General features: G+C 74.3%; 49 protein-coding genes and 1 pseudogene (2 of these 50 running past the window's edge). 34 read left to right on the forward strand and 16 right to left on the reverse strand.

What is annotated here, in order from left to right:
• Both DWV08_RS00505 and DWV08_RS00510 read left to right on the forward strand, forming a co-directional pair.
• On the forward strand, positions 1-115 hold the 3' portion of the coding sequence (locus tag DWV08_RS00505) for a VOC family protein (protein ID WP_115412010.1). Its footprint begins 617 nt before the window's first position; the window shows 115 of its 732 coding nt (coding positions 618-732); its start codon lies off the left edge, out of view; it ends in the stop codon at positions 113-115.
• A pseudogene (locus DWV08_RS00510) lies at positions 112-480 on the forward strand (DoxX family protein); the annotation flags it as partial. The gene DWV08_RS00505 and the pseudogene DWV08_RS00510, both read left to right, overlap by 4 nt.
• A gap of 206 nt (positions 481-686) precedes the next feature.
• On the opposite strand, the gene DWV08_RS00515 reads toward DWV08_RS00510, so the two are convergent.
• Positions 687-2,207, reverse strand: coding sequence for an amidohydrolase (locus DWV08_RS00515; RefSeq protein WP_115412011.1), 1,521 nt, complete (start codon positions 2,205-2,207; stop codon positions 687-689).
• 91 nt (positions 2,208-2,298) lie between these two features.
• Here DWV08_RS00515 and DWV08_RS00520 point away from each other — a divergent pair, with 91 nt between their 5' ends.
• The 10 genes from DWV08_RS00520 to DWV08_RS00565 all read left to right on the forward strand — a co-directional run bounded on the left by DWV08_RS00520 (position 2,299) and on the right by DWV08_RS00565 (position 13,350).
• A complete protein-coding gene (locus DWV08_RS00520) occupies positions 2,299-3,273 on the forward strand; it encodes an ABC transporter ATP-binding protein (protein WP_115412012.1) in 975 nt (324 codons plus the stop codon).
• Complete coding sequence (locus DWV08_RS00525) at positions 3,270-4,046, forward strand: ABC transporter permease (RefSeq protein ID WP_115412013.1); 777 nt, start codon at positions 3,270-3,272, stop codon at positions 4,044-4,046. Before DWV08_RS00520 ends, DWV08_RS00525 begins: the two co-directional genes overlap by 4 nt.
• A gap of 13 nt (positions 4,047-4,059) precedes the next feature.
• Complete coding sequence (locus DWV08_RS00530; protein ID WP_241237419.1) at positions 4,060-5,211, forward strand: sensor histidine kinase; 1,152 nt, start codon at positions 4,060-4,062, stop codon at positions 5,209-5,211.
• On the forward strand, positions 5,208-5,843 hold the full coding sequence (locus DWV08_RS00535; protein ID WP_115412015.1) for a response regulator transcription factor: 636 nt from the start codon (positions 5,208-5,210) through the stop codon (positions 5,841-5,843). The genes DWV08_RS00530 and DWV08_RS00535 overlap by 4 nt, the downstream gene beginning before the upstream one ends.
• Before the next feature lie 33 nt (positions 5,844-5,876).
• A complete protein-coding gene (locus tag DWV08_RS00540) occupies positions 5,877-6,812 on the forward strand; it encodes a Na+-dependent transporter (protein WP_115414840.1) in 936 nt (311 codons plus the stop codon).
• Positions 6,813-6,868: 56 nt separating this feature from the next.
• Complete coding sequence (locus DWV08_RS00545; RefSeq protein WP_115412016.1) at positions 6,869-8,695, forward strand: ABC transporter ATP-binding protein; 1,827 nt, start codon at positions 6,869-6,871, stop codon at positions 8,693-8,695.
• Positions 8,696-8,786: 91 nt separating this feature from the next.
• The gene (locus DWV08_RS00550) at positions 8,787-9,986 is read left to right on the forward strand and encodes an SPFH domain-containing protein (protein WP_115412017.1); all 1,200 of its coding nucleotides are present in this window, start codon (positions 8,787-8,789) and stop codon (positions 9,984-9,986) included.
• Between the two features lie 19 nt (positions 9,987-10,005).
• The gene (locus DWV08_RS00555; protein ID WP_241237420.1) at positions 10,006-11,307 is read left to right on the forward strand and encodes a TFIIB-type zinc ribbon-containing protein; all 1,302 of its coding nucleotides are present in this window, start codon (positions 10,006-10,008) and stop codon (positions 11,305-11,307) included.
• A gap of 35 nt (positions 11,308-11,342) precedes the next feature.
• Positions 11,343-11,684, forward strand: coding sequence for a hypothetical protein (locus DWV08_RS00560; RefSeq protein WP_241237421.1), 342 nt, complete (start codon positions 11,343-11,345; stop codon positions 11,682-11,684).
• Between the two features lies 1 nt (position 11,685).
• Positions 11,686-13,350 carry an FAD-binding dehydrogenase gene (locus DWV08_RS00565; RefSeq protein ID WP_115412018.1) on the forward strand — a complete coding sequence of 555 codons (1,665 nt, stop codon included), beginning with the start codon at positions 11,686-11,688 and terminating at the stop codon, positions 13,348-13,350.
• A gap of 31 nt (positions 13,351-13,381) precedes the next feature.
• Here DWV08_RS00565 and DWV08_RS00570 read toward each other — a convergent pair whose 3' ends face one another.
• On the reverse strand, positions 13,382-14,266 hold the full coding sequence (locus DWV08_RS00570) for an NAD(P)-dependent oxidoreductase (RefSeq protein WP_115412019.1): 885 nt from the start codon (positions 14,264-14,266) through the stop codon (positions 13,382-13,384).
• A gap of 100 nt (positions 14,267-14,366) precedes the next feature.
• Between DWV08_RS00570 and DWV08_RS00575 the strand changes: the two genes are divergently transcribed.
• Together DWV08_RS00575 and DWV08_RS00580 are read left to right on the forward strand one after the other, a co-directional pair.
• Positions 14,367-15,587: an endonuclease/exonuclease/phosphatase family protein gene (locus DWV08_RS00575; protein ID WP_162801460.1), complete on the forward strand. Its 1,221-nt coding sequence runs from the start codon at positions 14,367-14,369 to the stop codon at positions 15,585-15,587.
• A gap of 22 nt (positions 15,588-15,609) precedes the next feature.
• Positions 15,610-16,479: a sulfurtransferase gene (locus DWV08_RS00580; RefSeq protein ID WP_115412021.1), complete on the forward strand. Its 870-nt coding sequence runs from the start codon at positions 15,610-15,612 to the stop codon at positions 16,477-16,479.
• A 6-nt stretch (positions 16,480-16,485) separates the two neighbouring features.
• On the opposite strand, the gene DWV08_RS00585 is transcribed toward DWV08_RS00580, so the two are convergent.
• Entirely contained in the window at positions 16,486-18,279 is a 1,794-nt protein-coding gene (locus DWV08_RS00585) for an alpha/beta hydrolase (RefSeq protein ID WP_115412022.1), read from the reverse strand.
• 104 nt (positions 18,280-18,383) lie between these two features.
• Here DWV08_RS00585 and DWV08_RS00590 point away from each other — a divergent pair, with 104 nt between their 5' ends.
• The gene (locus DWV08_RS00590; RefSeq protein ID WP_115412023.1) at positions 18,384-19,325 is read left to right on the forward strand and encodes a phosphoglycerate dehydrogenase; all 942 of its coding nucleotides are present in this window, start codon (positions 18,384-18,386) and stop codon (positions 19,323-19,325) included.
• A 24-nt stretch (positions 19,326-19,349) separates the two neighbouring features.
• Here DWV08_RS00590 and DWV08_RS00595 read toward each other — a convergent pair whose 3' ends face one another.
• Together DWV08_RS00595 and mtnN are read right to left on the reverse strand one after the other, a co-directional pair.
• Positions 19,350-21,257, reverse strand: a complete 1,908-nt coding sequence (locus tag DWV08_RS00595; RefSeq protein ID WP_164740409.1) for a BCCT family transporter — start codon at positions 21,255-21,257, stop codon at positions 19,350-19,352.
• Positions 21,258-21,419: 162 nt separating this feature from the next.
• Positions 21,420-22,148, reverse strand: a complete 729-nt coding sequence (mtnN, locus tag DWV08_RS00600; RefSeq protein WP_115412024.1) for a 5'-methylthioadenosine/S-adenosylhomocysteine nucleosidase — start codon at positions 22,146-22,148, stop codon at positions 21,420-21,422.
• Positions 22,149-22,262: 114 nt separating this feature from the next.
• Here mtnN and DWV08_RS00605 point away from each other — a divergent pair, with 114 nt between their 5' ends.
• Positions 22,263-23,162, forward strand: a complete 900-nt coding sequence (locus tag DWV08_RS00605; RefSeq protein ID WP_115412025.1) for an alpha/beta hydrolase fold domain-containing protein — start codon at positions 22,263-22,265, stop codon at positions 23,160-23,162.
• 19 nt (positions 23,163-23,181) lie between these two features.
• Here DWV08_RS00605 and DWV08_RS00610 read toward each other — a convergent pair whose 3' ends face one another.
• Together DWV08_RS00610 and argS are read right to left on the reverse strand one after the other, a co-directional pair.
• On the reverse strand, positions 23,182-23,889 hold the full coding sequence (locus tag DWV08_RS00610; RefSeq protein WP_115412026.1) for a lysoplasmalogenase family protein: 708 nt from the start codon (positions 23,887-23,889) through the stop codon (positions 23,182-23,184).
• A 157-nt stretch (positions 23,890-24,046) separates the two neighbouring features.
• A complete protein-coding gene (argS, locus tag DWV08_RS00615) occupies positions 24,047-25,807 on the reverse strand; it encodes an arginine--tRNA ligase (protein WP_115412027.1) in 1,761 nt (586 codons plus the stop codon).
• Positions 25,808-25,988: 181 nt separating this feature from the next.
• On the opposite strand from argS, the gene DWV08_RS00620 reads away from it, so the two are divergent.
• The 11 genes from DWV08_RS00620 to DWV08_RS00670 all read left to right on the forward strand — a co-directional run bounded on the left by DWV08_RS00620 (position 25,989) and on the right by DWV08_RS00670 (position 39,787).
• Entirely contained in the window at positions 25,989-26,408 is a 420-nt protein-coding gene (locus DWV08_RS00620) for a YccF domain-containing protein (protein WP_115412028.1), read from the forward strand.
• Between the two features lie 13 nt (positions 26,409-26,421).
• On the forward strand, positions 26,422-26,928 hold the full coding sequence (locus DWV08_RS00625) for a flavin reductase family protein (RefSeq protein ID WP_115412029.1): 507 nt from the start codon (positions 26,422-26,424) through the stop codon (positions 26,926-26,928).
• 74 nt (positions 26,929-27,002) lie between these two features.
• Positions 27,003-27,953 carry an alpha/beta hydrolase gene (locus tag DWV08_RS00630; RefSeq protein ID WP_115412030.1) on the forward strand — a complete coding sequence of 317 codons (951 nt, stop codon included), beginning with the start codon at positions 27,003-27,005 and terminating at the stop codon, positions 27,951-27,953.
• Positions 27,950-29,428, forward strand: coding sequence for an alcohol acetyltransferase (locus DWV08_RS00635; protein WP_115412031.1), 1,479 nt, complete (start codon positions 27,950-27,952; stop codon positions 29,426-29,428). Before DWV08_RS00630 ends, DWV08_RS00635 begins: the two co-directional genes overlap by 4 nt.
• On the forward strand, positions 29,425-30,090 hold the full coding sequence (locus tag DWV08_RS00640) for a DUF6320 domain-containing protein (RefSeq protein WP_115412032.1): 666 nt from the start codon (positions 29,425-29,427) through the stop codon (positions 30,088-30,090). The genes DWV08_RS00635 and DWV08_RS00640 overlap by 4 nt, the downstream gene beginning before the upstream one ends.
• 169 nt (positions 30,091-30,259) lie before the next feature.
• On the forward strand, positions 30,260-32,065 hold the full coding sequence (locus DWV08_RS00645) for a DUF7937 domain-containing protein (protein ID WP_115412033.1): 1,806 nt from the start codon (positions 30,260-30,262) through the stop codon (positions 32,063-32,065).
• Positions 32,066-32,201: 136 nt separating this feature from the next.
• A complete protein-coding gene (locus tag DWV08_RS00650; protein WP_115412034.1) occupies positions 32,202-33,512 on the forward strand; it encodes a uracil-xanthine permease family protein in 1,311 nt (436 codons plus the stop codon).
• Between the two features lie 239 nt (positions 33,513-33,751).
• Positions 33,752-35,638: a BCCT family transporter gene (locus DWV08_RS00655; protein ID WP_115412035.1), complete on the forward strand. Its 1,887-nt coding sequence runs from the start codon at positions 33,752-33,754 to the stop codon at positions 35,636-35,638.
• A 148-nt stretch (positions 35,639-35,786) separates the two neighbouring features.
• Positions 35,787-36,629, forward strand: coding sequence for an ABC transporter ATP-binding protein (locus DWV08_RS00660; RefSeq protein WP_115412036.1), 843 nt, complete (start codon positions 35,787-35,789; stop codon positions 36,627-36,629).
• 63 nt (positions 36,630-36,692) lie between these two features.
• Positions 36,693-37,733 (forward strand): iron-siderophore ABC transporter substrate-binding protein, encoded by a 1,041-nt coding sequence (locus tag DWV08_RS00665; RefSeq protein WP_115412037.1) that lies wholly within the window; start codon positions 36,693-36,695, stop codon positions 37,731-37,733.
• A complete protein-coding gene (locus tag DWV08_RS00670) occupies positions 37,730-39,787 on the forward strand; it encodes an iron ABC transporter permease (protein WP_115412038.1) in 2,058 nt (685 codons plus the stop codon). Before DWV08_RS00665 ends, DWV08_RS00670 begins: the two co-directional genes overlap by 4 nt.
• A 119-nt stretch (positions 39,788-39,906) precedes the next feature.
• Here DWV08_RS00670 and adh read toward each other — a convergent pair whose 3' ends face one another.
• From adh to DWV08_RS00690, 4 genes are all read right to left on the reverse strand, one after another.
• Positions 39,907-41,430, reverse strand: coding sequence for an aldehyde dehydrogenase (gene adh, locus DWV08_RS00675; protein WP_115412039.1), 1,524 nt, complete (start codon positions 41,428-41,430; stop codon positions 39,907-39,909).
• A gap of 124 nt (positions 41,431-41,554) precedes the next feature.
• Positions 41,555-42,883, reverse strand: a complete 1,329-nt coding sequence (locus DWV08_RS00680) for a sigma-54-dependent transcriptional regulator family protein (protein WP_115412040.1) — start codon at positions 42,881-42,883, stop codon at positions 41,555-41,557.
• A gap of 58 nt (positions 42,884-42,941) precedes the next feature.
• The gene (ctlX, locus tag DWV08_RS00685; RefSeq protein WP_206516742.1) at positions 42,942-43,928 is read right to left on the reverse strand and encodes a citrulline utilization hydrolase CtlX; all 987 of its coding nucleotides are present in this window, start codon (positions 43,926-43,928) and stop codon (positions 42,942-42,944) included.
• Between the two features lie 2 nt (positions 43,929-43,930).
• A complete protein-coding gene (locus tag DWV08_RS00690; RefSeq protein ID WP_115412041.1) occupies positions 43,931-44,959 on the reverse strand; it encodes an ornithine cyclodeaminase in 1,029 nt (342 codons plus the stop codon).
• Positions 44,960-45,110: 151 nt separating this feature from the next.
• On the opposite strand from DWV08_RS00690, the gene DWV08_RS00695 reads away from it, so the two are divergent.
• A complete protein-coding gene (locus DWV08_RS00695; protein ID WP_115414845.1) occupies positions 45,111-45,542 on the forward strand; it encodes an Lrp/AsnC family transcriptional regulator in 432 nt (143 codons plus the stop codon).
• A gap of 50 nt (positions 45,543-45,592) precedes the next feature.
• Here the strand turns inward: DWV08_RS00695 and DWV08_RS00700 are convergent, their stop codons facing one another.
• Genes DWV08_RS00700 through DWV08_RS00710 form a run of 3 tightly spaced genes read right to left on the reverse strand, consistent with a single transcriptional unit; the run spans position 45,593 to position 49,206 of the window.
• Positions 45,593-46,015: a type II toxin-antitoxin system VapC family toxin gene (locus DWV08_RS00700; RefSeq protein ID WP_241237269.1), complete on the reverse strand. Its 423-nt coding sequence runs from the start codon at positions 46,013-46,015 to the stop codon at positions 45,593-45,595.
• Positions 46,012-46,293: a type II toxin-antitoxin system Phd/YefM family antitoxin gene (locus tag DWV08_RS00705; RefSeq protein ID WP_115412042.1), complete on the reverse strand. Its 282-nt coding sequence runs from the start codon at positions 46,291-46,293 to the stop codon at positions 46,012-46,014. Before DWV08_RS00705 ends, DWV08_RS00700 begins: the two co-directional genes overlap by 4 nt.
• Positions 46,294-46,347: 54 nt before the next feature.
• Positions 46,348-49,206, reverse strand: a complete 2,859-nt coding sequence (locus tag DWV08_RS00710) for an FAD-binding and (Fe-S)-binding domain-containing protein (RefSeq protein WP_115412043.1) — start codon at positions 49,204-49,206, stop codon at positions 46,348-46,350.
• Positions 49,207-49,283: 77 nt separating this feature from the next.
• Here DWV08_RS00710 and glsA point away from each other — a divergent pair, with 77 nt between their 5' ends.
• Positions 49,284-50,327, forward strand: coding sequence for a glutaminase A (gene glsA / locus DWV08_RS00715; protein WP_115412044.1), 1,044 nt, complete (start codon positions 49,284-49,286; stop codon positions 50,325-50,327).
• A gap of 55 nt (positions 50,328-50,382) precedes the next feature.
• Here the strand turns inward: glsA and DWV08_RS00720 are convergent, their stop codons facing one another.
• Entirely contained in the window at positions 50,383-50,745 is a 363-nt protein-coding gene (locus DWV08_RS00720) for a cupin domain-containing protein (RefSeq protein ID WP_115412045.1), read from the reverse strand.
• Between the two features lie 116 nt (positions 50,746-50,861).
• Between DWV08_RS00720 and DWV08_RS00725 the strand changes: the two genes are divergently transcribed.
• Positions 50,862-51,692 (forward strand): DUF5926 family protein, encoded by an 831-nt coding sequence (locus tag DWV08_RS00725; RefSeq protein ID WP_115412046.1) that lies wholly within the window; start codon positions 50,862-50,864, stop codon positions 51,690-51,692.
• Positions 51,689-53,038 carry a glycosyltransferase family 2 protein gene (locus tag DWV08_RS00730; protein WP_115412047.1) on the forward strand — a complete coding sequence of 450 codons (1,350 nt, stop codon included), beginning with the start codon at positions 51,689-51,691 and terminating at the stop codon, positions 53,036-53,038. The genes DWV08_RS00725 and DWV08_RS00730 overlap by 4 nt, the downstream gene beginning before the upstream one ends.
• A 10-nt stretch (positions 53,039-53,048) precedes the next feature.
• Here DWV08_RS00730 and DWV08_RS00735 read toward each other — a convergent pair whose 3' ends face one another.
• Positions 53,049-55,058, reverse strand: coding sequence for a hypothetical protein (locus tag DWV08_RS00735; protein WP_241237270.1), 2,010 nt, complete (start codon positions 55,056-55,058; stop codon positions 53,049-53,051).
• An 86-nt stretch (positions 55,059-55,144) separates the two neighbouring features.
• On the opposite strand from DWV08_RS00735, the gene DWV08_RS00740 reads away from it, so the two are divergent.
• The 3 genes from DWV08_RS00740 to pheA all read left to right on the forward strand — a co-directional run.
• Positions 55,145-55,552: a GntR family transcriptional regulator gene (locus DWV08_RS00740; protein ID WP_115412048.1), complete on the forward strand. Its 408-nt coding sequence runs from the start codon at positions 55,145-55,147 to the stop codon at positions 55,550-55,552.
• Between the two features lie 67 nt (positions 55,553-55,619).
• The gene (locus DWV08_RS00745) at positions 55,620-56,138 is read left to right on the forward strand and encodes a GNAT family N-acetyltransferase (RefSeq protein WP_241237271.1); all 519 of its coding nucleotides are present in this window, start codon (positions 55,620-55,622) and stop codon (positions 56,136-56,138) included.
• 37 nt (positions 56,139-56,175) lie between these two features.
• Positions 56,176-56,636, forward strand: the beginning of a protein-coding gene (gene pheA, locus DWV08_RS00750) for a prephenate dehydratase (protein ID WP_115412049.1). It continues 553 nt past the right edge of the window; 461 of the gene's 1,014 nt are visible here — the first part of the coding sequence; its start codon is at positions 56,176-56,178; the stop codon falls past the right edge of the window.

The raw sequence follows: 56,636 nt of genomic DNA on the forward strand, positions 1-56,636 counted from the left end.
CGCGCGCGGCGGCGAGGAGCTCCACCCCGACTGGGGCGAGCTGCCCTGGCGGGTGTTCCGCGACCCCTCCGGCAACGAGTTCTGCGTGCTGCCGGCCCCCGGGGCCGCCGCATGACCCCGGGTGGCGGCCCGGGCCGCGGCACCGCGTCGTTCCTCGCCGTGCTGCTCGGGGCGGCCGGCGCCCTGCACCTCGCCCGGCCGCGGACCTTCGATGCGATCGTGCCGCGGGCGCTGCCGGGGCCTGCGCGCGCCTACACCCTCACCTCCGGCGTCGCGGAGCTCGGCGTCGCCGGGCTGCTGGCCGCGCCCCGCACCCGGGCGCTCGGCGGTCTCGCGGCGGCGGGCCTGTTCGTGGCCGTGTTCCCGGCGAACGTGCAGATGGCGTACGACTGGCGCAACGCCCCGCCGCGACGCCGCGCGATCGCGCTGGGCCGCCTGCCCCTGCAGGGAGTGCTCATCGCGCAGGCGCTGCACGTCGCGCACGGCGCACGGGACAGGACCTCGTCGACGCCGTCGCGCGAGGAGACCCTCGCGCGGATCGCCGCCCGTGCGGCGCCGCAGCTCCCCGACCCGGTCGCCGAGCTCGACCGCGCTCGTGCGGAGAGACCGGGCCGCTGATCGTGCGCGAGGCGTCCGCGGTCGCCGCGTCGCTGCCCACCTGACAGCTCCGCCGCGCCCGACCCCGCTCAGCGCTGCGACTCGAGCCGTCCCGCCACCACCGTGGCCAGCACCTCCGCGGCCTGCAGGCGCTGCCCGGCCTCCCGGGCGGCGCCCTCGTCCATCAGCCCGTCCGTGCCGCGGGGCACGTCGGCGAACAGGTGCTCCGCGTCCTCGAGCAGCACCACGTCCGCCGGGCCGCCCACCTGCAGCGCGTCGATCCCGTCGGTCGAGGCGGCGAGGGCCTCGCGCGGCTGAAGCTGCTGGCGCGGATGCCAGGCGGGGCGCTCGTCGGCGCTGCGGTGCACGGCGGCGGCCATCGCCAGCCACGGGTCCAGCGGCGCCACGGGGGCGTCGGAGCCCAGCGCCAGCTGCACCCCGGCCTCCCGCAGATCCCGCAGCCGGAACGCCTGCGTGCCGTGGCCGGGCCAGATCGTCTCGGTGGCGTCGCGGTCGTCCAGCAGGTGCGCGGGCTGCACCGAGGCGGTGACGCCGAGCGCGGCCATCGTGTCGATGTCGTCGTCGGTGAGCATCTGCGCGTGCTCGATCCGGGCCGCGATCCCCACCTCGGCGATCGCCGCGAGCGCCACCTGCGCGGCGGCGTCGCCGATGGCGTGCACCGCGGCGTCCAGGCCCCGCGAGCGCGCCTCGGCCAGAGCCTCCCGCAGCGCCTCGGGACCCACGCTGAGCACCCCGTGGCCGCTGTAGCCGTGCCCGTCCGTGTAGGCGTCGCGGGTGTAGGCGGAGTGGGAGCCGAGCGCGCCGTCCACGATCACCTTCAGCGGGCCCATCGTCACCAGGCCGCGCTCCTCGAGCACCGTGCCCGTGGGGCCCGGCGCCGCGGCGAGCTGCTCGGGATACACCGCGGTGCGGATCCGCATCCGCGGCGCCCGGCCCGGCCACACCTCCCACGGACGGCCCCACTCCATGTCCGTCAGCCCCACCACACCGCGCTGCAGCGCCTGTCGCTGCAGCATCGCCGCTCCGGTCGCGACGGCCTCGGCCACCCCCGGCAGCTCCGGCAGGCGCGGGGCGAGCGCGAACCACTCCTCCTCCGCCACGATCCCGTCCCGCGGGGGCAGGCCCAGGGCTCGCAGCGCTGCGGAGTTCAGCCAGGCGTGGTGCGCGTCCCCGCCGATCAGCACCGCCGGCACCGCGCCGGCGGCCTCGTCGAGGGCGGGCACCGTGGGCGGCACCGCGAAGTCCACCAGGCGGTGGCCGAAGCCGATCAGCGCCTGGCCCGGCGCGAGGGCGGACTCCCGGCGGGCGGCGAGCTCCGCGCGCACCAGCTCCAGGATCACTCCCACGCTGCCGGCCCCGGTGGTGTCCAGGCGGGCATGGGCCTGGGCGAGCTGACCGGAGTGCACGTGCTGATCCCACAGCCCCGGGATCGCGAGCGCCCCGCCGCCGTCGAGCACCTCCTCGCCCGGCGCGGCGCGCAGTCCCGGACCGCGCTCGGCGATCATCCCGTCGCGTAGCCGCAGATCCACCGCGGTCGCGGGGGCCTCGCCCGTGGCGGCGTCGCACGGCCGCACCTGTCTGATCAGCACTGATCCAGAGTAGCCTGGCATGACGGCTGTCATGGGACGGGCGTGACCGCGGGGACTGGGGCGCGCCGGGCCGGCGCGGGAGCCTGAGGGCATGTCCGAGACCGCCGCCCCCGCCCCTCCGCCGACGAACGCGCCCGCTCCCGCCCGGCCCTCCGCCCTCGATGTCCCCGCCGCGCTCCGCCTCACCGGGGTGCGCCGGCACTACGGCGCGGTGCGCGCCCTCGACGGCCTCGACCTGGAGATCCGCCGCGGCGAGGTGGTGGCGCTGCTGGGCCCCAACGGCGCCGGCAAGTCCACCGCGATGGAGATGATGGTGGGCCTGGCGCGCCCCGATGCCGGCACGGTGCGGGTGCTGGGCACCGACCCGACCACCGCCGCCCGCACCGGGCTGATCGGCGCCATGCTGCAGGGCGGCGCGCTGCTGCCGGACCAGCGGGTGCGGGCCATGCTGCGGATGCTCCACGCCCTGCACGCCCACCCGCTGCCCCTGCCCGAGGTGGTCGCCCGGGCGGACATCGCCGAGCTCATGCCCCGGAAGATGGGCGCCCTCTCCGGCGGCCAGGCTCAGCGGGTGCGCTTCGCGATCGCGCTGCTCGGCGACCCCCAGGTGCTGCTGCTGGACGAGCCCACCGTGGGCATGGACGTGGGTGCCCGCCGCGCCTTCTGGGACCGGATGCGGGAGGTCGCCGCGAGCCGCCGCACCGTCGTCTTCGCCACCCACCACCTCGAGGAGGCCGAGCGCGAGGCGGCCCGCGTGATCGTGATGGACGGCGGGCGGGTGGTCGCCGACGGCACCGGGGCCGAGATCGGGGCGATCGTCGGCGGGCGCGTGCTCACCCTGCGCGGCGCGACCACCCGCGAGATCGCCGCCCTGCCGGGCGTCGCGGAGGCCGACGCCGACGAGACCGCGCCCGGCCGCGTCCGGGCCGTGTGCACCGACGCCGACGCCGCCCTGGCGGCCCTGTTCACCGGGCCGCTCGCCGGGAGGGTGCACGACCTGCTCGTCACCGCCCCCGGCCTCGAGGAGGCCTTCCTGACGATCACCGCGCACGAGGAGACACGATGAGCACCGCCGCCCCTGCCACCGCCGCCGCCCCGTCGGCCGCGACCCGCACCCTGCGCTACGCGCTGCACACCACGGGCATGACCGTCACCAACGTCGTGTTCATGGTGTTCACCATTGCGCTGCCGGTGGGGATGTACCTGCTGTTCTCCATGATGTTCGGGCAGGAGGGCGCAGGCCAGGCGCGCGGCGTGATCATGGTGAACATGGCCGCCTACGGCGGGCTCGGCGCCGCCGTCACCGCCGGCACCCAGATCCAGGAGGACCAGCGCAGCGGCTTCCTGCGCCAGCTGATCGTGGCCGGGCTGTCCCCGCGCTCCTTCCTCGCCGGCTCGGTGATGGCCGCCAGCGCCGTGATCCTCCCGGCCCTGGCGGCCGTGGGCCTGGTGGGCGTGGCCACCGGTGTCGAGGTCGGGCCGGGGTCCTTCCTGGCCACCGTCGCGGTGCTCTGGCTCGGGCTGCTGCCCACCATCCTCCTCGGCATCGTGCTGGGCATGCTGCTGAAGGGCGGCGCCGCGATGGCCGGCGGCGTGGTCACCATGATGGCGATGGCGATCTTCGGCGGGCTGTGGATGCCGCTGGAGATGTTCCCGGAGTGGATGCAGCAGATCGGCCGGGCGATGCCCACCTACTGGATCTCGCAGCTGGGCGAATGGACCCTGCAGGGCGGCGAGCTCCCCGTCATCGGGCTGCTGGTGATCGGGGCCTGGAGCCTCGCCCTCGGCGCGCTGTGCGCCCTCGGTCTCCGCCACGCCGTGGGCCTGACCCGGCGCTGACACAATGTCTCCCATGCAGGCGGCAGGCGAGACGGACCGGGAGACCTGGGTGCACGGCACCGAGGACGAGGACGCCGCGCGCCCCCTCACCCCGCGCGGCATCCTGCGGGCGGCGCGGGACTCCGGCGGGCTCGCGTTCTCGATCCCGCCGGTGCTGTTCATCCTCGTCCCGATCGTGTTCGCGTGGACCCAGTCCCCCGGCCCCGCGGCGGCGCTGGCGACGGCAATGCTGCTGCTGTACGGGGCGATGTTCGTCGCCACCTGCGGCATCGGGCTGTACCCGCTGCGGGTGCGGCTGCTCTGGCTGGCGCTGTGCACCCTCGTGCTGCTGGCCCTGCTGCCGCTGCTCGGCGTGAACGTGCTGTACATGGTGATGTTCCAGGCCATGACCCACGTGCTGCTGCTGCCGTGGCGCTGGGCGGTGCCCTCCATGCTCGGCGTCTGCCTGCTGGTGCTGGTGCTCGCGATCGCGACGGGCGTGCCGATCGCGGCGGGCCTGGCGGTGATGGGTGCGGTGATGGCCTGGGGGATCGGGGCGGGCATCCGCCAGCAGATGCTGCAGGAGCAGCTCGAGGCCGCCCAGCGCCGCAACGCCGTGCTCGCCGTCGCCGCCGAGCGCGAGCGCATCGGCCGCGACCTCCACGACCTCGTCGGCCACTCCCTCACCTCGCTGATCATCTCCGCGCAGCTCGCCCGGCGCCTGCTGGAGACCGATCCGCCCGCCGCGCGGGACCAGCTCGAGCACATCGAGGGCACCGTGCGCCAGGCGCTCGCCGACGTGCGCGCCACCGCCTCCGGCATGCAGACCGTGCGCGCCGCCACCGAGATCGCCTCCGCCCGCACCGTGCTGGCCACCGTGGGCATCCGCGCCGAGGTGCCCACCGCGCTGCCGCCCCTGCACGACGACCTCGCCGAGCTGTTCGGCTACGTGATCCGCGAAGGGGTCACCAACATCGTGCGCCACTCCCACGCCGGGAGCGCCGCGATCACCGTCACCGAGGACACCGTCACCGTCGCCGACGACGGCATCGGCATCCCGCACGGCGCCGCCCGCAGCGGACTGCGCGGGCTCGAGGCCCGGGTCGCGCTCGCCGGCGGCCGGCTCGAGCTGCGCTCCGGCGAGGACGGCACCGCTCTCACGGCACGGATGGGGGAGGCGTCATGATCCGCCTGGTGGTCGCCGACGACCAGGCGATCCTGCGCTCCGGCCTGGTGGCGCTGCTGCGCCTGGAGAAGGACCTCGAGGTGGTGGGGGAGGCGGCCGACGGCGCCGGGACCCTCGCCGCCGTCGCCGCGCACCGCCCCGACGTGCTGCTGCTGGACGTGCAGATGCCCGCCGGCACCACCGCCGACGGCGCCGACGGTCCGGCCGACGGGATCGCCGCCGCCGAGGTGCTCACGGGGCAGGAGGGCGCGCCGCGGATCATCGTGCTGACCACCTTCGGCCGCGCCGGCTACCTGCGCCGCACGATGGAGGCCGGCGCCCACGGCTTCATGGTCAAGGACACCCCGGTGGAGCGGCTGGTGGATGCGATCCGCCGGGTTCACCAGGGGCTGCGGGTGGTGGATCCGGAGCTCGCCGCCCAGTCCCTCGCCGTGGGTCCCAGCCCCCTCACCGCGAAGGAGACGGAGGTGCTGCAGACCGCCGCGGCCGGGGCCGGCACCGCCGCGATCGCCCGCACCCTGTTCCTTTCCGAGGGCACGGTGCGCAACCACCTCTCCTCCGTGATCGGGAAGCTCGGGGTGACCAACCGGGCCGAGGCCGTGAGGACCGCCTCCGACAACGGCTGGATCTGACCGCACCGGCCGGGATCCGCGTAGCCTGCCGTGGTGCACACGCTCGAATCCCTGCTCGGCGCGCTGATCGAGGTCAGCGTGCCCGCCTTCGCGATCGCGTCGATGCTCTCCATGGGGTTGCGCACCCCGCTGCGCGCCTTCCGCGACCAGATGCGGGACCGCCGCACCGTCCTCGCGGTGCTGGGCGCGAACTTCGTGGTCGTCCCCGCGGTGGGCACCCTGCTGGTGTGGCTGCTGAACGGACTGCTGCCGCACCACACGGGCGAGGGCTTCGTCATCGCGCTGTGCGCGGCCGGCGCCCCGTTCGTGCTGCAGCTGGGCGCGATGGCCCGCATCCCCTACGGCGAGACCGCCGGTCCGATGGCGGTGCTGCTGCTGGGCTCGATCGTGTTCATGCCGCTGGTGGTGCCGTTTCTGCTGCAGGACGTGGACGTGCACGGCTGGGCGGTGGCGCAGCTGCTGCTGGGCACCATGCTCTCCCCGATGGTCGCCGGGATCGTGCTGGGCGCCGTGTTCCCGCGCCGTGCGGACCAGCTGGCGCGCACCGCCGGCAGCGTCGCCGCCGTCTCCGCGGTGCTGATGTTCCTCTCCGGCTTCGGCGCGAACAGCGCCCTGGTGCTGGACCTCCTGCTCTCCCCGGTGCTGCTGGTCGCGGCGGGCCTGGTGGCGATGGCCTTCCTCGTCGGCCGCTTCTCCGGGGACCTCGCCGGGAGCACCCTCACCGTGCCGGACGGCCCCGCGATCCTCACCAGCCAGCGCAACATCGCCGCCGCCCTGCTCGTGGCCCGCACCGGCACCGGCCCGGAGGACGACGGCTCCATCGTCCTCGCGATCCTGCTGCTGAGCGCCGTCGGCTTCGTGATGCTGGTGCCCTACGCGCTCGCCAGCGGCCTGGTGCGCCGCCGCCGGGCCGGGGAGGCCACCTCCCTGGGGGTGCTGCTGGGTGTGGTGGGCCCGAAGGCGGACTGATCCGCCGAGAGGAGAACCACGTGGCCACCGGCCCGGGCGGACCCTAGGCTGGCGCGGTGTCCTCCCTGCTCCGCATCCTCCGCTTCACCCGTGACCTCTCCCCGCTGTACACCGCGATCATCATCTGCTCGGTGCTCACCGCCGCCGCGGGCCTGGCGGTCCCCTTCCTGATCGGGCACGCCACCGACACCGTCGCGGCCGCCGTGGGCGGGGAGACCCCCACCGGCACCGCCGTGCGCACGGTGGTGCTGATCGCGGCGGCGGTGCTGGCGGCGGAGCTGGCCAGCACCGTGATCTCCAACGTCGGCGGCTGGTTCGGCGACGTGATGAGCAACCGGATGCGCACGATCCTCTCGGTGCGCTACTACGACAAGCTGCTGCACCTGCCGCAGCGCTGGTTCGACGGCGAGATCACCGGCACCATCGTGGCGCGGCTGAACCGGTCGATCACCGAGATCACGAACTTCGTGAAGATGATGTCGAACTCCTTCGCGTCGATGCTGCTCACCACCGCCGCGGTGCTCGTGATCAGCGCCTGGTACGCGTGGCCGCTGGCGCTGCTGCTGCTGGTGGTGTTCCCCGTCTACGTGTGGCTCACCTCGCTCACCTCCGTGAAGTGGCAGCGCCTTGAGGGGGAGAAGAACCAGCAGGTGGACATCGCCTCGGGGCGCTTCGCCGAGGTGGTGGGGCAGATCCGGGTGGTGAAGTCCTTCGTGCGCGAGCGCGGCGAGCTCGCCGAGTTCTCCCGCCGCTTCGGCTCCACCGACGCCACCACCCGCGAGCAGTCCTCGCACTGGCACCGCATGGACGTGCTGCGCCGGGCCTTCCTCAACCTGGTGTTCTTCGGGATCTACACAATCATCTTCGTGCGCACCGTGCAGGGCGCCTTCTCCCTGGGCGAGATGGTGCTGCTGGTGCAGCTGATGAGCATGGCCAAGGCGCCGGTGGAGTCGATGAGCTTCGTGATCGACACCGCGCAGCGCGCGATCGCCGGCTCCCGGGACTACTTCCGGGTGATGGAGACGGAGGTGGATCCGCGGATCGCCGCGGTGCTGGCCGCCCGCGACGACGAGGCGGACGGCGCCGCCGCGGCGCCGGCGGTGGATCCGGTGCCCGGGGCGCCGGTGGTCGCCTTCCGCGACGTCTCCTTCGCCTACGAGGACGGCGAGGACGTGCTGCACGGCATCGACTTCACCATCGACCGCGGCGAGAAGGTGGCGCTGGTGGGGGAGTCCGGCGGCGGGAAGTCCACCATCGTGAACCTGCTGCTGGGGCTGTACGAGCCGCGCAGCGGCAGCGTCGAGGTGGTGGGCCGGCCCAGCGACGAGCTGCCGCTGGACCAGCTGCGCGACCGCATCGGCGTGGTCTTCCAGGACGCCTCCCTGTTCTCCGGCACCATCCGGGAGAACATCGCCTACGGCCGGCCCGCGGCGAGCGAGGAGGAGGTGGCCGACGCCGCCCGTCGGGCCAACGCCGACGCCTTCGTGCGCCGCTTCCCGGACGGCTACGCGCAGGTGATCGGCGAGCGGGGGCTGAAGCTCTCCGGCGGGCAGCGCCAGCGCATCGCGGTGGCGCGGGCGATCCTCAAGGACGCCCCCGTGCTGGTGCTCGACGAGGCCACCTCCGCGTTGGACACCAAGTCGGAGATCCAGGTGCAGAAGGGCCTGGACGAGCTGATGACGGGCCGGACCTCGCTGATCATCGCGCACCGGCTCTCCACCATCGCGGAGGTGGACAGGATCATCACCCTGCGCGACGGGCGGATCGACGAGATCGGCAGCCCGGCCGAGCTCGCGGCCTCCGGCGGCATCTACGCCCAGCTGCTGGCCCTGCAGAGCTCGGGCGACAGCCGGCGCCTGGCGAGCTTCGACATCACCGGCTGATCCTCGGATCCGGCCGCTGTCCAGCGGACTCCCGGCGGCGCGGGATAGCATGTCCGCGATCACACTCTCCCCGGGGGACGAAGGAGCAGACATGGGATTCATCCAGGCATTCAAGGGCGCTGTGGGCGGGATGCTCGCCGATCAGTGGAAGGACTTCCTCACCGTGCCCAACGGGCTGCCGCAGACGGCCGCCCTGTTCCCGGCGGTGCCCCAGGGCACCAACGCCGGGCGCGGCTCGAACACCCGCGGCAGCGAGAACGTCATCTCCAACGGCTCGAAGATCCTCGTGCCCCAGGGGTACGGGCTGATCACGGTGGTGGACGGCCGCGCCACCGGTCTGATCACCGAGGCGGGCGGCTACGAGTTCAACGACTCCTCGCCGGACGCCCGCTCCGTGTTCGCCGGGGACGAGCTGCTGGCCTCCACCGTGGGCACCTCCTGGGAGCGCTTCAAGTTCGGCGGCCGCCCCTCCTCGCAGCAGCTCGCCTTCTACGTGAGCCTCAAGGAGATCCCGGACAACCGCTTCGGCACCCAGTCGGAGATCTACTGGGACGACGCCTACCTCAACTCGCAGGTGGGCGCGGTGTGCCGCGGCTCGTACACGCTGCGGATCATCGACCCGCTGCTGTTCGTGCACAACTTCGTGCCCGCCACGTTCATCTCCGCCAACGCGCCCGTGTTCGACTTCGCCGACATGGACAACAAGGCCGGCAGCCAGCTGTTCCAGGAGGTCGTGGGCTCCCTCGCGCAGGCCTTCTCCCGCTACACGAACGATCCGGACAAGGGCAACCGCATCTCCCGCATCCAGGGCGACTCCGTGGGCTTCGCCCAGTCGCTCTCCGCCGCGGTGGAGGAGAACTACCGCTGGTCCAGCGATCGCGGTCTCGCGATCGTGAAGACCGCGATCGTCTCCATCGAGTACGACCAGCACACCCGAGAGCTGCTGCGCGACGTCCAGAAGGCCGACGCCCTCTCCGGGGCCCGCTCGCAGTCCTTCATGAACCAGGCCGCGGCGCGCGGCGTGCAGGCCGCGGGCGAGACCGGCGGCGGTGCGGGACTGGCGATGTTCGGCGCGGGCATGGGCGCCGCCGGGGGCATGGTGGGCGCCGCCCAGCCGTGGTCCCCGCCCGGACAGCAGGCTCCCGCGCAGCAGGCGGCGCCGGCGCAGCAGGCCGCACCGGCCTCCGAGGACCCTGTCGCGAAGCTCGCCCAGTACAAGCAGATGCTGGATCAGGGCCTGATCTCGGACGAGGACTACGAGGCGGCGAAGAAGGCCGCGCTCGGCCTCTGAGCAGCACGGTCGGCGCATCATGACCCTTCCCCCCGAGGAGCCGCGGGACGCGCACGAGCCCCGGCCCGCCGAGCCTGCCGGGTCCGGCGGGCCGGTGCCGCCCGCTCCCCAGGAGCCGGCGCCCCCGCGCGAGGACTCCGGCAATCGCTTCATCGACACCAGCTCCGGCCGGGACGACGGGCTGAACAAGTGCCCGCGCTGCGGCAGCACGGAGATCGAGTACGCGCTCGGCGCGAAGGCGCTGGTGTGCTCCCACTGCCGCCACACCTGGAACGAGCAGAACGCGGAGAAGCTGTTCGGCCTGGACTCCTCGATCGCGGAGCTGCAGGGCCACACCCTCGCCTCCGGCACCGCGGACGTGCGCGAGGACCTCACCATGGTGACCCTGAAGTGCCAGGGCTGCGGTGCGGAGGTGGTGATCAACGCCGAGCAGTCCGTGCAGGCCCGCTGCCACTGGTGCCGGCAGACCCTCTCGCTGAACACCCAGATCCCCAACGGCGCCGTGCCGGACGCCCTGCTGCCCTTCCAGCTCACGCGCGAGGACGCGATCGCGCGGATCGAGGAGTTCGCCGGGAGGCGCCGCACCTTCGCCCAGCGCCGCTTCAAAGAGGAGTTCGTGCCCGAGAACGTGATGGGCGTGTACATCCCGTACCTGGTGGTGGACGGCAATATGCACGCCGTCCTCACCGGTGACGGGGAGGTGACCACGCGCGAGTACACGGTCACCGTGGGCAGCGGGGACAACAAGCGGCAGGAGACCCGCTACGACGCGGACGTCTACTCCGTCCAGCGAGCCTTCGACCTGCTGGTGGACGATCTCACCGTGGAATCCGCCGAGCGCTTCGACGCCCGGGACAACAGCGCCGCCACCAACAACATCCTCAACGCGGTGCAGCCGTACGACGTCGAGAACGCCGTCGTCTACAACTCCCACTACCTCAAGAACTTCACCTCCGAACGGCGCGACCTCAACGTGCGCGACGTCGACCACCTGGTGGAGGAGAAGTTCCTCTCCATCGCCCGGGCGAAGGTGCAGCCCACCGTGCGCCGCTACGACCGCGGGGTGCGCTGGACCGGGGAGGGCGTGGCCGTGCGCGGCACCCGCTGGGTGTCGGTGTACGTGCCGGTGTGGCTGTACAGCTATGCGGAATCCGCCTCCGGGGACTCGCTGGTGCACTACATCGCCGTCAACGCCCGCACCGGCACCACCATGGGATCCATCCCCGTCTCCCATCCGAGGATCTTCGCCGCCGCCTGCGCCGGCGGCACGATCGCCGGGATCGTCGGCCTCGTGGTCGGCCTGCTGGGATTCTTCGCCTGACGGGGTGACCACGATGCCCACCGCCCCCACCCCCGATGCCACTCACGAAGGAGGACGCCGTGCTCCCGCTGCTCGCTGAGCTCTCCGCCGCGCCCGGCACCCCGATCCTGCTGGCGGACGGCTCGTCCTCCGACGGGATCTTCCTGCCGTTCCTGCTCGGTCCGCTGACGTTCGCGGGCATCTACATCGGCATCTACCGCTTCTACCGCAACACGGACAAGCGCCACCGCTACGAGCGCGAGACCAAGGTCGCCGTGGGCAACCTGCAGCAGGACGATCGCCGCACGGGCAGGAAGACCGGCCAGAGGAGCAGGAGCATGGACGGACGCAACGACACCGACCACCTCACCCGGGTGCGGCGACTGCGGGTGCAGTGACATGAGCACCGCCGAGGGGACGGCCGACGTCATCGTGGTGGGCGCGGGCCTGGCCGGCCTGGTCGCCGCCGCCGAGATCGCCGACGGCGGCCGGCGCGTGCTGCTGCTGGAGCGCGAGGGCGAGCAGGACCTGGGCGGCCAGGCCTGGTGGAGCTTCGGCGGGCTGTTCCTCGTCGACTCGCCCGAGCAGCGCCGCCTGGGCATCCGCGACAGCCTCGAGCTGGCGCGGCAGGACTGGCTCGGCTCGGCCGCCTTCGACGATCCCGACGACCGCTGGCCGCGACAGTGGGCCGAGGCCTACCTGCATTTCGCGGCCGGGGAGAAGCGGGCCTGGCTGCGCGCGATGGGGCACCGTCTGTTCCCGGTGGTGGGCTGGGCCGAGCGCGGCGACGGCCGCGCCGAGGGACACGGCAACTCCGTGCCCCGCTTCCACCTCACCTGGGGCACCGGCCCCGGGATCGTGGAGCCCTTCGCCCGGCGCCTCGCCGCGCACCGCGAGACGGGCCGGATCACGCTGTGCACCCGGCACGCGGTCGAGGAGCTGCTGGTCGAGGACGGCCGCGTGACGGGAGTGCGCGGCAGCGTGCTCGCCCCCGACGGCACCGTGCGCGGAGTGGGCTCGAGCCGCGAGGTCACGGGCGAGTTCGAGGAGCGGGCAGGCGCCGTGCTGGTCGCCACCGGCGGCATCGGCGGGAACGAGGAGCTGGTGCGCGCGCTGTGGCCCGCGGACCTCGGCACCATGCCCGAGGACCTCGTGCACGGGGTGCCCGCCAGCGTGGACGGCGCCGGGATGCTCGCCGCCGAACGCGCCGGCGCCCGCTGGATCCACAAGAGCCGCATGTGGCACTACACCGAGGGGATCCGCAACTGGGACCCGGTGTGGCGCGGGCACGGCATCCGCATCCTGCCCGGCCCGTCCTCTCTGTGGCTCGACGCCCGCGGGCGCCGCCTGCCCGCCCCCGCCCATCCCGGCTTCGACACCACCTCCACGCTGCGGCACCTGCGCACCACCGGGCACGACCACTCCTGGTTCGTGCTCACCCGGAAGATCATCGAGAAGGAGTTCGCGCTCTCCGGCAGCGAGCAGAACCCGGACCTCACCGGCAAGGACTGGACGCAGGTGCTCTCACGGGTCAGGCCCGGGGCGCCCGGACCCGTGCAGGCCTTCCTCGACCACGGCGAGGACTTCCTGCAGGCCAGCACCGTGCCCGAGCTGGTCGCGCAGATGAACGCCCTGACCGGCGAGGACCTGATCGACGCCGCGGAGGTGGAGCGGGTGATCCGCGCCCGCGACGCGGAGATCGCGAACCCGTACTCGAAGGACGCCCAGATCACCGCGCTGCGCGGGGCGCGACGCTACGTGGGGGACCGGCTGATCCGCACCGCGGCCCCGCACCGCCTGCTGGACCCCTCGGCCGGGCCGCTGATCGCGGTGCGCCTGCACGTGCTGCTGCGCAAGACCCTCGGCGGGCTCGAGACGGACCTCGGCGGGCGGGTGCAGCGCGCCGGGGGAGAGGCCCTGCCCGGTCTGTACGCGGCCGGCGAGGCCAGCGGCTTCGGCGGCGGCGGCGTGCACGGCCACAACGCCCTCGAGGGCACCTTCCTGGGTGGGTGCCTGTTCTCCGGCCGACAGGCCGCCGCGGGCGTGCTCGCGGACCTGCGGTGAGCACCCTTTCGGCGCCCGGCCGCTGACCGGCTCACTCCCCGGTGCGCTCGGCCTCCTCGAGGAGCATGGCGGAGAAGTCGTGCTCGCCGCGGCCCGCGGCGACCTCCGCCTCCAGGGAGGCGAGCGCGCCGCGCAGGGCGGGCAGGTCGCTGCCGGGGCGGGGGCCGGAGTCGTCGGCCGGGCCACTCTCGACGGTGTCGATCATCAGGCGCGCATCCTTCGCGATCGCCTGCGCGGTGAAATCCCCGCCCTCGGTGGTGCGCTCACCGCGCACGAAGGGGCCCTTCATCCCGGCGATGAACGCGAGTCCGGTCGCGCCCAGCATGTCCAGCGTCTCCTCGGCGGAGGTGCCGGTCGCCTCGCCGAGCGCGAGCGCCTCGCGCAGCCCCTGGGCACTGACGGCGAGGGCCAGGTTCGCCAGCAGCTTCCCGACCGCCGCCTTCCGGCCCGAGTCCACCGCCCGCAGCCGCTCCGGATCCGCCCACGGCGCGACCAGCGTGCACACCCGGGCGCGCAGCGCCTCGTCGGCGGTCCCGACGTACACGCCGAGGGTGCCCGCCCGCGCCGGGCCCAGCGTGCCGATCACGGGCACGCCCACGTAGGTGGGGACGGCGGCGGCGAACTCCTCCGCATCGGCGGGGGAGACGGTGGTGGTGTCCACCCAGGGCACCCCGGCAGGGATCAGGCCCGCGTCGAGCACCGTCTCGCGCACGGCGTCCGGGCCGAACAGCGAGGTGATCACGATCTCGGCGCCCCCGACAGCTTCGTCGGCGGTGGCGGCGACCGCGGCGCCGGCCTCCGCCAGGCGCGCGGTGCGCTCCGGTGTGCGGTTCCAGACGGTGAGCTCATGGTCGGGGAGCAGGTGGAGGGCGAGCTCGGTGCCCATGCGGCCGGTGCCGAGGAATGCGATTCTCATGGCCCCAGTCTGGCACCGGGCGGCGACGCGGGCGCGGCCGCGGCCGCCGGCGTCCACATCCCGGTGTGCCCCGGCGGCGGGCTGTGTGCACAATGGAGGCATGACACCTCGCGTGACCCGTCGTCGAGCGCTCGCCGCGGCCGCCGCCGCAGGGCTGGGCCTGCCCGCCGCGGCGGAGGCCGCCACCACCCCCTCCCGCCACCGCGGCCAGTTCCAGAACCTGCGCGTGGCCACCTACAACGTCTCCCTGAACAGGGCCCAGGAGGGCCAGCTGCTCACGGACCTCGCCACCGGCGAGGACCCGCAGATCCGTGCGGTCGCCGAGATCATCCAGCTCAACAACCCGGACGTGCTGCTGCTCAACGAGTTCGACCACGACGAGGACGCCCGCGGCGTGGACCTCTTCCGGGAGAAGTACCTGGAGGTCTCCCAGCACGGGAAGAGCCCGGTGTTCTACCCGTATACCTACACCGCCCCGGTGAACACGGGCGTGCCCAGCGGGCTGGACCTGAACCGCGACGGCACGGTGGGCGGGCCGGACGACGCCTGGGGCTTCGGCGAGTTCCCCGGCCAGTACGGGATGGTGGTGCTCTCCCGACACCCCATCCTCACCGACGAGGTGCGCACCTTCCAGGAGCTGCGCTGGGCGGACATGCCCAGCAACCTCCTGCCCACCGAGTTCTACGGCCCGGAGATCTCCCCGCAGCTGCGTCTGAGCTCCAAGTCCCACTGGGACGTGCCCGTGCGCGTGGGCTCCCGCACCCTGCACGTGCTCGCCGCCCACCCCACGCCGCCCAGCTTCGACGGCCCGGAGAAGCGCAACCAGCGCCGCAACAGCGACGAGATCCGGCTGTGGGCGGACTACCTCAGCCCCGGCCAGCGCTCCCGCTGGATCGTGGACGACGCCGGCACCCGCGGGGGTCTCGCCGCCCGCGAGCAGTTCGTGATCCTGGGGGACCTCAACGCCGATCCCGTGGACGGCGACTCCTGGCCCGGCGCGATCGACCAGCTGCTGGACCACCCGCGCGTGCAGGACACCGCCCCGCACAGCGAGGGCGGGACGGAGGCCGCCGAGCTCCAGGGCGGCGCCAACGCCGAGCACACCGGAGATCCCCGCCTCGACACCGCGGACTTCAACGACGCCCCCGTCCCGGGCAACCTGCGCGTGGACTACGTGCTGCCCTCCCGCACACTCCAGGTGGTCTCCTCCGCGGTGTACTGGCCGCGACAGGGCGAGCCCGGCAGTGAGCTCACGGGGCAGTACCCGTTCCCCACCTCGGATCACCGCCTGGTGCGGGTGGACCTGCAGATCCAGTCCTGAGGAACGGCGTAGGCTCCGGCCCATGAGCGAGAACGCCACGCCCGCCCCCGCCCCGCTGCCGCCGCTGATGGAGGTCGCGCAGCTGCACGCCCTGCAGGCCGAGTCCCGGGCGGCCGGCACCCCCGTGCACCTGCTGGACGTGCGGTGGGCGCTCGACGGCTCCAAGGGCCGCGGCACCTACCTCGGCGGGCACCTGCCCGGCGCGGTCTACGTCGATCTCGACACCGAGCTCGCGGCCCCGGCCCGCCCCGAGGCAGGCCGCCACCCCCTGCCCGCCGCCGAGGACTTCGCCGCCACGCTGCGCCGTGCCGGCGTCACCGCGCACGGCACCGTGGTCGCCTACGACGACGGCGACGGCGCCCCCGCCGCCCGCCTGGTGTGGATGCTGCGGGCGCTGGGCCACCGGGCCGCCGTGCTCAGCGGCGGCGTCGCCGCCTGGGACGGGCCGCTGGAGACCGAGGACGTGCACCCCGAGCCCGGGGACGTGCCCGTGCGCGACTGGCCCGCCGCACGCCTGGCCACCGCGGACGAGGTCGCCGCCGGGCAGGCGCTGGTGGTCGACGCCCGTGCCGCCGCGCGCTACCGCGGCGAGGCGGAGCCGGTGGATCCGCGCGCCGGCCACGTGCCCGGCGCCGTGAACCTGCCCTACAGCGCGAACCTCGACGAGTCGGGCCGCTTCCTGCCGCCCCGGGAGCTGCGGGCCCGGTTCGAGGCCGCCGGGGTGCGGGAGGACCGCGAGACCATCGTGTACTGCGGCTCCGGCGTCACCGCCGCCCACGACCTGCTGGCCCTGGAGAGCGCGGGCTTCACCAGGCTGCGCCTGTTCCCCGGCTCGTGGTCGCAGTGGAGCGCGGACGCCGCACGGCCCGTCGCCGTGGGCCCCACTCCCTGAGCGCCCTCACCCCTGGGGGTGGATCTCCCGGATCGCGGCGATGATCTCGCGATGGCGGCGGCGCTGCGCCGCCCTCTCGCCCTCGGGGACGTCCTGGCCCAGCACCGCCGCCCAGATCGGCACCATCTCCTCGTGGTAGGCGTGGCCGTGCCCGCCGCGCACCGCGATCGACAGCGGCATGTCCGCCGCGATCTGCCAGAACGTGATCCACGGGAACCAGCGCATCGCCGGGGTGACGTCGTGCCCCGCCCGCTCCCGCAGCCAGGCCGGCTCCCGCCACAGCAGCGAGGGATCGAACCACACCACCGGGTCCGAGGGGTGCTGGGCGTAGACCACCCGCGGGAACTCCCACGGCTCGTACAGCCCGCCCCAGTAGTCGCGGTGCAGATCCCGGGGCCGGGTCACCACCCGGATGTGGCGGCCGCCGTCGATGATCGGCGCCACCGCGGGGGAGCCGGGGCGGGAGCGGGAGGTGAGCTGCTGCCACAGCGGGGTGAAGCTCGGAGTGCCGGTCCACACCGCGCCGTCCACCGTGCGCAGCATCTCGGGCACGTCGCGGAAGGCGGCCTGCCCGCCGAAGGAGCCCAGCGACTCCCCGGCCACGTACAGCGCGGGACGACGATCCTCGGGCAGCGCGGCCAGACGGCGCCGCACCGCCTCCAGCAGCAGCCTCCCCGCCCGCTTGGGGGAGCGGCGATCGATGAGGTAGGTGAGGGGGCTGGGGTAGTACGAGTACTGGATGGAGGCGGTGGCGCAGTTCCCGCCCGTGAGGAACTCGATCGCGGAGAGCGACCACTCCTGCAGCCAGCCGGTGCCGGTCCCGGTGAACAGCACCAGCACCTCCCGGTCCCAGGCCCCGGTGCGCTCCAGCTCCGCCACCACCGCCTGCGCGGTGGACTCCAGGTCGCGGGAGGGGGAGGCCGCCGCGTACACCCGGATCGGCTCGCGGGCCTGCACGCCCGTCGCCGCCCCGATCCGCGCGGCGTCCGCGCCGCCGGAGACGATCTTCCGGCCGGGCGCCCCCAGCGACTGCCAGGTCTCCAGGGACTCCGGCCCGCCGGAGCGCAGAGGGGAGGTGGGGCGGGGCACGTCCGGGGAGATCAGCCGGTTCGCGGCCTCGGCCCGCTCGATCATCGACTCGAGCACGCGGCCCCGGAGCAGACGGTCGGCGACCACCGCGGCGGTCGCGACCGTGAGCAGCAGCGACAGCACCCTCACCGTGCCGGCGGGGAGATAGGGCCGCAGCAGCGCCCGGTACAGGCGCGCCGTGGTGAGCAGCGAGCGGGCCACCAGCAGCGCCCCCACCGACGCGCCCAGCCCCGCGGCGGAGCCCACCACGTGGGTGGCGAGGTTCTTCGGCTCCTCCTGCACCAGGTGGCTGATCTCCCGCTGGCGCAGCACCCCCCGCACCCAGGAGTAGGCGGTGATGCCCACCAGCGCCCCGGCGCCCAGCCAGCGCGCACGACGGCGGTGGTCGGGCGCGATCCGGACCTCGAGCCCCAGCTCCCGGCCCAGCCGGTCCAGCACCCGCGCGGCGAGCGCCCCCGTGGAGTAGCCGTACACCTCGGAGAGCCCGATGTTCGCCGCCCACATCCACCAGGTGCGCGGAAGCAGTGAGGGCGAGGTGGAGATCCATGCCGCCGCGGAGGCGCCCAGGAAGCCGCCGGTGTCCAGCGGGGCGGTGAGCGCGATCCGGCGGGAGCGGCGCCGGGTGCTCGCGGTGACGCCGCGCAGCGCGCCGACGGCGCCGCCGAGCCAGCTCCTCGGGGCGGACGGGCGGGGAGCGGGGCCAGGGCGCATGCAGGCAGGCTATCGGACCTGTGAACAGCGAGAAAGGCTCTGCGGGGCGGTCCAGGGGGTGTCGTGCCCCGCCCGCTCGCGGCGCGGCTCCGTAGGGTGGTGCCATGAAGATCCTGCTGCCCGACACCGCTCCGCTGCACCCTGCCCTGCCCGAGGGATGGGAGGCCGTGACCGTGGACGCCCGGGCGGGGATCCCGCCGGCGCACCACGACGCCGACGTGCTGGTGGTGTGGGGCGCGTCCCGCCGGCACCTGGCCTCCGCCGCCGAGCACCTCGCCGGGCTGCGCCTGGTGCAGTCCCTCGCCGCAGGGGTGGACGGCATCCTCGCCGCCGGGTTCGACGAGGACGTGGTGATCGCGACCGGTGCCGGCCTGCACTCGCGCACCGTCAGCGAGCACACCCTGGCGCTGCTGCTGAGCCTCGTGCGGCGCCTGCCGGAGAGCCGTGAGGCGCAGCAGCGACACGAGTGGTCCTCCGAGATCGGCGGCCTGCAGCCGCTGCACCCCGAGGGCAGGCTCACGACGCTGCTGGGTGCCCGGGTGCTGATCTGGGGCTTCGGGCAGATCGGGCAGACCCTCGCCCCGGTGCTCGCCGCGCTCGGGGCCGAGGTGCGCGGCGCCGCCCGCAGCGCCGGCACCCGGGCGGGCTTCGAGGTGATCGCCGAGGAGGACGTGCTCGCCGAGCTGCCGGAGGTGGACGTGCTCATCGACATCCTGCCCGCCAGCGCGCACACCGCCGGCGCGGTGGGCGAGGAGGTGCTCGCCGCCCTGCCGGACCACGCCCTGCTGGTGAACGTGGGGCGCGGGGCCACCGTCGATCAGGAGGCGCTGCGCGCGGCGCTGGAGGCGGGCACGCTGGGGGGCGCCGCGCTGGACGTCACCGAGCCGGAGCCGCTGCCGCAGGACGACCCGCTGTGGGACGCCCCGCGCCTGCTGATCACCCCGCACTCCGCCGGCGGGCGCCCGGTCGGGGCGGACGAGCGGATCGCCCGCAACCTCCGCGCCCTGGCCGCGGGGGAGGAGCTGCTGCACGTGGCGGCGCGCTGAGCGCACCGCCACGCGCAGCGCGCGTCACGACTGGCGCGTGAAGGGGTTGCGCAGGCGACGGCGGACGTGGCCCTCGTCGGCGCGCTCCGCCTCTCCGTCCTCGACGGGCGGCAGCTGGATCTCCCCGGTGTAGGTGGAGAGGTGCTCGACCACCTGCTCGTGGACCCTCTGGTCGAGCTGGTCCTGGAACTGCTGGCCGAAGCCGTCCTCGAGCCGGGACTCGAACTGCTCGTCCATCTCGCTGGCCACCTTCTCCTCGACCTTCGCCTCCACCTGGTCGGCGATCTCCTCGGAGTAGCGCTCCATGAACTCGCGCTGGCGCAGGCGCAGCTCGAGGCGCTCGATGACCTTCACCTCGCGGGCCAGGGAGCGCCACAGCGAGATGCACATGCCGATCATCACCACGGAGAACGGCAGCGCGGAGAGCAGGGCGAGCGACCGCAGCGCCGTCATGCCCGAGGCCTCGCCGGAGAGCGAGCCCACCCAGATCAGGGACGCCGCGATGAGGCCCGAGGTGCAGGCCCAGAAGATGCGGGTGATCCGGGGCGGGTTCGGATCGCCCTTGTGGGCGATCATGTCGATCACGAAGGCGCCGGAGTCGGCGCTGGTGATGAAGAAGATCGACACCAGCAGCACGGCGATGCCGGAGAGCAGCGCCCCCGCCGGGAGGTGGGAGAAGGTGTCGAACAGGGCGGTGTTCGCGTCGATGCCGCCCTCGGCGTTGGTGAAGTCCACGCCGCCGAGGACCGCCTCGTACAGGGCGGTGCCGCCCATGATGGTGAACCACAGGAAGGTGAGCGCGGTGGGCACCAGCAGCACGCCGAGGATGAATTCGCGCACCGTGCGGCCCTTGGAGATGCGGGCGATGAACACGCCCACGAAGGGCGACCAGGAGATCCACCAGCCCCAGTAGAACGTGGTCCAGCCGTTGATCCAGGTCGCGCCCTCCTCGCCGCGGAAGGGCAGGGTCTGGAAGGCGAGCTGCAGGAAGTTCTGCAGGTAGTAGCCGATGTTCGAGACCACGTCGCGCAGCAGGAACAGGGTGGGGCCCAGGATCAGCACGGTGATCAGCAGCAGGGCGGCCAGGCCCATGTTGAGGTTGGAGAGGATCTTGATGCCCTTGTCCACGCCGGTGGCGGCGGAGAGGGTGGCGAGGATCGTCACCACGGCGATGATGACCACCTGCACGGTGGTGGAGTTCGGCAGCACGCCGAGGTGGTCGAGGCCGGCGGCGATCTGGTTCACGCCGAAGCCCAGCGAGGTGGCGATGCCGAACAGGGTGCCCACCAGGGCGATGATGTCGATCAGGTCGCCGATCCAGGAGTCGGTGCGCTTGCCGAGCACCGGCTCGAGCGCCCAGCGGATCGAGACCGGGCGGCCCTTGCGGTGCACTGCGTAGGCGACGGCGAGGCCCACCACCACGTAGATCGCCCACGCGTGCAGGCCCCAGTGCAGGAAGGTCTGGCCCAGGGCGCGCTCGGCACGGTCCGGGTCCGGTAGGGAGGCCGCGTTCGGCGGCGCCCCGGCCTCGCTGTAGAACGTGAGCGGCTCGGCGGCGCCCCAGAACACCAGGCCGATGCCCATGCCGGCGGCGAACAGCATCGCGAACCAGGAGAAGATGCTGAACTCCGGCTCGTCGCCGTCCTTCCCCAGGCGGATCTCGCCCATGCGGCTCACGGCCAGCACGATCGCGAACGCCACGAAACCGGTCACCGCCAGCACGTAGTACCAGCCGATGGAGCTGACCACCGTGGTGTTCAGGGTGGAGATCGCCTCGTTGAACACGCCGGGCAGCAGCAGGGCGAAGACGACCGAGACGAGGATGATCCCGGCGGAGACGAGGAAGACCGGCTTCGAGAGCCCGTAGGAGACGGGAGGGACGGGCTCGTCGGTCGAGGAGGAGGGCGGGGACTGGGCCGTCGATGCGGTCACTGTGGATCTTTCCGGAGGGGACAGGGGCAAACGGTTACGCACCGTAGCCCTCCGGCAGGTCCGGGACCAGCAGATGTGCGATATTGCGGCGCAGTGGACCCGCAACGCGTGATCCGCGCCACACGTGGGCCGCGGCGGGCGGGAGGGGGCCGGCGGCGCGGCTCAGCCGGCGAGACCCTCGGCGAGCGCCTCCACCGCGCGGGCGGAGGCCGTCGCGGCGACGTCGAGCTCGAGATGGAACTGCTGCCCGGCGGCCGGCCCGCACAGGTCCGAGACGGCCCGCAGCGCCACGAACGGCACCCCGAGCGCCTGGGCGGTGCGGGCGCTCGCGGTGGTCTCCATGTCGGCGCTGAGCGCGCCCGGGAAGCGCTCGCGCATCGGCCCGGCGAGCGGGGCGGTGACGAAGGCGTCGCCGGAGAGCATCAGCCCGCGCCGCACGGCCGCGGCGTCGGCGCGGCGGGCGGCGGCCTCCGCGGCCTCCACCGCAGCGGTCTCGGCCCGGAAGCGCACGGGCCCGCCGGGAAGCTGGCCGGGCGCGTAGCCGAAGGCGGTGGCGTCCGCGATCGAGTAGCTGAACTCCTCGCCCACCACCAGCGTGCCCACCTCGACGTCGGCCGCGAGCCCGCCGCAGGTGCCGGCCGCGACCACCAGCGACGGCGCGGTGGCGAGGATCCCCCAGGTCACGGCCGCGGCGGCGGCGGCGAGGCCGATGCCGGTGGTGACCACCGCCGTGTCCGTCCCGGCCAGGGTGCCGCGCACCGCCTCCACCCCGCTCGTGAACGGGGTCTCCAGCGGGCGGGGGGCGGCGAGCCGCTCCACGAGCGGCGCGGCCTCCTCCGGCATCGCGACGAGGACCAGCAGGGGACCGGGGGCGGCGGGCGTCTCGGGCATGGTCGCAGGCTACCGGTCCGGGCGGCGGCGCCGTGCAGGGAGGCGGGGCGGATTCGTTAGGCTGGCGGCAAGGCCAGCGAGGCGACCGGCCCCGGTCGCGAACAGGAGGCAGTGATGGGACGCATCCGAGACGCCGTGGTGACGGGAGCGCGGGCCGTGCGCCGCCTCCCGATCCCCTCGACCCTCACCCATCAGGCGCTGCGGGAGGCCCGCAGCCCCCAGCCCCCCGGGCACGTCCAGAAGGCGCACGCGGTCGAGACGGAGATGCTGGGCCGCACCCGCACCGTGTGGCTGGACCCGCACCGTGCGGACAACGGCATCATCGTGCACCTGCACGGCGGCGCGTACGTCTCCGGCCCGTTCTCGAGCGACTGGTCGTGGCTGTCGCGCCAGATCGACGCCCGCGACTGCGCGGGCCTGATGATCGACTACCGCAACGCCCCGGACCACCAGCACCCCGTGGGCCGGGACGACGTCGAGGCGGCGCTGGGTGCGCTCGCGGCCGACGGGCGCCTCGAGGGGCGCCGGTGGGCGCTCACCGGCCAGCACTCGGGCGGCGGCCTGGCCTTCGTGGTCGCGCGCCGCCTGCGCGAGCAAGACCGGGTGCCGGCCCCGGACGCGCTGATCGCGATGTCTCCCTGGCTGGACCTCGCCCTCTCCAACGCGACCATCACCGAGACGGACCAGGTGGACCCCGTGCACGAGCGTCGCCTTCTGCGCGACGCCGCCCGCCGCTACGCGGGGCGCACCCCGGTGGACGATCCCGACCTCTCCCCGCTCGCCGCACCGCTCGAGGGACTCCCGCCGCTGCACCTCAGCGTGGGCCTGCGGGACCTCTTCCTCTCCGAGGTGCGGGTGGCGCGGCTGCAGCTGGAGGAGAACGGCGCGGATCTGCGCTACCGGGAGCTCAACGGGCGGCTCGGGCTGCAGCTGCTCCCGCGCCGCGGCGAGGACATCGAGCGCCTCCACCGCGAGCAGGCGGACCTCCTGGCCCGGGCCCTGGTCCGGGACTGAGGGCGGTTCCCGGCGCGGGTCAGCTCTCCACGATCACGAGCGCCGCGCCGGGCGCGCAGGGGGTCCAGCGCCGCCGCGGCAGCAGGCGCACCATCCCGGCGATCAGGAGCCCGTGGCCGATGGTGTACGTGAGCATCACCAGCTCGGTGCTGTACGCGATCGAGGCGCCCGGCAGGAACCAGTCCATCGCCAGCAGCGAGCTCGAGAGCAGGAACAGCGTGCCGCCGGACCAGGTGAGCCCGTTGCCGCCGGCGGAGAGGAACGCCATCGTCGCCAGCGCCACCGCATAGGCGGCGACCACGGGCAGCAGGGAGCCGGCGCCGTCCGCGCAGGCCACGAACAGCCCGATCACCACGGCGCCGTAGGGGATCGCCAGGGCGTACCGCATCGGGTCCCGGGTGCGCACCCAGTGCGGGGCGAGCGCCGCCGCGTAGAGGATCAGCGCGCCCAGGAATCCCGCCACCGTCACCTGCTGGGCGAGTCCCGGGACCAGCTGCCCCAGGGAGTCGCCCACCCAGGCGCACAGCAGGCCGCCCAGCAGCAGCGTGGAGGTGCGGGAGCGACGGGGGGCGGCGGTGAGCAGCGCCGCCATCAGCAGCGGCGCGAACAGCGGCTGGGTGATGTCCCGGACGATCTCCGCCCCGGCCATCACCGCCGCGACGTTCACCAGCACCGTCAGCGCATACGTCCCCCACAGGGCGAGGTGGGCGGCGCGGATCGGGGGCACCGCTCAAGCGTAGGAAGGGCCCGCCGCCCCGACCAGGTGCGGGCGTGCTCGGGACGGGCACGGTTGTATAACACCTGGGCACGGTTCGGTCACGGCGCACCGTGCGATGCCCGGACTGTCCGGAACGCCCCGGACGCGGGCGCCCCGGACGCCCCGCTCACATCTGCTGCGGTGCGTTCACGCCCAGCGCGTCCAGACCCTCCACCAGCACCCGCTCGGTGAGCTGGGCGAGGGCCAGGCGCCCCGCACGCACCTGCTCGTCGGCCTCCTTGAGGATCGGGGAGGCCTCGTAGAAAGAGGTGAAGGCCTGGGCGAGGGAGAACAGGTAGGCGCACAGCCGGTGCGGCTCGAACTCCGCGCCCACGCTCGCCAGGGTGGGCCCGAACTCCAGCAACTGCAGCGCCAGCGCACGCTCGGCATCGTCCTGCACCCGCGGGGCCGCGCCGGCGGCCACGCCCTGCGCCGCGGCCTTGCGGCCGATCGAGCGGATCCGCGCCACCGCGTACTGCAGGTAGGGGGCGGTGTTGCCGGTGAGGGCCAGCATCCGCTCGAGGTCGAAGGTGTAGTCGGAATCGTGCGCGGTGGAGAGGTCCGCGTACTTCACGCCGCCGATGCCGATGTCGTGCGCGATCCGGGCGCGCTCGTCCTCCGGCAGGTCCGGGCGCAGCTCGTCGATGACCGCGCGGGCCGCGGCGACCGCCTCCTCGAGCAGCGCCATCAGGCGCAGCGAGGCCCCGGAGCGGGTGCGGAGGATCTTGCCGTCCTCGCCGAGCACGGAGCCGATCTTCACGTGCTCCGCCTGCACCTGCTCGGGCAGCCAGCCCGCCTCCCGCGCGGAGGTGAACACCATCCGGAAGTGGAGCTCCTGCGCGGTGCCCACCACGTAGCCGATCCGGTCCGCGCCCAGATCGCGCACCCGGTGGCGGAGCGCGGCGAGGTCGGTGGTGGCGTAGCCGTAGCCGCCGTCGGACTTGCGGATGATCAGCGGCAGCGGCTGCTCGTCCCGGCCCGTGAAGCCCTCCGGGAACACGCACAGCGCGCCGTCGGAGAGGCGGGCGATGCCGTCCGCCTCGAGATCCGCGCACACGGCCTCGAGCTGGTCGTTGTAGCTGGACTCCCCGGCGAGGTCCGCGTCGGTGAGGGTGACGTCGAGCATGTCGTAGATGCGGTGGAAGTACTCCTTGGACAGGCCCACCAGGTGCGTCCAGATGCGCAGGGACTCCGCGTCCCCGGACTGCAGGGTCGCCACCCGCCGCCGGGCCCGGGCGGCGAATCCGGTCTCGCCGTCCTCGGCGGCCTCGGAGGCGTCGAACTTCGCGCGCGCCGCCTGGTAGAAGGCGTTGGGGTCCGTGGTGAGCAGGCCCGCCTCGGCGCTGTCCTCACCCACCTCCAGCAGGTGCTCGATGAGCATGCCGAAGGGGGTGCCCCAATCGCCTATGTGGTTCTGGCGCACCACCGTGTGCCCGAGCTTCTCCAGCGTGCGCGCGATCGAGTCGCCCACCACGGTGGTGCGCAGGTGGCCCACGTGCATCTCCTTGGCGACGTTGGGCGCGGAGTAGTCCAGCACCACCGTCTCCGCCCGCTCCGGGGCGGGCACGCCGAGCGCGGCCCCGGGCGCGGCGATCTCCGCGGTGCGGGCCGCGATCCAGTCGGTGCGCAGGTGGATGTTCAGGAAGCCGGGCCCGGCGATCTCGGGGGCCTCGGCGAGGTCGGAGAGGTCCACCGCCTCCACGATCTGCGCGGCGATCTCCCGGGGTGCCCGCCCCAGGCGCTTGGCCAGGCCCATCGCGGCGTTGCACTGGAAGTCCGCGAACTGCGAGGGGCGGATGATCGGGTCCGCGTCCGCGTACTCGGGCCCGAAGGCGGCGGCGAAGGCGGTCTGGAAGCGCTCGGTGAGCGCGATCTCGGGTGCAGGCATGCGCCCAGGGTAATCATCAGGGCGGTCCGGACGCCTCCGCGGTCCGCCCCTCCCCGCCCCGGTGCGACCGACGGCACGCGCGGCGCGCCGGAGCGGCGGGGGCGCCGGGCGGCCTCCCGGGTATCCCCCGCGGGGGACAGCCCCCTGGCCGCGATGCCGGGCGGGTCCCTACTGTGGGGGCATGCGCTCGCTCCTCGCCCTGATCCTGAACATCATCTGGCTCCTCACCGCCGGGTGGTCGCTGTTCCTCGGCTACCTGCTGGCCGGGGTGCTGGCCTGCCTGCTGGTGGTGACGATCCCGTTCGGGATCGCCTCCTTCCGCATCGCGGGCTTCGTGATCTGGCCCTTCGGCCGTGAGGTGGTGGACACCGGCCGCGGCGGGGTGGGCGGCGCGCTTGGCAACGTGCTGTGGTTCGTGATCGCCGGCTGGTGGCTGGCGCTCGGGCACGTGGTCACCGCGGTCATGCAGGCCGTGACGATCATCGGCATCCCGCTGGCCTGGGCGAACCTGAAGCTCATCCCCGTCACCTGCTTCCCGTTCGGCAAGCAGGTGGTGGCCTCGGACGCGGCCCGCGCCCGGATGTTCCCCACCGCCCGCTGAGCGTTGCCCCCGGATGTGCGCCGCACCCCCTCCCGACCCCGTCGACCCCGAGGAGTACCGCCGCCTCAGCGACCTGCTGGCCGTGGGCCCGGCCGTGGTCAGCACCCGCACGGGCGGGCACGACCTCGCCGTCACCGTCGACTCCTACCTCGACCTCTCCTACGACCCGCCCACGATGCTGGTGGCCCTGTACGGCCTCTCCCGCGCCGCGGAGGCGGTGGAGGAGGCCGGACACTGCTGCCTCACCCTGCTGGCCGCGGACCAGCAGCACCTCGCGGACCGCTTCGGCACCCCGAATGCCCCGCTGCAGGGCATGCTCGCCGGGATCGCCGTGACCCGCACCGCCGACGGCGATGCGATCCTCCCCGGCGGGCTCGCCCACTTCGGGCTGCGGATCGCGCAGGCGGTGGACGCCGCCACCCATCGGCTGCTCATCGGGCCCGTAATGGAGATGGGGGAAGGGCGGGCGGGCGCCGAGCCCGCGATCCGCTTCGCCGGCGAGAAGCGGTCGCTGCGCTGAGAGGCGGCGGGGCGCGGCGACTATCCTTGGGCCATGCCTCTCCTCCTCGTCGTCGTCGTCGTCGGCGCGCGGCCATGACCGCGCTGCGGCGGCTGGCCCTGCGCCTGCTGCCCCTGGCCCGCCCCGACGTGCGGGAGGACTACGAGCGGATGCGCCGCCTGCAGCGGCGGATGGCCTCCCTGCCCGCGGCCCGCTACCGCACCCCCACCTGGGACACCGTCTCCGACTCCGGGGACGGCCGGCGCGTGCCGGTGCGGGTGTTCACGCCGCGGGAGCGACGCCGCGAGGAGCTGCTGCTGTTCTTCCACGGCGGCGGCTGGGTCACCGGGGACATCGAGTCCTACACCCCGGCCTGCGCCACGATGGCCGATCTCACCGGCTGCCGGGTGGCGTCGGTGGACTACCGCCTCGCCCCCGAGCACCCCTTTCCCGCCGGTCTGGAGGACTGCTACGGCACCGCCCGCGGCCTGCTCGAGGATCCCGGGCGCGCGGGGCTCGCCGAGGCCGGGCAGATCGTGCTGGTGGGGGACTCCGCGGGCGCGAACCTCGCCGCCGCCGTGAGCCTGCTGCTGCGCGAGCAGGGCCACCGCGTGCCCGATCGGCAGATCCTGCTGTACCCGGTGATGCACTGGGACCACGATCCCGCCACCTCCCCCTTCGAGTCGGTGCGCCTATACGGCAGCGACCGGCGCCTCACCACCGACGAGATCGAGGACTACCTCGCGCTGTACGTCCCCGAGCCGGCGCAGCGCCGCCACCGGCTGGTGTCCCCGCTGATGGCGGAGGACCTCTCCGGCCAGCCGGACACCCTGCTGCTCTCCGCCGAGCTGGACCTGCTGCGCGACGAGGGGGAGGCCTACGCCCATGCGCTCGCCGCGGCCGGCGCCCGGGTGCGTCTGCACCGTCTGGAGCGCGCCGCGCACGGGGTGATCACGCTGCCCCGCTTCGCCCGCCCGCTGAAGGACGCCTATCGGGTGATCGAGGAGTTCCTCGACCAGGGGCCCACGGCGCCGGGGGGACCATGAGGCCGGCGGGGCACCGGCGGCACTGGGTGCGCCTGGACAACGCCTCGAACATCTTCCTCGCCGCGCACAGCGAGGTGGACACCAAGGTGTTCCGCCTGGGCGCCGAGCTGGACCACGAGGTGGATCCCGCCCTCCTGCAGGAGGCGCTGGAGGCGACCCTCGAGCGCTTCCCGCTCTACCGCGCCGTGCTGCGCCGCGGAGTGTTCTGGTACTACCTCCAGGAGAGCGACCTGCGGCCGGTGGTGGTCCCGGAGACCGAGCACCCCTGCGCCCCGATCTACCAGGCCGATCGCCGCACGCTGCTGTTCCGGGTGGTGCACCATCGCCGGCGGGTGGGGCTGGAGGTGTTCCACGCCCTCTCCGACGGCACCGGGGCGCTGTGGTTTCTCACCGCTCTGCTCGACGCCTACGTGCGTCGACGGTTCCCCGCCGCGGACCAGCCCCCGCCCGCGCCGGAGCGGCCCGACCCGGCCCCCGAGGAGGCGGTGCACACGCTCACCACCGACTCCTTCGTCCAGCACTTCCGGCGGCGCACCCGCCGGGCGGGCCGTGCCGGTGCGCCGCGGGAGACGGACCACGAGGAGTTCCTGCGCGAGGCCGCCCCGGCCGTGCTCACCGTCGAGAGGGCACCGGCCGCGCCGCCCGGGCAGGCGCCCCACCGCCCGGCGCCGTCGCCGCCGGGACGGTCGGCCCCGGAGCCGACGGGGCGGGATGCCGCCGCGCCGCCGCGGCGGGTGCACCGTGTGCGCGGCACTCGCACCCCGGATCACCGCCCCCGCGTGCTCGAGCTGAGCATGCCCGTCGCCCCCGTGCTGGCGCTCGCCCGGGAGGAGGGGGTGGCGATGTCGATGTACCTCACCGCGGTGCTCTTCGAGGCGCTGCGCCGCACCGGCGCGGGCGGTCGCGCGGCCCCCACCCTCGCGGCCTCGGTGCCGGTGAACCTGCGGCAGTTCTTCCCCTCCAGCTCCGCCCGCAACTTCTTCGCCACCCTCACCGTCGCCCACACCTACGGCGCGGGGGACGACGCCCTCGGCGCCGTGGCCCGGCGCCTCCAGGAGGACTTCCGCGCCGGGGCGGCCCCGGCCGCGCTCGCGCAGAGGGTGCGGCGGCTGCTGCGCCTGGAGCGCGCGCCCCTCGCCCGCATCGTGCCCCGCCCCCTCAAGGACCTGCTGCTGGGCCAGATCAACCGGGCGAACAACCGCGGCCTCACCGTGGCGCTGTCCAACCTGGGCCGGGTGACGCTGCCGGAGCCGGCCGCCTCCCACGTGGGCCGGATGCAGTTCCAGGTCTCCGCCGCCCGCCCCCAGTTCTGCGCCATCTCCCACGCGGGCCACCTCACGATCACCTTCACCTCCCCCTTCGTGGAGACCGACCACGTGCGGGAGTTCGCCCGGCTGCTCACCGCGGAGGGCGTGGAGGTCACCCTCGCCGCCTCCCGCACCACCGAGGCGGAGCTCGCGGCGGTGGGACGATGAGACGCTGCCCCGACTGCCGGCTCGCCGTGGAGGGGGAGTGGGCCCGCTGCCCCCTGTGCACGGCGCCCCTCACCGGCGAGAGCGCGCCCAGCCCGCTGCCCGCCGTGCCGCTGCGCTTCACCCGCCGGCGCGTGTTGCGGGTGCTCACGCTCACCTCGCTGGCCGTGATCGGCCTGTCCTTCCTGGCGCAGCTGCTGTTCGACGCGGACAGGGAGAGCATCGGGGCGCTGCGCTCGATCTGGCTGGGCGTCGTCGCGACCTGGCTGGTGGTGCTGGTCGCCGCCGGCAAGCGGCGCAACCTCGCCAAGTTCGTCGTCTATCTCGTCGCGCTCGCCGGCGGGGTGTGCGTCTACTGGGACTACCTCACCGGCTGGGACGCGTGGTCGCTCACCTACGTGGTGCCGATCCTGTGCGCCTCCTCCCTGGTGGGGCTGATGATCACCGTGCGCGTGATCCGCATGCCCGTGGGCGACCACGTCGTCTACACCGGGCTGACGGTGCTGCTGGGGCTCACCCCGCTGGTGTTCCTCGCCCTGGGCTGGGTGGGCACCGCGATCCCCTCCGCGCTGTGCGGCGCGTTGAGCCTGGTGGTGCTGGCGGCGCTGCTCACGATGCGCGGCGGCGCGGTGCGCCACGAGCTCGCCACCCGCCTGCACCTGTGAGCCCGCCCCGTCGGGCGTGACGCATCCCGCCCGCCGGGCCCCGGCGCGCCGACGGCCCCGCCGGCGGCCTGCTCCCTAAGATGCGAGGCGCACCCCGTGCCCCGGGCACGACGCTCCGCGCGGCAGGGACACGCATTCCCCGAGCGCCCACCAGCAGGAGAGAAGGTCGATGGACAGGGATCGGCACGCCGACGGGACCCAGGACGCGGACTGGATCTTCGCCGTCGACGACCCCCACAGCCTGCCCACCGACCGCCTGCCCGACCGCGCCGAGTTCGATCGCTACGCCACCCCGCTGCTGGCGCGCCGCGCCGGCGGGCCCGCGCTGCCGGGCGCGGAGAACGAGACCGTCGACCTCTCCGACCTCGACCTCGAGGCGCCGGGGGCACCGGAACGCTCCGCCGCCGAGCCGGACACCGCCACCGGAGCGATCCCCGTGCTCGGCCCGGAGGGCGAGGAGGCCGACGCCGATGCCGAGGGCGCCGACCGCGCCGGCACCGCCACAGCACCGCCCGCCGGCCGCGGCGACGAGGCGCTGGTCGCGCCGCTGTCGCGCCCCGGCGCCGTCTCCTATGCCCGCTCCGGCACCACCCCCAACGCCGAGCACGACGAGGTCCCGCCAAACGGCTTCGTGCTCCCGGAGCGCTTCGCCGAGCTGGGGGTGTTCGACGCCCTCCGGGACCTGGCCGCGCTGATCTGTCTCGCCGCCGCGTTCACCACCACCTTCACCGTGGCGCACCTGCCCGCTCTCGAGATCGCGGGAAGGATCGCGATCGGCACCGGCCTGGTCGCGCTGGTGGCCGTGCACCTGCTGCGCTGGGTGCCGCAGACCCCTCCGCTGCGCGCGGTGCGGGTGCTGCGCGTGGCGGGCATGCTGCCCGCCCTGCTCACCGCCGTGGGCGTGGTGCTCGCCGACCTCGTGCTCTCCCTGCCGGTGCTGTTCGCCTCCCTGCCGGACGGCCCGCCGGTGGGGATCGGGATCGGGGTGTCCCTGCTGCTGCTCGGTGCGCTCCTCGGCGTCGAGCCCCGTGCCCACGAGGGCTACCTGCCCCAGGCCCGCGCCCGCGCCATCGCACGCCGGGCGCTGGTGGGGGTGGCGGGCGCTACCGCCGCGGCCCTGCTGCTCGCCCTGGTGATGCTGATCGGGCGCGTGTTCACCACCGGCTGGGCATACTCCCTGGTGACCTTCGGCAGCACGCTGCTGTCCGCGCTGCTGCTGGGGATCGTGCTCGCCTCCGCCCTGCTGCGCGAGCGCTCCTGGTACGTGTTCTCCACCGCGGTGGTGGCCGCGCTGGTCATCGCCGCCCTCGCCGACAACACCCTGGGCCTGCAGTTCGCGGCGCCGCGCAGCGCGGCCTCCGGCTTCGTGTACCTGCCGTTCCTGGTCGCCGCGTTCGGGCTGATGATCTCCCGCTCCTTCGTGCGCACCATGCCCGTCTCCTTCCGCCGCACCGACTGGCTGGTGTACTGCGTGCGCGCCTTCGAGCTCAGCGCGGTGATGCACGCCGCGGCGGTGCTGTGGCACGTGCTCGCCGCCATCGCGGCGCTCGCGGGCCGCGCCCCCGGCAGCCCGCAGCTGCACCTCATCGACGCCGTGGTGTGCGTCTGCTTCGTGGTGGTCTCCCTCTTCGGCCGCACCGCGCTGCTGACCCGGCCCGCGGTGAGCGCCCGCGCGAGCGGCGTGGTGGCGGGGATCGTGCTGGTGGTGGTGGGCTTCCTGGACGTGATTGTGAACTCGCTGGCGATGGCCGCGGGGGCCGGGCTGCTCACCGGCGGGGTCGCGCTCGCGATCGGTCTCGCGGCCGCGCTGATGCTCACCGTCCCCGCCCCGGTGCGGGACGAGTTCGGCGCACCGGACGTCACCCGCATGTTCGCCGACTTCCGGGCCCGGGACGGCGGCCGCGCCTCGCTGCTGGACCAGGTCCCGGACGTCACCGCGGAGACGGCCCGGCGCCGGGCCTTCCCCGCCCGCTGAGCCCGGACCCGCGCGCGGCCCCGCCCGCCCTCGCCCCGCCCGTCCCCACCCCGCTCGCCCCCACCCGCGGGCGTCCTCGCCCACCCCGACCCCGCCGCCCCGTCGGCCCGTCCTCACCCCACCCCTGGAGAGCATCATGTTCCGCTGGAGTCTGCACGGCGACGGCCGCACCGTCGCACCCGACGCGATCGTCCTGCCCGAGGAGCGGCTCGCCTGGCCGCTGACCATCGGGATCGGCGCGCAGCACGTGATCGCCATGTTCGGCGCCACCTTCCTGGTGCCGGTGATCACCGGCTTCCCTCCGTCCACCACGCTGCTGTTCTCCGGCATCGGCACCCTGCTGTTCCTGCTCCTCACCCGCAACCGGGTGCCCAGCTACCTCGGCTCCTCCTTCGCGTTCATCGCCCCGATCACTGCCTCCACCCAGGCGGACTCCATGGAGGCCGCTCTCGGCGGCGTGCTGGTCACCGGGGTGCTGCTGGCGGGGCTGGGCCTGCTGGTGCAGAAGGTGGGCACCGCCTGGGTCGGCGCCCTGATGCCGCCGGTGGTGATGGGCTCGATCGTCGCGCTGATCGGGCTGAACCTGGTGCCCACCACCTACGAGAACAACTTCTCGCAGGCCCCGCTCACCGCGGTGCTCACCCTCGCCGCGATCGTCCTGTGCACCGCCCTGTTCCGCGGCCTGCTGGGACGCATCAGCGTGCTGGTAGGCGTGGTGGTGGGCTACGTCATCGCGGTGCTGCGCGGCGAGGTGGACTTCGCCCCGGTGCGGGAGGCGGCCTGGCTGGGCCTGCCCGAGTTCCACCACCCCACCTTCCAGCTGGGCCTGCTGCCGATCTTCCTGCCGGTGATCGTGGTGCTGCTGGCCGAGAACGTGGGCCACGTGACCAGCGTGGGCACCATGACCGGACGGAATCTCGACCACATGGTGGGCCGCACCCTCACCGCCGACGGCCTGGCCACTGCGCTCTCGGCCGGCTTCGGCGGCTCGCCCACCACCACCTACGGCGAGAACATCGGGGTCATGAGCGCTACCCGTGTGTACTCCACCGCCGCCTACTGGGTGGCCGGGCTGGTGGCGATTCTGCTGGCGATGTCACCCAAGGTGGGCGCGCTGATCAACACCATCCCGCCGGGGGTGCTGGGCGGCGTCACCTTCGTGCTGTACGGCCTGATCGCGATCGTCGGATTCCGCATGTGGGTGGACGGCGGCGTGGACTTCTCCAGCCCCCGCAACCAGATGACCGCCGGGATCTCGCTGGTGATCGCGATCGCGGATCTGCACTGGGAGATCGGCGGCTTCGCGTTCACCGGCATCGCGCTCGGCACCGTCGCCGCTCTGGCCGTCTACCACCTGATGGGCCGGCTGGGCCGGCTCACCGGCACCGAGGCCCCGCCGGAGCCGCTGGTGGGGGCCGGGTCGGAGCACGCGCCCCGCGAGAGCTGACGGCGCCGGCGAGCGGCCGGCGAGGCGACGTGCCGGCCGGGCGCCAAGGCGCGCCCGGCCCGCGGCCAATGTGAGGTCGCCGACCGTGCCGCTCCCCGGAGATGCGCCGTGAGGTCCGTGCTCACCAGGGATGATGCCCGATCGTGTCCCTTTATCGCAGACGGGTCCCGATTCTGACCGTAGGCTGAGGATCCTGCACAGTGGATGAGACCTCCCCATCGCAACAGGAAAGGACGGGTATGAGCACCCCACGCCCGGCCGACGAGAGGGACGGCGACACCGCCAGCCCCCTCTCCGAATGGCCGGAAGACCTCCCCACCACGGTCCACCTCCCGCGATCCCAGCAGATCGCCACGGACGACTCCGACGACGAGATCACCGAGAAGCTGCGCCGCCAGGGCGCGCGGATCGGGAAGGGCACCATCGCCCCGGCGGTGTTCTGGCCCTCGCTCAGCGTGATCCTCGTGGTCGCCGTACTCTCCATCCTGTTCCCCGAGACCGCCAGCACCGCGATGCAGGGCACCCAGGGCTGGATCGTGGCGAACCTGGGCTGGTTCTACATGCTGGCCATCGGCGTCTTCGTGGCCTTCTCCATCATCATCGCGCTGTCCTCCTGGGGAACGATCCGGCTGGGACGCGACGACGACAAGCCCGAGTTCGGACTGCTGAGCTGGTTCGCGATGCTGTTCTCCGCCGGCATGGGCGTGGGCCTCGTCTTCTACGGCGTGGCCGAGCCGCTCGGCTACACCACCGGCAACGAGAAGCCGGGCTGGTCCGGCGAGGGCGTGGAGCTCTCCGGCGACGCGATGGCGCAGACCTTCGTGCACTGGGGCCTGCACCCGTGGGCCGCCTATGCCGTGATCGGTCTCGCGCTCGCCTACGCGATCCACCGCCGCGGCCGTCCCGTCTCGATCCGCTGGGCGCTGGAGCCGGTCTTCGGCGAGCGGGTCAAGGGCTGGGTCGGCGACGTCATCGACATCCTCGCCATCTTCGGCACCGTGTTCGGCATCGCCACCTCCCTGGGCCTCGGCGCCCAGCAGATCGGCGCCGGCATGCAGGTGATCGGCGTGGTCGACGAGGCGTCCACCAACTTCCTGGTGATCCTCATCGTGGTGATCACGTTCCTGGCCACCTTCTCCGTGATCAGCGGCGTGGGCGTCGGCATCAAGTGGCTCTCCAACGGCAACCTCACCCTCGCCGGGCTGCTGGCCATCACGGCGCTCGTGTTCGGGCCCACGGTGTTCATCTTCCAGAACTTCGTGGAGTCGCTGGGCATCTACCTCACCAACATCTTCCACCTCACCCTCGACGTGGGCGCGTACACCCGCTCCGAGGAGGCGCAGAGCTGGTTCTCCGGCAACACGCTGTTCTACTGGGGCTGGTGGATCGCCTGGGCGCCCTTCGTGGGCGTGTTCATCGCCCGCATCTCCAAGGGCCGCACCGTGCGGGAGTTCGTCTCCGGCGTGCTGCTGGTCCCCACCCTGGTGGGCATGCTCTGGTTCTCGATCTGGGGCGGCAACGGCCTGTACCGCCAGTGGTTCGGGGCCGGGGACCTCGGCGACATCACCGCCGAGGAGTCGATGTTCCGCATCTTCGAGCAGTTCCCCGCCACCCAGCTGCTGTCGGTGCTGGGCATCATCCTGGTCGCGGTCTTCTTCATCACCTCCTCGGACTCCGGCTCGCTGGTGGTGGACATGCTCGCCTCCGGCGGTCACCCGAACCCGCCGATCTGGTCCCGCGTGCTGTGGGCGCTGATGGAGGGCCTGCTGGCCGCCGCGCTGCTGCTCTCCGGCGGGCTCACCTCGCTGCAGGCCGGCTCCCTGGTGACGGCGCTGCCGTTCAGCATCATCCTGCTGCTGATGTGCGTGGCGCTGGTGAAGGCGCTGAGCCTGGACCGGGCGGTGCTGCGCGAGCACGACCGCCTGCGGCGCCTCGACGCGGTCACCGAGCACATCGCCGGGGAGTTCGGCCAGAACTATCCCTCGACCGACGAGGTCACCGAGCTGGTGGACGATCGGATCGACTACCGGCTCTCCCGCTCCCGCGGGATCATGGGCCGCTCCGGCGCGGCGAAGGGCAAGCGTGAGGGAGGCGGCGCGCCCAGCGCCCCGACCACGCAGGACTGACCCTCCCCGCTCCGGGAGAACGGCGGCCGGTGCCCTCGGGCACCGGCCGCCGTCGCATGCCCGGGAGGCCGTGCGGAGTGAGCGGGATCACGCACCGCGAGATGCGCACGAATGGACGCGCACATTTCGCTGAGGTTAGGCTCACCTTATGCCGAGTTCCTCGCCCGTCGCCCCCGCCGCACTCACCGGGGAGGCGCTCACCCTGCGCTACGGCAGCCGCGCCGTGGTCCACGAAGTCTCCCTCGCCCTGCACCCCGGCGCCGTCACAGCCCTGCTGGGCCCCAACGGGAGCGGGAAGTCCACGGTGCTGCGCGCCCTCGCGCGCCTGCACCCCCTGCACGGCGGCGAGGTGCGCCTGGACGACGGGGACGGGGAGCGCAGCACCGCCCTGCTGGGCGCCACGGAGCTCGCCCGCGCGCTGACGCTGTTCACGCAGACCCGGGCCACCCCGCAGGGGCTGTCGGTGCGGGACGTCGTCGCCTTCGGCCGGCACCCCCACCGCCGGCGCTTCGCGGCCCCGGACCGGGCCGACCGCGCCGCGATCGACCATGCCCTGCACCTCACCGGCCTGACCGCCTTCGCCGACCGCGCCGTCGGCGCCCTCTCCGGCGGCGAGAGGCAGCGGGTGTGGCTCGCCGCCTGCCTCGCCCAGGACACCGCCATCGTGCTGCTGGACGAACCGACCAACCATCTCGACCTGCGCCACCAGATCGAGACGCTCGACCTGGTGCGTGATCTGGCGGAGGTCCACGGGGCCGCCGTCGGCATCGTCCTGCACGACCTCGATCACGCCGCCCGTGTCGCCGATCGGGCGGTGCTGCTGCACCAGGGGCGCGTGCACGCCGCCGGCGAGGTCGCCGAGGTCCTCACCTCCGCGCACCTCAGCTACGTCTACGACATCCCCCTCGAGGTCAGCACGGATCCGCGCGACGGCCGCCTGCGGATCGACGCGCGCAGCCGCCGCGCCCCGCGCCTCGCCGCCGCTGTCTGACCCCTCCGTCGCGGCACGTCGTCGCGCGCCGTCCCCTGTCGACCCACCCCCTTGGAGACCCGTATGTCCCTCCCCGTCCGTCGCCGTGCCGCCGCGGTGCTCACCGCCCTCGCCCTGGGCGTCCTGTCCGCCTGCGGCACCACCGAGGTCCCCGAGAGCGCGGAGGGGGCTCCCTCCGCCGCCGCGCTGAGCGACTCCTGCGCGGCGGACACCACCGCCACCGCCACGGGACCGGTCACCGTCACCGACCACCTCGGGCGGACCGTCGAGCTCGACCAGCCCGCCGAGAGGGTCGCCGTGCTCGAGTGGCAGCAGACCGAGGACCTGCTCAGCCTGTGCGTGGCACCGGTCGCGGTGGCGGACGTCGACGGGTTCACCACCTGGGACACCGCCGAGACGCTGCCCGAGGGCACGGCCGACGTCGGCACCCGCCAGGAGCCCACCCTGGACGCCCTCGCCGCGGCGGACCCGGACCTCATCATCGTCGAGGCCTCCGGCGCCGACGACCCCGTGGTGGAGCAGCTCGAGAGCCTGGGCGTGCCCGTGCTCGCCACCCGGGGCGCCGACGCCTCCGACCCGCTGGGGCACATGCGCGACCTGTTCGGCCTGATCGCGGAGACGACCGGGCGCACCGAGCGCGCCGAGGTGGTGCTCGCCGAGCTCGACCAGCACCTGGCCGAGGCGCGGGACGAGATCGCGGCGGCGGACCTCCCCACCACCGACTTCGTGTACTTCGACGGCTGGGTGGAGGGCGGCAACGTCACCCTGCGCCCCTTCGGCGAGGGGGCGCTGTACAGCGCCATCGGCGAGGAGCTGGGGCTGACCCCGGCCTGGACCGGGGAGGTCGACCCCGTCTACGGCCTGGGGCAGACCGACATCGAGGGCCTGATCGGGGTGGGCGAGGCGACCTTCTTCTACACCGGCACCGACGACCCCGCCGGCAGCTACCTCGAGGAGCTCGAGGACAACGCGATCTGGACCTCACTGCCCGCCGTCGAGGAGGGCCGAGCCCACGCCTTCCCCGCCGGCATCTGGACCTTCGGCGGGCCCCGCTCGGCCCAGCAGGCGATCGACGCCTACGTCACCGCCCTCACCGACGCGTGAGCAGGACCGGCACCGCCGGGCTGCTGCCGGGTGCCGCCACCGCCGCGGTCCTCGCCGCCGCGGTGGCGCTGGTGGGGGCATGGCACCTCACCCAGGGCACCTCCGACGTGGGGCCGGCCGAGCTGCTGCGGCACCTCGCCGGCCTCCCTGTCGGCGAGCGGGCCGTGACCGTCGCCGACGTGCTCCTCGCCTCCCGGCTGCCGCGCCTGGCCGCAGGGATCGCCGTCGGCATCGCGCTGGGGGTGGCCGGAGCGCTGCTGCAGTCCGTCTCGCGCAACCCGCTGGCCTCTCCGGACACGCTCGCCGTCACGGCCGGATCCGCCTTCGCGCTCGCCGCCGTGGCGGCCTTCGGGCTCGCGGTGCCGCTGTGGGCCTCGGGGGCGGTCGCGGTGATCGGAGGGCTGCTCGCCGCCGGGCTTGTGCTGCTCCTCGCCGGCAGCGCCGGCGCGTCGACCACCCGGCTGATCCTCGCCGGCAGCGCCGTCGCCATGGCGCTGCAGGCGGGGACCTCCCTGCTGCTGATCCTCTTCGAGGCGGAGACCACGGGGCTGTACGCCTGGGGCAACGGCTCCCTGTCCCAGCTGAGCCTGGACGCGTCGCTGCGGGCGCTGCCGGTGATCGCCCTGGTGGTGCTGGGCGCGCTGCTGCTGGCCCGGCGGCTCGACCTGATCGGGCTCGGCGACGATGCCGCGAGCACCCTTGGGGTGCCCGTGGCCCGCACCCGCGTCCTCGCGGTGCTGTGCGCCGTGCTGCTCACTGCCGTCTCCGTGACCCTCGCCGGGCCCCTCGCCTTCGTGGGCCTGGGCGCGCCGGTGCTGGCGCGGCTGGTGGGCGCGCTGGTGCCCTCGGTCCACCGCCACCTCGTGCTGCTGCCGGTCTCCGGCCTGCTGGGGGCGCTGATCGTGCTGCTGGCCGACGCGACGCTGCGGGCCGTGCTCACGCCGCAGGGCGCGGCCGCGATCCCCACCGGCATCCCCACCGCCCTGCTGGGCGCGGTGCTGATCGTGCTGCTGGCCCGCCGGCTGCCGGAGACCGGCGCCACCGCGCAGCCGCCCCGGGCCCGCACCGGGCTCCGCACACGGCGCCGGTTCCTGCTGGTGCTGGCGGTGCTCGCCGCGGCCTGCGGAACGGTGGCGGTGCTGGGACTGCTCGCGGGCAGCCTGTGGCTGCGCACCGGGGACCTCGTCCTGTGGGTGCAGGGCGGGGCGCCCGAGCTGATCGCCCGCGCCCTGGGCGAGCGCCTGCCGCGGGTGACGGCCGCGATCCTCGCCGGGGCCGCGCTCGCGCTCGCTGGCGGCATGGTGCAGTCCACCGTGCGCAACCCGCTCGCCGAGCCCGGGCTGCTGGGCATCACGGCTGGGGCGGGGCTCGGCGCGGCGGCGGTCGTGACGACGCTCGGCGGCGGGCGGTCCGCGATGGTGCTGTGCGCCGTGCTGCTGGGCCTGGGGACGTTCGCGGCGATCGCCGCGCTGGCCTGGCGGGGCGGGCTCGCCCCGGAGCGGTTCGTGCTGGTGGGCATCGGCATGGGGTACGCGATGAGCTCCCTGACCGCCTTCCTGCTGCTGAGCGCGAACCCCTTCGACACCCCGACGTTGCTGACCTGGCTCTCCGGCACCACCTACGGCCGCGGGCTGCGTGACGTGATCCCGGTGCTGTGCACGCTGGTGCTGCTCACGCCGCTGCTGCTGGGACTGCATCGCGAGCTGGACCTGCTGGCCGTCGACGAGGACACCCCGCGCGTCCTCGGGGTGCGCCTGGAGCGCACCCGCCTGCTGGTGATGGCGCTGGCCGCGGTGCTGGCCTCGGTGAGCGTGGTCGCCGTGGGGGTGGTCGGCTTCGTGGGCCTGGTCGCGCCGCACCTCGCGCGGGCCCTCGTGGGCGGCCGGCATGCGCGGGCGCTGCCGGTCGCGATGCTGCTGGGCGGGGTGCTGGTGGGCCTCGCGGATGCGCTGGGACGCTCGGTGATCGCGCCGGCGCAGATCCCCGCCGGGCTGGTGGTGGCGGTGCTCGGCGCCCCGTACTTCGTGTGGCTGCTGCGCCGTTCGGGGGCGTGAGGGGCCGCGCACCGGCACGCGCCGCCGGCCCCTCCGTCACGGGGACGGAGGGGCCGACGGGCGGGGCCGACCGGTGGGCCGGCGGCGGGGCCGACCGGTGGGCCGGCGGCGGGGCCGGCTCAGAAGAAGCCGAGCTTGTTCTCCGAGTAGCTCACCAGCAGGTTCTTGGTCTGCTGGTAGTGGTCGAGCATCATCAGGTGGTTCTCGCGGCCGATGCCGGAGGACTTGTACCCGCCGAAGGCGGCGTGCGCCGGGTAGGAGTGGTAGTTGTTCACCCACACCCGGCCCGCCTGGATCGCGCGCCCGGAGCGGTACACGGTGTTCTGCTGCCGGCTCCACACGCCCGCGCCCAGCCCGTACAGGGTGTCGTTCGCGATCGAGATCGCCTGGTCGTCGTCGCTGAACCGGGTCAGCGCCAGCACCGGGCCGAAGATCTCCTCCTGGAAGATCCGCATCGAGTTGTCGCCCTCGAACACGGTGGGGGTCACGTAGTAGCCGCCGGAGAGGTCCCCGCCGAGGTCCGCGCGCTCGCCGCCGGTGAGGACCTTCGCGCCCTCCTGCCGGCCGATGTCGAGGTAGGAGAGGATCTTCTCGAGCTGATCGTTGCTGGCCTGCGCCCCGATCATGGTGTCGGTGTCCAGCGGGTCCCCCTGGGTGGTGGCCTCTACCCGGGCGAGGCCGTCGGCGACGAAGCCGTCGTAGATGCTCTCCTGCACCAGGGCGCGGGAGGGGCAGGTGCACACCTCGCCCTGGTTCAGGGAGAACATCGCGAAGCCCTCGAGGGCCTTGTCGTAGAAGGAGTCCTTCTGCGAGGCGACGTCCTCGAAGAAGATGTTGGGGCTCTTGCCGCCCAGCTCGAGCGTGACCGGGATGAGGTTCTGGCTCGCGTACTGCATGATGAGCCGGCCCGTGGTGGTCTCGCCGGTGAAGGCGATCTTCGCGATGCGCGGGTTCGAGGCGAGCGGCTTGCCGGCCTCGGCGCCGAAGCCGTTCACGATGTTCAGCACGCCGTCGGGCAGCAGGTCGCCGATCAGCTCGGCGAGCACGAGGATCGAGGTGGGGGTCTGCTCGGCGGGCTTGAGCACCACGGCATTGCCGGCGGCGAGGGCCGGGGCGAGCTTCCACGTGGCCATGAGGATCGGGAAGTTCCACGGGATGATCTGCCCCACCACGCCCAGCGGCTCGTGGAAGTGGTAGGCGACGGTGTCGTCGTCGAGCTGGGAGAGCGCGCCCTCCTGGGCGCGGATGGCGCCGGCGAAGTAGCGGAAGTGGTCCACCGCCAGCGGGAGGTCGGCGTTGAGCGGCTCGCGGATCGCCTTGCCGTTGTCCCAGGTCTCGGCGACGGCGAGCATCTCGAGGTTCTCCTCGATGCGGTCCGCGATCCGGTTCAGGATCACGGCGCGCTCGGCGACCGAGGTCCTCCCCCAGGCGGGGGCGGCGGCGTGGGCGGCGTCCAGCGCCCGCTCGATGTCCTCGGCGGTGGAGCGGGGCACCTCGGTGAACACCTGGCCGGTGACGGGCGTGGGGTTCTCGAAGTACTCGCCCTTGACGGGCGGCACCCACTGGCCGCCGATGTAGTTCTCGTAGCGGGCCTTGAAGGTGACCTTCGCGCCCTCCGTGCCCGGACGTGCGTAGACAGTCATGGCGATCCTTTCGCAGCGGTGCGTGGCCGACGACGATGTCGACTGCCCCGCACCGTAACCCCCGTCACGTTGCATCCGGGTTGCATCCGCCGTGCCCGGCGCCTGGGGCGCCCGGGGCGAGCCGTCAGCCGGCCTCCCCGCGCAGCGCGCGCGCCCGGGCCGCGGCGGCGGCGCGCTCGGGCGCCGCGGGCGCGGCCACCTCGAGGATCGCCATCAGCACCTCGAGGTCGCCCTGCGCCTCCTCCCGCTGCGCATACCGCCACAGCTGGGCGGCGCTGCCCCGCTCGAGGAGCAGCTCGCGCAGGTGGGCGTCCAGCCCGCCGCGCAGCCTGCGCAGCGCGGGCGCGTCGGAGGCGGGCAGCAGCGCCCCGGCGCACTCGGCGAGCGCGGCGTCCACATCCCCGCGCTCCAGCGCGGCGCGGGCGCGGCGCAGGTCGCTGTCGAGCTCCCCGCGCAGGCGGTAGGGCCGCGGCAGGATCTCGAGCCCGTGCTCGCCGGCCTGCGCGAGCACCCGGCGCAGCCGCACCAGCTCCGCCCGCACGGTCCCCTCCGCGGCCGCGTCGCCGTGCAGCGCCTCGGCGAGCTCGGCGGCGCTGCGTCCCTCCGGCGCGAGGTGCAGCAGGGTGAGCAGCTCGGCGTGGCGGCCGCTGAGCGGGTGGTAGTGCGCACCGACCTGCAGCAGCGGGGTGCGGCGCCCGGTGAGCAGCAGCGCGGCCCGGGCGGCCGGTGCGGCGGGGGAGCGGGGGAGGATCCGCGGGCGCGGCCCGCGGGACGGGGCGCGCTGCGCGGGGCCGACGGGCAGCTGCGCGGCCAGCTCCTCCTGCACCGCGCGGGCCGTGGCCTCCAGCAGCGGCAGCACCAGCGGGGAGACCGCCTCGGTGCTGCCGGTCACGTCCAGCACGCCCAGGATCTCGCGGCTGTGCGGATGCCGCACCGGCACCGCGCTGCAGCTCCACGGATGCACCGCCTCGTGGAAGTGCTCGGCACCCACCACCTGCATCGGGGCGGAGGTGGTCAGGGCCAGGGCGGGCGCGGAGGTGCCCATCGCGCCCTCGGACCAGTCCGCGCCGGCGGCGAAGCCCATCGCGTCGGCGCGGGAGAGCAGCCGGGGGCGGCCCTCCACCCACAGCAGCCGCCCGCGGGCATCGCCCAGGGCGACCATCAGCCCGGCCTCGACGGCGGGCTCGATCAGGCGCGAGCGCAGCAGCGGCAGCACGGCGGAGAACAGGTGGTACTCCCGGGCCCGGGCCAGCTCCTCGCCCTCCAGCACGGCGCGGCCGGACCCGGCGGGGGAGGGCAGGGTGGTCAGCGAGCGGCGCCAGGAGGCCAGCACCGCCTCCCGCACCGGCGGGCCCACGGCCCGGATCTCCGCGTGCTCGCGCAGGTCCTCGTGGGCGCGCAGCAGGCGCGCCTGGTAGTCCGAATCCGTCGGCGACCAGCCGGTCGCGGTCATCCCGACGTCCTGGTCGGGGCAGGGCTGTCGATCACGATCCACCTCGTCGTCGCTCGTGTCACACCTGTGCTGACGGTACAGCGCCCTCCTCCCGGGGGCAAAGGGTCGACCCCTCGGCCCACCTCTCCTCCCGTGCGGCCGGCAGGTGCACCCCGGCGAGCATGCACCGCACCGAGCCGCCGGCCGCCTCGATCGTGTGCACCGCCGCGGGGACGATCTGGCACCAGCGCTCCAGTCGCCGGCGCTGGGCGGCGGTGAGCTGCGCCGCCGCGGTCGCGGACAACATCAGGCTGGGCCCCTCGGCCCCGGCCACCTCGAGGCAGTTGCCGAGGAAGCCCGCCACCTGCTCCTCGGAGATCTCCACCACCTCGCGGCCGCTCTCGCGCAGCCGGTTCAGCACGGCCCGGCGCTGGGCGTCGTCGCGGATCATCTCCGAGCCCACCACCGCCACCTCGGTGCCCACGCTCATCAGCACGTTCGTGTGATAGACCGGCACGCCCCGCCGATCGGCGGCGTCGACCAGCAGCGGCGCGAGGCCCAGCTCCTCGCAGGCCAGCGCGAACAGGCCCGCATCCAGGCGGCGGGAACGGCAGGCGTAGGCCACGCCGCCGGCATGGTCGAGCACCATCGCACCGGTGCCCTCGAGGAACCGCCCCGCCCGCTCGTGCGCGGAGAGGTCCAGCACCCGGCGCACGGCGAAGCGGGCGCCGAGGTGCTCCACCACGTCCGCGCGCCGCTCGGGCCGACGGTTCGCGGCGCACATCGGGTACAGCACCACTGTGCCGTCCGCGTGGGTGGAGAGCCAGTTGTTGGGGAAGACGCTGTCGGGGGTGGCGCCGCCGGGGTCCTCGAACACGCTCACCCCCACCCCGATCCCCTCGAGCGTCGCGGCGAGGCCGTCCACCTCGGCGCGGGCGCGGGCGGCCACCTCGGCCGGCGCACCGGGCAGCGGATGCTGGAAGGCGTTGTCGGCCGCGGTGAGCGGGTTCGGGCGGAAGCGGTGGGGGCGGATCAGGACCACGTGGCGCGGGGCCTGCCCGGCCACGGTCAGCCCACCGGGGACAGGACGTCCACCAGGGAGAAGAGGTCCTTGGGGTCGTCGGGCTGGGCCACCAGGTCCACCTCGTCCTGCAGGGCGCTGCCAGCGGTGGCGTCCCGGGCGCAGCGCAGCGCGGAGAAGTCGGAGATCGCGAAGCCCACGGAGTCGAACACGGTGACCTGCGCGGGATCGGTGCGGCCGGCGGCCGCGCCGGTGAGCACCTGCCACAGCTCGGTGACGGGGAAGTCCTCCGCCATCTGCTGGATCTCGCCCTCGATGCGGGTCTGCGGGGTGAACTCCACGAACACCCCCGCCTCCTCGAGGATCCGCGCCTCCAGCTCGGTCTTGCCGGGGCAGTCCCCGCCGATCGCGTTCACGTGCACGCCGGGGCGCACCTGCTCGGCGCCGAGGATGGTGTTGCGGGCCTTGTCCGCGGTGCAGGTGGTGATGATGTCCGCGCCGTCCACGGCGTCGTCCACGGAGGCGGCGAGGTGCACGCGGAAGCCGAGCGGCTCGAGGTTGCCGCGCACCTTCTCCATCGCGGCCGGGTCGATGTCGAACACCCGCAGCTCCTCGATGCCCAGCACGCCGCGGAAGGCGAGCGCCTGGAACTCGGACTGCGAGCCCGCCCCGATCAGGGCCAGGGTGCGGGAGTCGGGCCGGGCCAGCGCCCGCGCCGCCATCGCCGAGGTGGCGGCGGTGCGCAGCGCCGTCAGCAGCGTCATCTCCGCGAGGAAGACGGGGTAGCCGTTGTCCACGTCCGCCAGCACCCCGAAGGCGGTGACGGTCTGGAAGCCGCGGGCGGGGTTCGAGGGATGGCCGTTGACGTACTTGAAGGAGTACAGCTCGCCGTCCAAGGTGGGCATCAGCTCGATCACGCCCAGCGGGGTGTGGCTGGCGATGCGGGGCGTCTTCTCGAACCGCTCCCAGCGGCGGAAGTCCTCCTCCAGGTACTGCGTCATCCGCATCAGGATCTGCTCGGCGCCGTCGCGCCGGATCCAGCGGGCCATGTTCTTCACGTCCAGAAGCTGGGTCATGCTCTCGCCTCCCGTGCTCGGAGGCCGGCCTGGGAGCGCCGGCGCTGATGTCACCAGACTAGGGTTCGCAGATGGCAGGCGACAGAGCCGAGATGCTGAAGTTCTGTGCAGTCGCTGCGCACTCTGCACGGGTGGATCTATCATCATGCGCATGGAGCGCCTCACGGACCTCGACGAACGCCTGCTCGCCGCCCTGCGCCATGACGGCCGCGCCCCGATCGCGACGCTCGCGAGCCGGCTGGGCGTCTCCCGCGCCACGATCACCAGCCGCATCGACAAGCTCACCGCGGCGGGCGTGATCGTGGGCTTCACGGTGCGGGTGCGGGACTACGCCGAGGCCTCCACGGTGCGCGCCACCTCCTTCATCGAGGTGGAGGGGCGCAGCACCGATCACGTGATCGCCCACCTGCGCGGCTTTCCCGAGATCCAGGCCCTGCACACCACCAACGGCGGCTGGGACCTGGTCGCGGAGATCGCCTGCCCGGACCTCCCGGCCTTCGACGACGTGCTGCGCCGGCTCCGCTCGATCGAGGGCGTGGTGAACTCCGAGACCAGCCTGCTGCTGAGCTCCGTGCTGCGGTGACGCGGCGGGGCCGACCGCTGATCGCGCCGAGCACGGAGCCTGACGGGCGGTCAGGGGCTCGGTGAGCGCCCCGGTGTGATCACCTCGAGGCCCACGGCGCGTGCGGCATCGCCGAGTCGGTGGTCGTAGGTGAGGATCGTCGAGGCGTCGAGGCGCACTGCGGCCTCGAGGTGCAGGGCGTCGAGCGTGCGCAGCCCCGGTATCGGAAGCAGCCCTGCGCCGCGGAACACGGCGCGGTCGAGCGCGGCGAGCGAGATGCCGTCGAGCAGACGGGTCGCATGGGCCTGCTCCAGCTGCTCCCGCACCACCAGCCGCCGCAGCTCCGTCTCGAGGAGGTCGCTGGAGACGAGCTCCGCCCCGGTGTCGTCGAGCCATGCCGCGAGCGCGTCACTCTCGGGCTGCTCGACGAGGAGCGCGCCGAGGGCGGAGGTGTCGACATAGACGATCGTCCTCGTGCCGGACTCGGCGGTCACAGGCGGTCCTCGCGCAGCTCATCGAGGAACTCGCCCGCGCTCCCGGGCGTCTGCGCCCGGGGGATGCCCAACGCCGTCCAGCCGCCCCGTCGCCGTGCCGGCCGGGTGATCGCCAGGCGCGGCGACGGGGCGTCGACCGGCACGATCCTGCCCACCAGGGTGCCGCTGTTGGTGAGCTCGAAGGAGTGCCCCTCGCTCACCGCGCGCAGCACCCTGCCGGACTCGTTGCGCAGCTCGCGCTGCGAGAGGCGCCGGGACGGGGCGGGCTCGGAGGTCATGGCGCCACTGTAGCGCGGGTGCTACGCGTTGTCACCGTCCATGGCATCCCGGCGTCACCGCGTCACGGCCTCCAGCAGCTCGAGCACGTGCCGGTAGCTCTTCCCGGTCGCGGCCTGCATGCCCAGCTCGCAGGTGCGGTTGGCGGAGACGTACCACTCGGTCTCCCGCAGCGCGACCTCCGCGGCCTCGGCCGCGGTGGCGGAGGCGGTGAGCTCGGGGTGCAGCATGCCGCGGTCCCCGGCGTAGCCGCAGCAGCCCCAGGCCACGGGCACCACCACCTCCGCCGCGCACGCCTCGGCAATCGCCGTCAGATCCTCGGTGGCGCCGAGGTGCGTGGTCGAGCAGGTGGGGTGCACGGTCGCCGACGCCGCCTGCTCCCGCACCTCGAGCCGGTCCAGCAGGTGGCCGCGCACGAACGTCACCGCGTCGAGCACCTCGATGCCGGTGCCCGCGAGCGCGTCGAGGATCCCCTCCGTGCAGCTGGCCGCGTCGACCACCACGGGCAGGCGCCCGCCCTCGCTCGCCGCGCCCAGGGCGGTGCGCAGGCGCTCGTGCATCCGCTGCTTCGCCGCGGTCATGCCCTTCGAGGAGAAGGGGGTGCCGCAGCACAGCGAGGCGGCGTCGTCCGGGACGGCCAGGCGCATGCCGGCGCGCTCGGCGAGCAGGGCGAGCGCGGCGGGCACCCCGGCGGCCGTGGCCGGCGCGGAGGACGCGCCGGGGGAGCCGCCCGCGCCCGTGTCGGACCCGCATCCGCAGCCGCCGCCGCAGCCGCCTGCGCCGCTCCCGCCCCCGTCGGCCGCGCCGAACATCGTGTGCACGCAGGCCGGCAGGTACACCGCGGCGACCTCGGCCGAGGCCCGGCCGCGCCCGCCGCCGCGCCGCACCGCCCCGCCGTGCCGCGGCAGCTCGGGCCGGTAGTCGGGCACCAGGTCCGGGCCCAGCAGCGCCCGCGCCGCCCCGGTCGCGGCGCGCGGCAGCGCCGCCGGCAGCGCCCCCGCCGCCCCCATCGCGGCGGAGGCGCCGCGGGTGAGCAGGTCCCACTGCCCGGCCGCCGCGGACCATGCCGCGTTCGCCGCGGCGCCGTTCTCCTCCGCGCGCAGCCGGCGCACCAGGTCCCCGGTGTTGATGCCCACCGGGCAGGTGGTCACGCACATCCCGTCGGCCGCGCAGGTCTGCAGTCCCTGGTAGTCGTAGGCCTCCCGGATCGCGGCCGCGGCGGCGTGGTCGCCGCGCTGCGCGGCCAGCGCCGCGTCCCGCCGCAGCACGATCCGCTGGCGCGGGGTGAGGGTGAGGTCCTTCGAGGGGCACACCGGCTCGCAGTAGCCGCACTCCACGCAGCGATCGGCCTCCTCCTCGATGCCCACCACCGGCTTCAGGTCCCGCATGTGGGCGGTGGGGTCGTCGGTCAGCACCACGCCGGGGTTGAGGATCCCGGCCGGGTCCACCAGCGCCTTCAGCTCCCGCATCACGCCGTACAGCATCGGCCCGTACTGCCGCTGGACGAACGGGGCCATCACCCGGCCGGTGCCGTGCTCTGCTTTGAGGTTCCCGCCGCGGCCCAGGATCAGCTCCACCATGTCCTCGGTGAACGCCTCGAGCCGGTGCCCGCCGTCCCCCAGCTGCTCGTTGAGCAGGAAGTGGATGTTGCCGTCCTTGGCGTGCCCGAAGATCACCGATTCGTCGTAGCCGTGGCGGTCGAACAGCTCCTGCAGCCCGCGGCAGGTGGCCTCCAGCGCCGGCACCGGCACCACCACGTCCTCCAGCAGGGCGGTGGACCCTGCCGGTCGCGCCCCCGCGACCGCGGCGTACAGCCCCTTGCGGGTGGTCCACATCGCCGCCCGGCGCGTCGCGTCCGTAGTCATCTCGAACGGGGCGGCCAGGCTCAGCGCGTTCGCGAGGGCGTCGGCGTCGGCGGCCTTCTGCGCGAGGGCCTCGGCCTCGTCGGCCCGGTGCTCCACCAGCAGCGCCGCCGGGGAGCCGGCCCCCAGGCCCCGGATCTCCTGGGGCGCGCCGGGCAGCTGCCGCGCCACCTCGAGCGAGCGGGCGTCCATCAGCTCCGCGGTCGCGAAGCCGGCGCCCACCACCTCGGGCAGGGCCGCGGTCGCCGCCTGCAGGGAGGGGAGCACCAGCAGACCGGTGGCGATGTGCCGCTGGATCCGCACGGTGCGGAACACCGCCGAGGAGACGAAGGCGAGGGTGCCCTCGGATCCCACCACCAGGTGGGCGAGGATCTGGGCGGGGGTGTCGAAGTCCAGCAGGGCGTTCAGGCCGTAGCCCATCGTGTTCTTCATCGCGAAGCGCTCGCGCAGCACGCGGGTGGCCTCCGCATCGCCGCGCACCCGGTCCCGCAGGCGCAGCAGCCCCGCATGCAGCGCGGGCTCGTCACGCCGCAGGCGCGCGTCGGCCCCCTCGAGTCCCGTGTCCACCACGGTGCCGCCGGGCAGCACGCACCGCAGCGACTCGAGCGTGCGGTACGAGTTCTCCGCGATCCCCGCCGCCATGCCGGAGGAGTTGTTCGCGATCACCCCGCCGATCGTGCACGCCACCTCGCTGGCCGGGTCCGGTCCCAGGCGGCGCCCGTGCCGCAGCAGCTGCGCGTTGACCTGCCGCAGCGTCGCGCCCGGCCCCACCCGCACCCGTGCCCCGCCGTCCAGCACCTCGATCGCGCGGAAGCCGCGGCGCACGTCGGCCAGCACGCTGTCGCTCTGCCCCTGCCCGGAGAGGCTGGTCCCGCCGGAGCGGAAGGTCAGCGGCCGACGGGTGCGCGTCGCCTCCCGCAGCAGCGCCACCACCTCCGCCTCGCTCGCCGGGGCGGTGACCGCCTCCGGCAGCAGCAGGTAGTGGGAGGCGTCGTGCGCGAGGGCGTGACGGGCCACGAGGTCGGTGTCCAGCAGCGGCGGTGCAACGGTCATGCCTCACGGTAGCCCGCGGGAGAGGCGGGTCACGAGGCGCGTTCTCACGCGGTGAGGCAGGGCGGTACGGTCGGGGCGTGACGGACGCATCCACCTCCCTGGCCCTGTACCTCGACCGACTCACCGCCGCGCTGTCCACCGCCACCGCGGACGAGGACCCGGAGGCCGTGGCGGTGGACCGCGGCATCATCGGCGGCGCCGACGCGCTGGGCGACATCCCCGCGCTCTCCTTCCTCTCCGGCGCGCGCGAGGAGCATCTGGGGGCCGCCGTCTGCTCGGTGGACGGCGAGATCACCGCCGCCGGCACCGACCACGCCTTCCCGCTGCAGTCGATCTCGAAGGCCTTCGCCTACGGCGCCGCGATAGACCTGCACGGCATGGACTACGTGGACGAGGTGGTGGACGAGGAGCCGACGGGCGAGGAGTTCAACGCCCTGAGCATCGACCGCCACTCCCGCAAGCCCAAGAACCCGCTGGTGAACATCGGCGCGATCCGCACCCACGCCATGCTGGGCGGGGAGCAGGCCGAGCGCACCGAGCGCCTGCGCGCCGTGCTCGACGCCGCCGCCGGGCGCCCCCTCGCCCTGCACCGGGAGACCTACCTCGAAGAGCTCGGCACCTCGGACCGCAACCTGGCGCTGGCCTACATGCTCCGCGCCGCCGGCTCGATGGACGAGGACGCCGCCGAGGTGGTGGCCGGGTACATCGAGGGCTGCGCCGTGCTCACCACGGTCACCGATCTCGCCGTCATGGCCGCGACCCTCGCCTCCGGCGGCACCAATCCGCTCACCGGCGAGGAGGTGTTCTCCCGCGTGGCCGCCCGGCAGGTGCTCTCGGTGATGTTCACCTGCGGGATGTATGACAACGCCGGCGACTGGGTGAGCGACGTGGGCCTGCCGGCGAAGTCCGGGGTGGGCGGCGGCATCATCGCCGCGCTGCCCTCCCGCTTCGGGGTGGCCAGCTACGCCCCGCAGCTTGACCTGCACGGCAACTCGGTGCGCGGCACCCTGTTCTTCGAGCGCCTCAGCGCGGACTTCGCCCTCCACATGCTCGACGGCGTGGAGCCGCGCGACCTCGAGGAGTGCGCGCGGGAACTGATGGACGCGGGCACGCACCCGTGAGCGCCGTGCGCCCGCGGGCGTGACCCCGGGGAGCACCTGCCCGGGCGGTGACCGCTCAGAAGGGAGCGAGCACGTGCACGCTGTCCCCGGTGCGGGGCGAGTCCGGCCCCGGCACGGCGGTCAGCAGCATCACCGTGTCCTGCAGCGCCTCGACGGACCGCCGCTGGGCGGGCATCTCGTGGAGGTCTCCGCTCTGCAGCACGAACGGCTCCTCGGCGTTCACGCGGATCGCGCCGCGGAGGATGTAGAGCGTCGCGGGCAGATCGGCCTCGTGCTCGGCCAGCTGGACGCCCTCGCGCAGGGCGATGATGGTCTGCCGCAGCGTGCCGGTGTGCACCACGTGCTGGGTGTGGTGGCCGTCCTCCGCCTCGCGGGCGCGGTCGATGGCCAGGGTCATGACGTTCATCAGTGCGACCACGTCGAACTCCTCTGTCCGGGCTCCTCATCATCGGCCCGGGCGCCGGGACAGTCAATGGCGGGGCGCGTCGGTGCCGGTCCCCCGCGAGGGGCCCGCGGATCGGTAGACTCCCGCCCATGAGTTCCCCGTCGAGCAACGCGCTGGTCCGCCGCCCCTTCGAGGGCCTGCCGAACGAGCAGGACCTGGTGGCGATGCGCCAGCTGATCCCTGCGGCGACGATGGCGGCGAGGACCACCGAGGAGTACGGCGGGCTCGAGGTCGAGCTCGCCACGATCCTGCCGATGGCCTGGCCCTCCGTGCGCCGCACCGACGGCTCCGTCACCGTGGGCATCCAGTCCTCGCTCCCCGGCGGCGACCTCTCCCGCGGCCTGGGCCAGGCGATCCGGCTCGCCGCCGCGCTCGAGCCCGGCAGCCCGGTCACCGCCGTCACGCTGGACGAGGACGCCCCCCGCCTGCAGGACGTGCTCGACCTCTCCGGCGAGTTCACGATCGCGGTGCAGGACACCTTCGAGTTCTGGCTGGACCCCAGCGCCGAGCGCACCGGCGAGATCCAGCAGGCGATCGCCCAGGCGAACGAGTCGATCATGCCCACCCGGCCCGTCGCGGGCCTGCCCCACGCCTACTGGGTGGACGCCGGCCCCAAGGAGCACGTGCGCTGGGTGCTGGATGCCGACGAGGAGCGGGTGATCGACGCGGTCACCCGCCTGCACGCCCGGCGCGAGTCCGCGCTGTGCGAGGGCGCGAAGTACGTGGGCTCCTTCCGCGCCGAGGGCCTGTCGATCCCGGTGTGGGACCTGCCCAAGGGCGCCGGGGTCGAGGCCGCGGAGGCGGAGGCCGAGGAGTTCCGGGCCCGCTTCGAGGAGGCGCTGGCCTCCACCGAGCCGCTCACCGCCCTGGAACGTCGCGCCCGCGGCGGCATCGTGGCACGGCAGGTGACGCTGCGATGAGCACCGCGGGGCCGCTGACGGCGCACCGCCCCGAGCGGGTGGCCGTCGTGATCCCCGCCAAGAACGAGGCGGAGCGGATCGAGGCGACCATCGCCTCGGCACGCCGCCTCGCCGGGGTGGACCTCGTGGTGGTGGTCGACGACGGCTCCACCGACGCCACCTCCGCCGTCGCGATGGGCGCCGACGCCCTGGTGGTGCGGCACAAGACCAACCGCGGCAAGGCCGCGGCGATGGCCACGGGCGCGCAGATGGTCGCGATCCGCGAGGACGCCGAGCGGGCGGACGGCGGCGAGGCCTTCTCCGAGGAGCTGCACGCCGAGCCGCGCACCCCCGGCCACACCGGCCCGCTGCCCGTGATCGCCGAGGGGGAGTCCCAGCCGCGCGCGATGCTGTTCCTCGACGCGGACATGACCGACTCCGCCGTGGCGGCGCAGCCCCTGGTGGACGCGGTGCTGCACGACGGCGTGGACATGGCGATCGCGCTGCTGCCCCCGCAGGAGGGCGCGGCGGGTATGGGAGTGGTGGTGCGCACCGCCCGCCGCGGCATCCAGCGCGCCACCGGCTGGGAGCCCGTCCAGCCGCTCTCCGGCACCCGCTGCCTCACCCGCGAGGCCTGGGAGGCGTGCCAGCCTCTCGCCCCGGGCTGGGGCGTCGAGACCTCCCTGACGATCGACGCGCTCACCGCCGGATTCTGGGTCAAGGAGATCCCGGCCTCGCTCCGCCACCGCGCCACCGGCAAGGACCTGCGGGGGCAGCTGCACCGCGCCGCCCAGCTGCGCGACGTGGTGCGGGCCCTCGCCCGGCGGCGTCACCTCGCGCCGGAGCTCGAGGCGGCGGCGGTCGACGGCGTGGAGGAGCGCTCCACCCTGGAGGCCCCGGAGCCGGAGCCGGCCCCGCTGCCCGCCGGTGCCGACGATCACGACGAGGCGAAGACCTGGCGCGTGGTCCCCGAGCCGGATGCCGCCCAGGAGGCCGGGCGCGCCGAGGAGCGCCGCGCCACCCTCGCCGACCTCCCGGTGCACGGGGAGTTCTCCGACGACGAGACCCGCGCCCTGGGCGATGTGGACGTGGCCGAGCTGGACGACCGGCTGCGGGCCCTGCCCGTGGAGGGCGACTTCGCCCCGGACGACGTGGTGTTCCTCGTGGGCACCGACCTCGAGGCCCTCGGCGAGCGGCTGCGCACCGCCCCGGTGGAGGGTGCGTTCGCCCCCGAGCACGCGGTGATCATCGCCTCCCACCTCGAGGCGGGAGAGCCGGAGATCCCCGTCTCCGTGCAGCGCCCGCTGAACCCGGAGGAGTACACCTCCCTGGTGGTGCACGCCGCGGTGGAGTCCGAGAACTCCTGAGCCCCGCCGCTCAGGCGGTGCGCGCGGTGTCCCCCGCCCCGTCGGCCGGGACCGGGTGCCGCGCGTCGCCGGTGCGCGGCGGCAGCACGGCCGGCAGGCAGCACAGCCAGATCCCCACGATCGAGGCGACCAGCACCGGGCCGGTGTCGTTGACCGCGTAGCCCAGCCAGGTCCCCACCACCAGCGCCACCCGCACGGGGTACGAGGCGGGGTGCTCGGCGTCCAGCGCCGCGAGGGACCGCCACCGCAGCCGCCCCGGCATCAGCAGCGCCGCCGAGGCGAGCACCGCCAGCACCATCACCACCGCGAGCGCCGGATAGCCGGTGGTCATCGCGATGTTCTGGGCGAGCTTGCGGACGATCACGGTGAGCAGCTCCCCGCTGAGCAGCTCGTCGATGAAGCGGCCCAGGTGGGTGCGCTCCTCCGCCGGGCGCAGCCAGTCCAGGAAGGACACCCCCAGCACCGTCGCCGCGCCGCCCGCGCCCAGGGCGAGCACGTGCCACAGCCGCAGGCGCACCCCCGAGACCAGCAGCGCCAGCAGGCCGAAGGTGGGGATCGTGGCGAGCATCGAGCCGAAGTCCGCGCCCATCGACGGCGCCACGCACACCGCCGCGACCGCGCCGCCCACCAGCACCGTCCACACCACCCGGGCGCGGGCGGTGCGCACCACCGCGAACAGGCACAGCAGCGCCATCAGCGAGGCCGCCAGCACCATCCCGAACAGATGGTTCGACAGCCCGTAGAAGCGCCCGCCGGAGATCGGCTGCGCCCCCAGCGGCGAGGCCAGCTGCCAGCGGGAGCCCAGCGCGGACTCCGCGAGGATCAGCACCGCGATCAGCGCCGCGGAGACTCCCGCCGGGCCCAGCCGATGATGCCGCCAGGGCCCCGCGAGCACCACCGCCGAGAGCAGGGCGCAGCCCGCCCAGACCACGCCGGTCAGCGCCAGGGTGGGGGAGTCCGCGCGCCACCAGGGCACCAGCGAGGCGTACAGGCCCACCGGCAGCGCCAGCGGCGCGATCGCGGCCAGGGCCCGGCCCGCCGCGGCCGGTCGCGGCCGCCGCGCCAGCGGCGGGACCAGCAGGAGCACCAGGCCCGCCACCCCGAGCAGGAACCAGGAGCCGAGCGCGGGCACGGTGGCGCCGTCCACCAGGCGCGCGGCGAGGGAGCGGTCCAGCGCCAGCTGCTGCGGCTGCGCGTGCTCCGCGCCCCGGAACGGCTGGCCGGGGATCAGCCCGTCGGCCGTCGCGCCGTAGGAGTCCAGCACGGTGGGCAGCACGTCGGTGAGCACCACCACGCCCGTCTGCTTGGTGGCACCGCTGGTGAGCGCCCGGCCGGGGAGTGCCGAGTCCATCGCGACCTGCAGCCCGGCGGTGCGGGAGGCGACGGCGCCGGGGTTCTCGGCCTCCTCGGGATGCTCGGGATCGGTGGCGGCGACGGAGACCAGCAGGATGCGGGGCAGCTGCGCGCTCTCGCAGCCGCCGAGGTCCTCGAGCACGGTGCCCACGGCGTCGTCCAGCGCGGCCAGGCCCTCGGCGCGCGCGGCTTCGTCCCCCTGCGGCACCGACGGGGCGGTGAACTGCACGATGGCCTCCGCCTCCAGGGCGGGCGCGACCTCCTCGGGGGAGGAGACCTCCGTGCTCGGCACCGGCAGCTGCGCCCACTGGTCGGTGGGCGGGGTGGGGATCCCGCTGGAGCGCGGCGCCTCCTCGGCCAGGCCCCGGTACCCGGTGCGCAGCGTCTCCAGCCCCTGCCGCTTGGTGGAGACCACCGAGGCGGAGGTGGTGTTCATCGCGCCCACCCCGGAGCGGTCGGCGAGGCACTGCAGGTGCGGGGTGGTCTGCGGGTCCACGTCCTCCCAGGTGAGGCCGGCGGTCGCGAGCACCAGGCGCACCGGGTGCTGCGACTCGGCGGGCCCGTCGGCGGAGGCGGCGGGGAGGGGCAGCGCGGCGGCGAGCGCGAGCACGCCCAGCAGCATCCCGAGCAGCAGGCGGCGCGAGGCGGGGAGCGGAGCGGGGAGCACGCCCCGATGCTACGGGGCCGGTCCGGGCGGCGAGCCCGGCCCGCACAGGGCCTCCACCCTTCCCTCACGCCCGTATGGTGGTCCCCATGCCCTCCCCACGTCCTCCCTACGAGCAGGTGCGCCGTGAGATCCTCGAGCAGGTGCGCACCGGCGAGCTCGCCCCCGGCGACCGCCTGCCCGCCATCCGCGCCCACGCCGAGGATCTCGGCCTCGCCGCCGGCACCGTGGCCCGCGCGTACAAGCTGCTGGAGGAGGCGCAGATCATCGTGACCCGGCGCGGCGCCGGCACCACCATCGCCCCCGGTGCCGCGGCACGCGCCCGGCGCCTCGTCGAGACCGCCCCCGAGGAGGCGGCGAGCCCGGCGGATCCCGGCCTCGTGGCGCTGTTCGCGGCCCCCGTCGCCACCGCCCGGGCCCGCGGCGCCCGCGACGTGGAGGTGCTCGCCGCCGTGCGCGCCGCGCTCGGCGGACCGGGCGAGGGCGGCGGCTCGTGAACGGCCCGCTCCCGGCCTGCGAGGCCGCCGAGGGCACGCCCGCCGTGGACGGGACGCACCTGCGGCCGTGATCCACCTGGAGAGGCTCGGCCCCGCGCACGGCCCGCAGCTGCTCGCCGGGCAGGATCACGCGCTCGCGGCGGAGATCGTGGGGCGGCGCTGGACGCCCGAGCTGCTGGACGCCTTCCTGGAACGGGCCGCGCGCTGGCGGGCGGACGGTCCGTGCCGGGAGTACGCGGCCGTGAGCACCGACGCCGCGGCGGCGCCCGTGCTGCGGGGCGGGGGCGGGATCACGCTGCTCGGTCCCGGCCTGGCCCGCGGCGAGGCGGCCCTGACCTACTGGGTGCTGCGCGCCCACCGTCGCCGCGGCACGGGCGGGCAGATCGCCGCGGCGCTCGTGGAGCGAGCCCGGGCGGAGCCCCGGATCGACCGCCTGGTGCTGCGGATCGCGCCGGGGAACACCGCCTCCTGGGCCGTGGCCCGGTCCCTGGGCGCCCGCGAGACCGCGCACCGGGAGCGCCACCCCGCCGACGCCTCCCGGCAGGTGACGCGGTGGGTGCTCGACCTGCGCCCGGCCGGACGCTGACGCCGCCGGGGCCCCGCCCCCGAGTACCCTGACGCCCATGCGGTACGGATTCCTCGGCCCCGAGACGACCTTCACCCACCAGGCTCTCCTGCAGGCCCTCGCGGAGACCCCGGAGGAGTTCGCCGCCCCCGAGCCCGAGCTGGTGCCCTTCTCCTCCGTGGCCACCGCCGCCGCGGATCTCATCGCCGGGGACATCGACGCCCTGATGGCGCCGATCGAGAACTCCGTGGAGGGCGGGGTCTCCGGCACGCTCGACGTGCTCGCCGCGACCGACTCGATCACCATCGTGGCCGAGCAGACGGTGCAGATCAGCTTCGTGCTCGCCGCCCGCGAGCGCCTCGCGCTCGAGGAGCTCACCACCGTCTCCTCCCACCCGCACGCCCAGGCGCAGGTGCAGGGCTGGCTGCGGGCGCACGTGCCCGGCGCGCACGTCGCCGCGGCCTCTTCCACGGCCGCCGCGGCACGGGACCTCGCCGCGGCGAGCCCGGAGGAGGCGCG

This window comes from Brachybacterium saurashtrense, assembly GCF_003355475.1.
Taxonomy (GTDB): domain Bacteria; phylum Actinomycetota; class Actinomycetes; order Actinomycetales; family Dermabacteraceae; genus Brachybacterium; species Brachybacterium saurashtrense.

What these genes read in the sequence shown, in the direction of transcription:
- DWV08_RS00560 (WP_241237421.1), top strand. Translation starts at nt 11,343, where the DNA reads ATGCCACTCACGAAGGAGGACGCCGTGCTCCCGCTGCTCGCTGAGCTC.
- DWV08_RS00645 (WP_115412033.1), top strand. Translation starts at nt 30,260, where the DNA reads ATGGACAGGGATCGGCACGCCGACGGGACCCAGGACGCGGACTGGATC.
- DWV08_RS00585 (WP_115412022.1), bottom strand. Translation starts at nt 18,279, where the DNA reads ATGCGCCCTGGCCCCGCTCCCCGCCCGTCCGCCCCGAGGAGCTGGCTC.
- DWV08_RS00590 (WP_115412023.1), top strand. Translation starts at nt 18,384, where the DNA reads ATGAAGATCCTGCTGCCCGACACCGCTCCGCTGCACCCTGCCCTGCCC.
- DWV08_RS00690 (WP_115412041.1), bottom strand. Translation starts at nt 44,959, where the DNA reads ATGACCCAGCTTCTGGACGTGAAGAACATGGCCCGCTGGATCCGGCGC.
- DWV08_RS00630 (WP_115412030.1), top strand. Translation starts at nt 27,003, where the DNA reads ATGACCGCGCTGCGGCGGCTGGCCCTGCGCCTGCTGCCCCTGGCCCGC.
- DWV08_RS00740 (WP_115412048.1), top strand. Translation starts at nt 55,145, where the DNA reads ATGCCCTCCCCACGTCCTCCCTACGAGCAGGTGCGCCGTGAGATCCTC.
- DWV08_RS00620 (WP_115412028.1), top strand. Translation starts at nt 25,989, where the DNA reads ATGCGCTCGCTCCTCGCCCTGATCCTGAACATCATCTGGCTCCTCACC.
- DWV08_RS00530 (WP_241237419.1), top strand. Translation starts at nt 4,060, where the DNA reads ATGCAGGCGGCAGGCGAGACGGACCGGGAGACCTGGGTGCACGGCACC.
- DWV08_RS00705 (WP_115412042.1), bottom strand. Translation starts at nt 46,293, where the DNA reads ATGACCTCCGAGCCCGCCCCGTCCCGGCGCCTCTCGCAGCGCGAGCTG.
- DWV08_RS00635 (WP_115412031.1), top strand. Translation starts at nt 27,950, where the DNA reads ATGAGGCCGGCGGGGCACCGGCGGCACTGGGTGCGCCTGGACAACGCC.
- DWV08_RS00660 (WP_115412036.1), top strand. Translation starts at nt 35,787, where the DNA reads ATGCCGAGTTCCTCGCCCGTCGCCCCCGCCGCACTCACCGGGGAGGCG.
- argS (WP_115412027.1), bottom strand. Translation starts at nt 25,807, where the DNA reads ATGCCTGCACCCGAGATCGCGCTCACCGAGCGCTTCCAGACCGCCTTC.
- DWV08_RS00575 (WP_162801460.1), top strand. Translation starts at nt 14,367, where the DNA reads ATGACACCTCGCGTGACCCGTCGTCGAGCGCTCGCCGCGGCCGCCGCC.
- DWV08_RS00665 (WP_115412037.1), top strand. Translation starts at nt 36,693, where the DNA reads ATGTCCCTCCCCGTCCGTCGCCGTGCCGCCGCGGTGCTCACCGCCCTC.
- DWV08_RS00525 (WP_115412013.1), top strand. Translation starts at nt 3,270, where the DNA reads ATGAGCACCGCCGCCCCTGCCACCGCCGCCGCCCCGTCGGCCGCGACC.
- DWV08_RS00640 (WP_115412032.1), top strand. Translation starts at nt 29,425, where the DNA reads ATGAGACGCTGCCCCGACTGCCGGCTCGCCGTGGAGGGGGAGTGGGCC.
- DWV08_RS00725 (WP_115412046.1), top strand. Translation starts at nt 50,862, where the DNA reads ATGAGTTCCCCGTCGAGCAACGCGCTGGTCCGCCGCCCCTTCGAGGGC.
- DWV08_RS00565 (WP_115412018.1), top strand. Translation starts at nt 11,686, where the DNA reads ATGAGCACCGCCGAGGGGACGGCCGACGTCATCGTGGTGGGCGCGGGC.
- adh (WP_115412039.1), bottom strand. Translation starts at nt 41,430, where the DNA reads ATGACTGTCTACGCACGTCCGGGCACGGAGGGCGCGAAGGTCACCTTC.
- DWV08_RS00650 (WP_115412034.1), top strand. Translation starts at nt 32,202, where the DNA reads ATGTTCCGCTGGAGTCTGCACGGCGACGGCCGCACCGTCGCACCCGAC.
- DWV08_RS00535 (WP_115412015.1), top strand. Translation starts at nt 5,208, where the DNA reads ATGATCCGCCTGGTGGTCGCCGACGACCAGGCGATCCTGCGCTCCGGC.
- DWV08_RS00555 (WP_241237420.1), top strand. Translation starts at nt 10,006, where the DNA reads ATGACCCTTCCCCCCGAGGAGCCGCGGGACGCGCACGAGCCCCGGCCC.
- DWV08_RS00570 (WP_115412019.1), bottom strand. Translation starts at nt 14,266, where the DNA reads ATGAGAATCGCATTCCTCGGCACCGGCCGCATGGGCACCGAGCTCGCC.
- DWV08_RS00605 (WP_115412025.1), top strand. Translation starts at nt 22,263, where the DNA reads ATGGGACGCATCCGAGACGCCGTGGTGACGGGAGCGCGGGCCGTGCGC.
- mtnN (WP_115412024.1), bottom strand. Translation starts at nt 22,148, where the DNA reads ATGCCCGAGACGCCCGCCGCCCCCGGTCCCCTGCTGGTCCTCGTCGCG.
- DWV08_RS00520 (WP_115412012.1), top strand. Translation starts at nt 2,299, where the DNA reads ATGTCCGAGACCGCCGCCCCCGCCCCTCCGCCGACGAACGCGCCCGCT.
- DWV08_RS00550 (WP_115412017.1), top strand. Translation starts at nt 8,787, where the DNA reads ATGGGATTCATCCAGGCATTCAAGGGCGCTGTGGGCGGGATGCTCGCC.
- DWV08_RS00730 (WP_115412047.1), top strand. Translation starts at nt 51,689, where the DNA reads ATGAGCACCGCGGGGCCGCTGACGGCGCACCGCCCCGAGCGGGTGGCC.
- DWV08_RS00710 (WP_115412043.1), bottom strand. Translation starts at nt 49,206, where the DNA reads ATGACCGTTGCACCGCCGCTGCTGGACACCGACCTCGTGGCCCGTCAC.
- DWV08_RS00680 (WP_115412040.1), bottom strand. Translation starts at nt 42,883, where the DNA reads ATGACCGCGACCGGCTGGTCGCCGACGGATTCGGACTACCAGGCGCGC.
- DWV08_RS00580 (WP_115412021.1), top strand. Translation starts at nt 15,610, where the DNA reads ATGAGCGAGAACGCCACGCCCGCCCCCGCCCCGCTGCCGCCGCTGATG.
- DWV08_RS00695 (WP_115414845.1), top strand. Translation starts at nt 45,111, where the DNA reads ATGGAGCGCCTCACGGACCTCGACGAACGCCTGCTCGCCGCCCTGCGC.
- DWV08_RS00625 (WP_115412029.1), top strand. Translation starts at nt 26,422, where the DNA reads ATGTGCGCCGCACCCCCTCCCGACCCCGTCGACCCCGAGGAGTACCGC.
- DWV08_RS00655 (WP_115412035.1), top strand. Translation starts at nt 33,752, where the DNA reads ATGAGCACCCCACGCCCGGCCGACGAGAGGGACGGCGACACCGCCAGC.